Origin of the sequence: Rhizobium sp. R634, from assembly GCF_002211305.1 — a bacterium.
In the GTDB taxonomy this organism is placed as follows: Bacteria; Pseudomonadota; Alphaproteobacteria; order Rhizobiales; family Rhizobiaceae; genus Rhizobium.
On record NZ_LOKW01000002.1, the window covers coordinates 227,677 to 282,765 of the forward strand.

Annotated in this window: 56 protein-coding genes and 1 other RNA gene (1 of these 57 only partly in view); 26 read left to right on the forward strand and 31 right to left on the reverse strand. The window is 62.4% G+C overall.

Going from position 1 to position 55,089, the window contains the following annotated elements; all coding sequences use genetic code 11:
• Positions 1 to 191 carry the 5' end (the start) of a 5-(carboxyamino)imidazole ribonucleotide mutase gene (purE, locus tag ATY77_RS05295; RefSeq protein ID WP_088677908.1) on the reverse strand. The gene continues 304 nt to the left of window position 1, outside the view, so the window shows 191 of its 495 coding nt (coding positions 1-191); it begins with the start codon at positions 189 to 191; its stop codon lies beyond the left edge, outside the window.
• A 17-nt stretch (positions 192 to 208) separates the two neighbouring features.
• On the reverse strand, positions 209 to 412 hold the full coding sequence (locus ATY77_RS05300) for a DUF465 domain-containing protein (protein ID WP_088678052.1): 204 nt from the start codon (positions 410 to 412) through the stop codon (positions 209 to 211).
• A gap of 227 nt (positions 413 to 639) precedes the next feature.
• On the opposite strand from ATY77_RS05300, the gene ATY77_RS05305 reads away from it, so the two are divergent.
• A complete protein-coding gene (locus tag ATY77_RS05305) occupies positions 640 to 813 on the forward strand; it encodes a DUF465 domain-containing protein (protein ID WP_088677909.1) in 174 nt (57 codons plus the stop codon).
• A gap of 208 nt (positions 814 to 1,021) precedes the next feature.
• On the opposite strand, the gene ATY77_RS05310 is transcribed toward ATY77_RS05305, so the two are convergent.
• Positions 1,022 to 1,282, reverse strand: coding sequence for a metalloregulator ArsR/SmtB family transcription factor (locus ATY77_RS05310; protein WP_088677910.1), 261 nt, complete (start codon positions 1,280 to 1,282; stop codon positions 1,022 to 1,024).
• A gap of 70 nt (positions 1,283 to 1,352) precedes the next feature.
• Complete coding sequence (locus tag ATY77_RS05315; RefSeq protein ID WP_088686425.1) at positions 1,353 to 2,117, reverse strand: sulfite exporter TauE/SafE family protein; 765 nt, start codon at positions 2,115 to 2,117, stop codon at positions 1,353 to 1,355.
• Between the two features lie 107 nt (positions 2,118 to 2,224).
• Between ATY77_RS05315 and ATY77_RS05320 the strand changes: the two genes are divergently transcribed.
• The gene (locus ATY77_RS05320) at positions 2,225 to 2,878 is read left to right on the forward strand and encodes a thiamine phosphate synthase (RefSeq protein WP_088686426.1); all 654 of its coding nucleotides are present in this window, start codon (positions 2,225 to 2,227) and stop codon (positions 2,876 to 2,878) included.
• A gap of 10 nt (positions 2,879 to 2,888) precedes the next feature.
• Positions 2,889 to 3,971 (forward strand): tetratricopeptide repeat protein, encoded by a 1,083-nt coding sequence (locus ATY77_RS05325; RefSeq protein ID WP_088686427.1) that lies wholly within the window; start codon positions 2,889 to 2,891, stop codon positions 3,969 to 3,971.
• A gap of 63 nt (positions 3,972 to 4,034) precedes the next feature.
• On the opposite strand, the gene ATY77_RS05330 is transcribed toward ATY77_RS05325, so the two are convergent.
• Positions 4,035 to 5,777, reverse strand: a complete 1,743-nt coding sequence (locus ATY77_RS05330) for a chemotaxis protein (protein WP_088686428.1) — start codon at positions 5,775 to 5,777, stop codon at positions 4,035 to 4,037.
• Positions 5,778 to 6,118: 341 nt separating this feature from the next.
• On the opposite strand from ATY77_RS05330, the gene ATY77_RS05335 reads away from it, so the two are divergent.
• From ATY77_RS05335 to ATY77_RS05380, 10 genes are all read left to right on the forward strand, one after another.
• On the forward strand, positions 6,119 to 6,448 hold the full coding sequence (locus tag ATY77_RS05335) for an STAS domain-containing protein (protein WP_088686429.1): 330 nt from the start codon (positions 6,119 to 6,121) through the stop codon (positions 6,446 to 6,448).
• Complete coding sequence (locus ATY77_RS05340; protein WP_008533128.1) at positions 6,445 to 6,813, forward strand: response regulator; 369 nt, start codon at positions 6,445 to 6,447, stop codon at positions 6,811 to 6,813. The genes ATY77_RS05335 and ATY77_RS05340 overlap by 4 nt, the downstream gene beginning before the upstream one ends.
• Complete coding sequence (locus tag ATY77_RS05345) at positions 6,810 to 8,852, forward strand: chemotaxis protein CheA (RefSeq protein ID WP_088686430.1); 2,043 nt, start codon at positions 6,810 to 6,812, stop codon at positions 8,850 to 8,852. The genes ATY77_RS05340 and ATY77_RS05345 overlap by 4 nt, the downstream gene beginning before the upstream one ends.
• Complete coding sequence (locus ATY77_RS05350; RefSeq protein ID WP_088677917.1) at positions 8,849 to 9,358, forward strand: chemotaxis protein CheW; 510 nt, start codon at positions 8,849 to 8,851, stop codon at positions 9,356 to 9,358. The genes ATY77_RS05345 and ATY77_RS05350 overlap by 4 nt, the downstream gene beginning before the upstream one ends.
• A gap of 31 nt (positions 9,359 to 9,389) precedes the next feature.
• Positions 9,390 to 11,096: a methyl-accepting chemotaxis protein gene (locus tag ATY77_RS05355; RefSeq protein WP_088686431.1), complete on the forward strand. Its 1,707-nt coding sequence runs from the start codon at positions 9,390 to 9,392 to the stop codon at positions 11,094 to 11,096.
• 248 nt (positions 11,097 to 11,344) lie between these two features.
• Positions 11,345 to 13,267, forward strand: coding sequence for a methyl-accepting chemotaxis protein (locus ATY77_RS05360; protein WP_088677919.1), 1,923 nt, complete (start codon positions 11,345 to 11,347; stop codon positions 13,265 to 13,267).
• A 216-nt stretch (positions 13,268 to 13,483) separates the two neighbouring features.
• Complete coding sequence (locus ATY77_RS05365; RefSeq protein WP_088686432.1) at positions 13,484 to 15,292, forward strand: methyl-accepting chemotaxis protein; 1,809 nt, start codon at positions 13,484 to 13,486, stop codon at positions 15,290 to 15,292.
• Between the two features lie 2 nt (positions 15,293 to 15,294).
• The gene (locus tag ATY77_RS05370; RefSeq protein ID WP_009996542.1) at positions 15,295 to 15,771 is read left to right on the forward strand and encodes a chemotaxis protein CheW; all 477 of its coding nucleotides are present in this window, start codon (positions 15,295 to 15,297) and stop codon (positions 15,769 to 15,771) included.
• A gap of 29 nt (positions 15,772 to 15,800) precedes the next feature.
• On the forward strand, positions 15,801 to 16,658 hold the full coding sequence (locus tag ATY77_RS05375) for a CheR family methyltransferase (protein ID WP_088686433.1): 858 nt from the start codon (positions 15,801 to 15,803) through the stop codon (positions 16,656 to 16,658).
• Between the two features lie 8 nt (positions 16,659 to 16,666).
• A complete protein-coding gene (locus ATY77_RS05380) occupies positions 16,667 to 17,764 on the forward strand; it encodes a chemotaxis response regulator protein-glutamate methylesterase (protein ID WP_088686434.1) in 1,098 nt (365 codons plus the stop codon).
• Between the two features lie 76 nt (positions 17,765 to 17,840).
• Here the strand turns inward: ATY77_RS05380 and ATY77_RS05385 are convergent, their stop codons facing one another.
• Both ATY77_RS05385 and ATY77_RS05390 read right to left on the reverse strand, forming a co-directional pair.
• Positions 17,841 to 18,581, reverse strand: coding sequence for a 3-oxoacyl-ACP reductase family protein (locus ATY77_RS05385; RefSeq protein WP_088677924.1), 741 nt, complete (start codon positions 18,579 to 18,581; stop codon positions 17,841 to 17,843).
• Positions 18,582 to 18,653: 72 nt separating this feature from the next.
• Positions 18,654 to 19,232, reverse strand: a complete 579-nt coding sequence (locus ATY77_RS05390; RefSeq protein ID WP_088686435.1) for a TetR/AcrR family transcriptional regulator — start codon at positions 19,230 to 19,232, stop codon at positions 18,654 to 18,656.
• Positions 19,233 to 19,446: 214 nt separating this feature from the next.
• Here ATY77_RS05390 and ATY77_RS05395 point away from each other — a divergent pair, with 214 nt between their 5' ends.
• The 3 genes from ATY77_RS05395 to ATY77_RS05405 all read left to right on the forward strand — a co-directional run bounded on the left by ATY77_RS05395 (position 19,447) and on the right by ATY77_RS05405 (position 22,497).
• On the forward strand, positions 19,447 to 20,247 hold the full coding sequence (locus tag ATY77_RS05395; RefSeq protein ID WP_088686436.1) for an inositol monophosphatase family protein: 801 nt from the start codon (positions 19,447 to 19,449) through the stop codon (positions 20,245 to 20,247).
• A 111-nt stretch (positions 20,248 to 20,358) separates the two neighbouring features.
• A complete protein-coding gene (locus ATY77_RS05400; protein WP_088677927.1) occupies positions 20,359 to 21,462 on the forward strand; it encodes a MotA/TolQ/ExbB proton channel family protein in 1,104 nt (367 codons plus the stop codon).
• Between the two features lie 3 nt (positions 21,463 to 21,465).
• Positions 21,466 to 22,497: a peptidoglycan -binding protein gene (locus ATY77_RS05405; RefSeq protein WP_088677928.1), complete on the forward strand. Its 1,032-nt coding sequence runs from the start codon at positions 21,466 to 21,468 to the stop codon at positions 22,495 to 22,497.
• A gap of 152 nt (positions 22,498 to 22,649) precedes the next feature.
• On the opposite strand, the gene ATY77_RS05410 is transcribed toward ATY77_RS05405, so the two are convergent.
• The 3 genes from ATY77_RS05410 to ATY77_RS05420 form a co-directional block, all read right to left on the reverse strand.
• Positions 22,650 to 22,838, reverse strand: coding sequence for a YegP family protein (locus ATY77_RS05410; RefSeq protein ID WP_088677931.1), 189 nt, complete (start codon positions 22,836 to 22,838; stop codon positions 22,650 to 22,652).
• 156 nt (positions 22,839 to 22,994) lie between these two features.
• Positions 22,995 to 23,987, reverse strand: a complete 993-nt coding sequence (locus ATY77_RS05415; RefSeq protein WP_088686437.1) for a tripartite tricarboxylate transporter substrate binding protein — start codon at positions 23,985 to 23,987, stop codon at positions 22,995 to 22,997.
• A gap of 140 nt (positions 23,988 to 24,127) precedes the next feature.
• Complete coding sequence (locus ATY77_RS05420) at positions 24,128 to 25,930, reverse strand: ABC transporter transmembrane domain-containing protein (protein ID WP_088686438.1); 1,803 nt, start codon at positions 25,928 to 25,930, stop codon at positions 24,128 to 24,130.
• A 192-nt stretch (positions 25,931 to 26,122) separates the two neighbouring features.
• Between ATY77_RS05420 and rpmE the strand changes: the two genes are divergently transcribed.
• On the forward strand, positions 26,123 to 26,344 hold the full coding sequence (gene rpmE / locus ATY77_RS05425) for a 50S ribosomal protein L31 (RefSeq protein ID WP_008533100.1): 222 nt from the start codon (positions 26,123 to 26,125) through the stop codon (positions 26,342 to 26,344).
• A 141-nt stretch (positions 26,345 to 26,485) separates the two neighbouring features.
• Here rpmE and ATY77_RS05430 read toward each other — a convergent pair whose 3' ends face one another.
• From ATY77_RS05430 to ATY77_RS05440, 3 genes are all read right to left on the reverse strand, one after another.
• Complete coding sequence (locus ATY77_RS05430; RefSeq protein ID WP_088677934.1) at positions 26,486 to 27,001, reverse strand: DUF1465 family protein; 516 nt, start codon at positions 26,999 to 27,001, stop codon at positions 26,486 to 26,488.
• Positions 27,002 to 27,497: 496 nt separating this feature from the next.
• Complete coding sequence (locus tag ATY77_RS05435) at positions 27,498 to 27,689, reverse strand: DUF1192 domain-containing protein (RefSeq protein ID WP_088677935.1); 192 nt, start codon at positions 27,687 to 27,689, stop codon at positions 27,498 to 27,500.
• Between the two features lie 83 nt (positions 27,690 to 27,772).
• Complete coding sequence (locus tag ATY77_RS05440) at positions 27,773 to 29,056, reverse strand: MFS transporter (protein WP_088677936.1); 1,284 nt, start codon at positions 29,054 to 29,056, stop codon at positions 27,773 to 27,775.
• Positions 29,057 to 29,229: 173 nt separating this feature from the next.
• On the opposite strand from ATY77_RS05440, the gene ATY77_RS32760 reads away from it, so the two are divergent.
• Positions 29,230 to 29,394 carry a hypothetical protein gene (locus ATY77_RS32760; protein WP_088686439.1) on the forward strand — a complete coding sequence of 55 codons (165 nt, stop codon included), beginning with the start codon at positions 29,230 to 29,232 and terminating at the stop codon, positions 29,392 to 29,394.
• Positions 29,395 to 29,416: 22 nt separating this feature from the next.
• Here the strand turns inward: ATY77_RS32760 and ATY77_RS05450 are convergent, their stop codons facing one another.
• The 8 genes from ATY77_RS05450 to tkt form a co-directional block, all read right to left on the reverse strand.
• A complete protein-coding gene (locus tag ATY77_RS05450; RefSeq protein ID WP_088686440.1) occupies positions 29,417 to 30,340 on the reverse strand; it encodes a PhzF family phenazine biosynthesis protein in 924 nt (307 codons plus the stop codon).
• A gap of 375 nt (positions 30,341 to 30,715) precedes the next feature.
• Positions 30,716 to 31,738, reverse strand: a complete 1,023-nt coding sequence (locus tag ATY77_RS05455; protein WP_088686441.1) for a class I fructose-bisphosphate aldolase — start codon at positions 31,736 to 31,738, stop codon at positions 30,716 to 30,718.
• 223 nt (positions 31,739 to 31,961) lie between these two features.
• Positions 31,962 to 33,164, reverse strand: coding sequence for a phosphoglycerate kinase (locus tag ATY77_RS05460; RefSeq protein ID WP_190233746.1), 1,203 nt, complete (start codon positions 33,162 to 33,164; stop codon positions 31,962 to 31,964).
• A 70-nt stretch (positions 33,165 to 33,234) separates the two neighbouring features.
• Positions 33,235 to 35,109, reverse strand: a complete 1,875-nt coding sequence (locus ATY77_RS05465) for a potassium/proton antiporter (RefSeq protein WP_088686442.1) — start codon at positions 35,107 to 35,109, stop codon at positions 33,235 to 33,237.
• 388 nt (positions 35,110 to 35,497) lie between these two features.
• Complete coding sequence (locus ATY77_RS32765; RefSeq protein ID WP_190237584.1) at positions 35,498 to 35,674, reverse strand: hypothetical protein; 177 nt, start codon at positions 35,672 to 35,674, stop codon at positions 35,498 to 35,500.
• A 131-nt stretch (positions 35,675 to 35,805) separates the two neighbouring features.
• Complete coding sequence (locus ATY77_RS05470; protein ID WP_088686443.1) at positions 35,806 to 36,120, reverse strand: hypothetical protein; 315 nt, start codon at positions 36,118 to 36,120, stop codon at positions 35,806 to 35,808.
• Between the two features lie 141 nt (positions 36,121 to 36,261).
• Complete coding sequence (gap, locus tag ATY77_RS05475; protein ID WP_088678053.1) at positions 36,262 to 37,272, reverse strand: type I glyceraldehyde-3-phosphate dehydrogenase; 1,011 nt, start codon at positions 37,270 to 37,272, stop codon at positions 36,262 to 36,264.
• A gap of 80 nt (positions 37,273 to 37,352) precedes the next feature.
• The gene (gene tkt / locus ATY77_RS05480; protein ID WP_088686444.1) at positions 37,353 to 39,326 is read right to left on the reverse strand and encodes a transketolase; all 1,974 of its coding nucleotides are present in this window, start codon (positions 39,324 to 39,326) and stop codon (positions 37,353 to 37,355) included.
• Positions 39,327 to 39,657: 331 nt separating this feature from the next.
• Here tkt and ATY77_RS05485 point away from each other — a divergent pair, with 331 nt between their 5' ends.
• The 3 genes from ATY77_RS05485 (at position 39,658) to ssrS (ending at position 40,663) form a co-directional block, all read left to right on the forward strand.
• Positions 39,658 to 39,933 (forward strand): DUF4164 domain-containing protein, encoded by a 276-nt coding sequence (locus ATY77_RS05485; protein ID WP_088686445.1) that lies wholly within the window; start codon positions 39,658 to 39,660, stop codon positions 39,931 to 39,933.
• 129 nt (positions 39,934 to 40,062) lie between these two features.
• Positions 40,063 to 40,440, forward strand: a complete 378-nt coding sequence (locus ATY77_RS05490; RefSeq protein ID WP_088686446.1) for a cell division protein ZapA — start codon at positions 40,063 to 40,065, stop codon at positions 40,438 to 40,440.
• Positions 40,441 to 40,504: 64 nt separating this feature from the next.
• Positions 40,505 to 40,663: non-coding RNA, 6S RNA (gene ssrS, locus ATY77_RS05495), on the forward strand.
• An 81-nt stretch (positions 40,664 to 40,744) separates the two neighbouring features.
• Here the strand turns inward: ssrS and ATY77_RS05500 are convergent.
• The 3 genes from ATY77_RS05500 to ATY77_RS05510 form a co-directional block, all read right to left on the reverse strand.
• On the reverse strand, positions 40,745 to 41,728 hold the full coding sequence (locus ATY77_RS05500) for an NAD(P)-dependent oxidoreductase (RefSeq protein ID WP_088686447.1): 984 nt from the start codon (positions 41,726 to 41,728) through the stop codon (positions 40,745 to 40,747).
• 98 nt (positions 41,729 to 41,826) lie between these two features.
• Positions 41,827 to 42,363: a helix-turn-helix transcriptional regulator gene (locus tag ATY77_RS05505; RefSeq protein WP_088686448.1), complete on the reverse strand. Its 537-nt coding sequence runs from the start codon at positions 42,361 to 42,363 to the stop codon at positions 41,827 to 41,829.
• Between the two features lie 60 nt (positions 42,364 to 42,423).
• A complete protein-coding gene (locus ATY77_RS05510; RefSeq protein WP_088686449.1) occupies positions 42,424 to 42,756 on the reverse strand; it encodes a metalloregulator ArsR/SmtB family transcription factor in 333 nt (110 codons plus the stop codon).
• 55 nt (positions 42,757 to 42,811) lie between these two features.
• Between ATY77_RS05510 and ATY77_RS05515 the strand changes: the two genes are divergently transcribed.
• From ATY77_RS05515 to ATY77_RS05525, 3 genes are all read left to right on the forward strand, one after another.
• Positions 42,812 to 43,294, forward strand: a complete 483-nt coding sequence (locus ATY77_RS05515) for an SRPBCC domain-containing protein (protein WP_088686450.1) — start codon at positions 42,812 to 42,814, stop codon at positions 43,292 to 43,294.
• A 104-nt stretch (positions 43,295 to 43,398) separates the two neighbouring features.
• A complete protein-coding gene (gnd, locus tag ATY77_RS05520) occupies positions 43,399 to 44,430 on the forward strand; it encodes a phosphogluconate dehydrogenase (NAD(+)-dependent, decarboxylating) (RefSeq protein WP_088677950.1) in 1,032 nt (343 codons plus the stop codon).
• A 209-nt stretch (positions 44,431 to 44,639) separates the two neighbouring features.
• Positions 44,640 to 46,754 (forward strand): mechanosensitive ion channel family protein, encoded by a 2,115-nt coding sequence (locus ATY77_RS05525; protein WP_088686451.1) that lies wholly within the window; start codon positions 44,640 to 44,642, stop codon positions 46,752 to 46,754.
• Positions 46,755 to 46,760: 6 nt separating this feature from the next.
• Here ATY77_RS05525 and ATY77_RS05530 read toward each other — a convergent pair whose 3' ends face one another.
• A complete protein-coding gene (locus ATY77_RS05530; protein ID WP_088686452.1) occupies positions 46,761 to 47,138 on the reverse strand; it encodes a DoxX family membrane protein in 378 nt (125 codons plus the stop codon).
• A gap of 238 nt (positions 47,139 to 47,376) precedes the next feature.
• Here ATY77_RS05530 and mprF point away from each other — a divergent pair, with 238 nt between their 5' ends.
• Together mprF and ATY77_RS05540 are read left to right on the forward strand one after the other, a co-directional pair.
• The gene (mprF, locus tag ATY77_RS05535; RefSeq protein WP_088686453.1) at positions 47,377 to 49,980 is read left to right on the forward strand and encodes a bifunctional lysylphosphatidylglycerol flippase/synthetase MprF; all 2,604 of its coding nucleotides are present in this window, start codon (positions 47,377 to 47,379) and stop codon (positions 49,978 to 49,980) included.
• Complete coding sequence (locus ATY77_RS05540) at positions 49,977 to 51,359, forward strand: AcvB/VirJ family lysyl-phosphatidylglycerol hydrolase (protein WP_088686454.1); 1,383 nt, start codon at positions 49,977 to 49,979, stop codon at positions 51,357 to 51,359. The genes mprF and ATY77_RS05540 overlap by 4 nt, the downstream gene beginning before the upstream one ends.
• Here the strand turns inward: ATY77_RS05540 and ATY77_RS05545 are convergent.
• The 6 genes from ATY77_RS05545 to ATY77_RS05570 are packed head-to-tail and all read right to left on the reverse strand — an operon-like array spanning position 51,356 to position 55,067.
• Positions 51,356 to 51,919: a DinB family protein gene (locus tag ATY77_RS05545; protein ID WP_088686455.1), complete on the reverse strand. Its 564-nt coding sequence runs from the start codon at positions 51,917 to 51,919 to the stop codon at positions 51,356 to 51,358. The genes ATY77_RS05540 and ATY77_RS05545 overlap by 4 nt on opposite strands.
• A gap of 39 nt (positions 51,920 to 51,958) precedes the next feature.
• Entirely contained in the window at positions 51,959 to 52,465 is a 507-nt protein-coding gene (locus ATY77_RS05550) for an NUDIX hydrolase (RefSeq protein WP_088686456.1), read from the reverse strand.
• 6 nt (positions 52,466 to 52,471) lie between these two features.
• A complete protein-coding gene (locus ATY77_RS05555; RefSeq protein ID WP_088686457.1) occupies positions 52,472 to 53,374 on the reverse strand; it encodes a metallophosphoesterase in 903 nt (300 codons plus the stop codon).
• Positions 53,375 to 54,415, reverse strand: coding sequence for a Holliday junction branch migration DNA helicase RuvB (gene ruvB / locus ATY77_RS05560; RefSeq protein WP_088686458.1), 1,041 nt, complete (start codon positions 54,413 to 54,415; stop codon positions 53,375 to 53,377). It lies immediately after the preceding gene.
• Complete coding sequence (locus ATY77_RS05565) at positions 54,412 to 54,810, reverse strand: type II toxin-antitoxin system VapC family toxin (RefSeq protein ID WP_088686459.1); 399 nt, start codon at positions 54,808 to 54,810, stop codon at positions 54,412 to 54,414. The genes ruvB and ATY77_RS05565 overlap by 4 nt, the downstream gene beginning before the upstream one ends.
• Positions 54,807 to 55,067: a type II toxin-antitoxin system PrlF family antitoxin gene (locus ATY77_RS05570; RefSeq protein ID WP_088686460.1), complete on the reverse strand. Its 261-nt coding sequence runs from the start codon at positions 55,065 to 55,067 to the stop codon at positions 54,807 to 54,809. The genes ATY77_RS05565 and ATY77_RS05570 overlap by 4 nt, the downstream gene beginning before the upstream one ends.
• Positions 55,068 to 55,089: the final 22 nt, after the last annotated feature.

Sequence of the window (55,089 nt, forward strand, 5' to 3'; positions counted from 1 at the left end):
ATGATGACCTTGAAGCCTTCCGCACGCGCGCCCTTGGCGAAATTGAACAGCCGGTCGGGCGTGCGGTGCGCCGAGATGATGCGCGCATCATAAGGGATCTCAAGCGCCTCCAGCGTGTCGGCGGCGTTTTTCATGGTCTCCCAATCGGACTGGCTGCCCATGATAATGGCGACGGGCGGTCTGTCTGTCATCGTTGCAGCTATTCCTCTCAAGCGATGATGTCAGGGATGATCTGATCTTCCAGCTTGGTCAGCTTGTCCTTGATGACGAGCTTCTTCTTTTTCATGCGCTGGATTCGCAGAGCATCGCATCCGGTCTCTATCATGGCGTTGATCGCGGCGTCGAAATCCTCGTGCTCCTGACGCAGACGCGCCACCATGAGCCTGATATCCGCCTGTTCCTGATCGGCCATATGCATTCCCCGTTATCGCGCTCGGATCTTGTCCGATCTGCCGATGATTTCCGCAAGCTCCTATCACCAAATACGGGTAACGGCTAGTTAGTGTTGATCATGAATTTGCCATCTCTTCTTCATCTTTTGGCCTTCGACAAGCCTTCAAAAATATGTCACAGTCCGCGCGTTGACACCTTGATCCCCGACGACGATGGTCGGGGAGGGTAAGAGGAAGGAAGGGTCAAATGACAGTTGAAGCTCATCTTGAATCACTCCAGAAAAAGCATGTAGCTCTCGAGGAGGAGTTGCACGCACTCAGAACATCTCCCTCTATCTCAGATACCGAAATTGCCGAATGCAAGCGCCGTAAGCTGCGCATCAAGGACGAGATTCAGCGTCTCAAGTCATCCGTCCATTAATCTTCCCAAGGGTCGCCGGGCGATCATCTTGCGTTAGAAGAGGTAAAATCCATCCATTCCGCCTAAAATTTTGCAAGACCCGGTGATTAGACACCAGAATTGCGCCAGCCCGATGCATGCGGCATTGCGGCTGGCGCTTTTGCGAGGGCGATACGCCTCAAACTGGTTCATGTGATTCGCACAATGCCCGCAGGTTGCGGGGTGCGTATCAGGCCCAGAACTGATCCAGCCATAGATTGAGCTTGTCGAAGCCGCGGTTGTTGACCGTGTAGATGCGCTTCGTGCCTTCCGCCGTCACCGAGACGAGGTTGCTGTCGAGGAGCGCCTTCAGGTGCTGCGACACGGCCGGGCGGCTGATCGGCAGGCCTTCGGCGAGCTCATTGACGGTCCGCGGCGCACGACGAAGTTCCTCCAGCAGAAACCGCCGGTTCGGATCGGCAATCGCAGAGAAAGGGTCTGTGTTCGACATACCGGGAAAACTACGTCAAACCAGCCGTTCCGGCAAGGAAATTGTGCATTGCAGCGTGCTGCCGCGGCCGTTACCAGCCAAGGCCTTCGCGCACGATCAGGAAGGCGGCGATCAGGGCCATCGCATACATGAAGGGATAAAAAATCTCGGGCCTCATACGCCGCACGCACCAGGCGCCGGCCAGGGTCGCGAGCGGGGCGAAGGGCAAAAGCGTCGCCGAGGTCGCCAGATTCTGCGTGTCGAGCTGGCCGAGCGCGAAATAGGGGATGAGTTTGATGGCGTTGAGGAGCGCGAAGAAGCGCACGCTGGTGCCGGTATATTCGCGCGGCTGCAGCTTGAGAGGCAGGGCATAGATCTGGAAGGGCGCGCCGCCGGCATGGGCGACGAAGCTGCCGTAACCCGAGAACGCGCCCCAGAAGCCGGCCGCGACCGACCGCTGGCCGCGCGGCGGGATCACCTTGCCGGCGCCGGGGCCGAAATTATTCCAGAAATAGCGCAGGCAGAAGAGGATGGTCACCGCGCCGATGACGATGCGCAGAATATTGCCCGGAACGAGCGCCGATGTCGCCCAGCCGAGGCCGATGCCGAAGATGGCCCCGGGCAGCATGATCTTCAGCGTCGCCCAGTCGCCGTGCTTGCGCCAGACGACGAGTGAAATCATGTCCATGAAGACCAGGATCGGCAGCAGGATCGCCGCCGCCTCGACCGGCGAGACGACCAAGGCGAGAAAGGGCAGGCCAATCAGCGACAAAGCGTCGCCCATGCCGCCTTTTGCAAGGCCCACGAGCAGAACGGCGGGCACGGCGGCGTAGTAGAATGACAGATCCTGCGGCATGCTTTCGGCGTCCTCCTCTTGCAAGCCTCCTCTAACGGAACTACTCACACAAAACGAGTGCGGTTCCGCCATTTTGGAAGGGAATCCGCAGGAAACGGAAAGACCTCATGACCGAACCGGAAAACCGCTGCCGTCTTGTGCTCATTGTGCCCGACATTGCAGATGCCGATGAGCAGGCAAAGATCGTCGCCGACGCGCTGAAGGGCGGCGACGTCGCCTCGGTGATCGTGCCGCAATACGGACTGGACGACGGCACCTTCCAAAAACATGCCGAGAAGCTGGTGCCCGTCATTCAGGATGCCGGCGCCGCGGCGCTGATCGCCGGCGACAGCCGTGTGGCGGGTCGGGCAAAGGCGGACGGCCTGCACCTTTCCGCCAATGCGGAGGCGCTTTCGGAAGCGATCGACAAGCACGCGCCGAAGCTGATCGTCGGCGGCGGCAATGCGAGCGACCGGCATACGGCGCTCGAAATCGGCGAAGCCAGGCCGGACTATATCTTCTTCGGCAAGCTCGACGGCGATATCAAGCCGGAGGCGCATCCGAAGAATCTCGCGCTCGGCGAATGGTGGGCATCGATGATCGAGATTCCCTGTATCGTCATGGGCGGCACCGATCCCGCCTCGGCGCTCGCGGTCGCGGAGACCGGCGCGGAGTTCGTGGCGCTACGGCTGGCGGTCTTTGCCGAAGCCGGGCGGGCGCCGTCGATCATTGCCGAGATCAACGCTCTTCTTGACGAAAAAGCGCCACGGTTTGAGGATTGAAATCGCGCTCATGCCGATCCCGCCCGCCCGCCTTTTGAAATATTTCCTTGCCAGCATGGCCGCTCTCGCTGCGGCCGGGCCGGATATTGCCCTGGCGCAGGCGCCCGACAGCGTCATCAGCCAGCCGGGCACGGCGCCGGCCTCGACCTTCCGCACCGACCGGCTCAACGGCGAGGATGTAAAGCCTTCCGATGGCGTCGGCGTGTTCGACCGCATGGGCGCGAAGCTGCCCGACCTGCCGCCGGAGAAGGATTACAAGGGGCCGATCGACGAGGCTTACGGCGCCTATCAGCGTGGTTACTACCTGACGGCGATGGACAAGGCGCTGCCGCGCGCCCAGCTCGGCGATCCGGCGGCGCAGACGCTGATCGGCGAAATCCTGTCGCAAGGACTGGGCGTCAAGAAGGACGTGAAGAACGCCGCCTTCTGGTACGGCAAGGCGGCCGAAGGCGGCGATGCGGCGGCCATGTTCAAATACGCGCTGATGCTGATGGAAGGCCAGGGCGTACACCGCGACAAGGCCAAAGCCGACGAGTACATGCACAAGGCCGCCGAGGCCGGTAATCCGTCGGCGGAATTCAACTGGGCGCAGATTGTCGTTGCCGATAATCCCGGCGAGAAAGGGCTGAGGCTCGCGCTGCCCTTCTACGAGAAGTCGGCCGAGCAGGGCATTGCCGATTCGCAATATGCGGTGGCGCAGATCTATGCGACGCTGAAGGACCTGCCGGAGGAAAAGAAGCGCCTCGCCCGCGAGTGGATGGTGCGCGCAGCGCGCGCCGGCTTCGACACGGCCCAGCTCGATCTCGGCATCTGGCTCGTCAACGGCGTCGGCGGTCCGAAGGACTACGTCAAAGGCTTCGAATGGCTGAAGCTTGCGGCCAACGGCGGCAACGTCGTCGCGCAGAACAAGCTCGCCCATCTCTATATCAACGCCATCGGCACGCCGCCCAATCCGATCGAGGCGGCGAAATGGTACGTGCTGTCGCGCCGCGCCGGGCTCGCCGATCCTTCGCTCGAGGATTTCTATCTCGGCATCGAAGACACTCAGCAGAGGGCGGCGATCGATGCGGCCAACAAGTTCCGGCGGCGATAGCGGCTGAATTATGCGTTAGGCCGGGAGATCGGGCTTAACGGCGTCCCGCTCCCGGAGATAGCATCAGAAAAGCGCGTCGGCGAAAAGATCCTCGTCGTCTTCGGCTTTCGGCGCCTCGGCCGGAGCGGCGGCAGCTTCCTCGCTCGCCGGGATGATGCCGCGATGGACATTGCGCTCCTGGACCATGGTGTAGAGCTTGAAGATCTTGCGGTCGAGCGGCGCGATCGTCTCGGTGAGGTCGGAGATGTCGGCGACGTCAGTACCGGCGGTGTTTTCGAGCAGATCGGCGCAGCGGGCGAGCACGTCGCCGAGATCATGCTGGAAATCGAGCTTGCCGATCAGCAGGCTGATCTTGGTGGCGACCTCGCGGCCATTCTCGGCAAGCACCTTCAACTCGCTTTCCATCGAGTTGGCGGCCGAGCGGATGTTGCCGACGGCCGATGTCAGGCTTTCTCCCAGGCCGCCGGCCTCGCCATCGGCCGCAGGTGCGACGCGGCCGGCCGCGGCTTCGAGCGCCGGCAGGCCGTTGACGATGGCATCGGCGGAATCGTCGAGCTTGCCGGCGAAGATGCGCAGCTCGGCGGTGACGACGTTGATCGACCTGCCTTCCTCGCCGAGGCGGCTGCAGCGCAGGTTGGTGTTCAGGGCCATATAATGGATATCGGTCTTGACGGCGCGGATATTGCCGATCGCCTCGAACAGCTTGGCGGCCGTGCCGATCGTCGACTGGCTGACCTGGTCGGCCTGCCGGCTTGCCGCATCGACCTGTTGGACGATCTCATGGGCGGCCGAGACGCTGGATTCCAGCGCGCGCATGAAGTTGCCGTCAGCCTCGCCGCTTTCGCCGCTCATCTGATCACGCAGCTTGAGAATTTCCTTCATGTCGTGGTCGAAACTCGCGATTGTCTTCACGACGTTTTCCGAATCCCGCTGGAAATCGGCGCACATCTCGCTCATCTGCGCCGCAGTCAGATGATGAATGACGTTCTGGAGGCGCCGGCGCGCGCCGGCGTCGAGCTTGGAACCATCCTCGCCGGCAAAGAAATCCTCGAGCAGGGAGAAGGTCGCCTGCACGTGCTCGATGCGCTGCCGGGTGATGTCGCCGATCTGCAGGGCAGACAATGTCGAGGCGACCTTGGTCTGGACGCCGCGGGCGATCGCGCCGACTTCACGGGCAATGACGCCCAGATCCTTGCGGTGCCCGGCAATCTTGGCTGCGTCATCGCGCAGCGCTGCCGCGACGGCCGGAACGGTATCGGCGTAGCCTCGGGAAACGCTGGCTCCGAGCGAAGCGGCGAGCTTGACCTCCTTCTCGAGGCTGTCGAGATGGGCGGCGAAACGGTTGACCTCGTCGGTGCCTGAATAGATGCGCTCCAGGATTTCCTGGGCGAAGCCGGCGAATTCGGCAAGCCCGGCGCCGGTGATCTTCACGGTCACGGCGAAGGTCCTGAGATAACGCATCGTTTCCTGCATGTCGGCGACATGCTTGCGCAGCTCCCTGCCGGTCTGCGCCAGCGAGACGAGCGCCTGCTGACGGCTTTCCTCGGTGGCCGGCAGTGCCATTAGGCTTTCCACCGTTGCCCTGAGATCGGTGCTGGTGTCACTCGACTCCTTGTTGTCGAGGGTCTTGGCGACGCTTTCGAGCGAGTTCAACAGACGGTTGAGGACATCCATCACCGACAGCAGCACCGTCCCGCCTTCGAGGAAGCGTTCCTCGACTTGGCTGCGGGCGGCCTCCAGAGTCTGGCTGATGTCCCGCCCCGATGTGTAGGCCGCAGGGTGCAGTGATACCTGAGCGTGTACCAACTTTTTACCTTTTCTTAAAACACAGGCAATTTGACTCTATTTTTACGGGCAGGATGGAAACGACCGGTAAACACGCCAGACTCGTCTGCGTTGTGATTAACGAAAGATGTGGAACCGCTGCCGTGCACATCCGCATAGCCGGCGATCATTCGTCAACATGCTGATTTCTATTCGTTTATTCGAAAATTCTGAGACAAAAATACAACTTATCCCCGATGAGAATTGGGAGTCGCGGGATCCGCTATACAGCCGTTTCATACAACCGCTGTTTACCCGCCATTAACGCTGCCGTGAGAGTCCTTTTAGGGTCGTCAAGTATTTCCCCGGCCCAGGAGGCTGCATTGGATACTCCAAAGCAATATTACGAATCTATAAATCTCCCGGACGGGCTGAGTATTCGCTATGCGTCCGAATTATATTCCAAGCTTTCTGACGAGTTTCATAGTAATGATGCGATCGTCATCAGCATTCCCGAAGGTGCGGAAGCGGATCTGAGTTTCGTTCAACTCATCGAATCCTCGCGCCGTCAAGCAAAGGTCAAGGGAAAGACGTTCAAACTATCTTCGCCGGCCAGCGGCTCAGTCCTGAAGGTACTTGAGCGCGCGGGTTTTATAGAATCCTTCGATCAAGAAGACGCAAATTTCTGGTTGCATAAAGAGGTGACGTTATGAGTGCAAATATCCTGACTGTAGACGATTCCGCCAGCATTCGCCTGACCACCAAGGTCACGCTGACCAATGCCGGCTACAGCGTCACCGAGGCGGTGAACGGGGCAGAGGGCCTCGCGGCGGCCAAGGGCAGCAGCTTCGATCTGATCGTAACCGATCTCAACATGCCTGTGATGGATGGGCTGACGATGATCGAGGAACTGCGCAAGCTGCCGGCGCAGGCAGGCGTGCCGATCATCTTCCTGACGACGGAATCGGACGCCGACCTCAAGGCCCGCGCCAAGGCCGCGGGCGCTACGGGCTGGCTGACCAAGCCGTTCGATCCTGAAAATCTGGTGAAGATCGTCAAAAAGGTCTTAGGAAGATGAGTACGCTCGATCCCGTCGCCGTATTCCGCATGGAAGCTGCCGAATGCCTCGAAGCGATCGAGGCCGGTCTTCTCGACCTGACGCACCAGCTCGACAACAAGGATCTGGTCGACGCCGTGTTCCGTGGGCTCCACACGCTCAAGGGCTCGGGCGCGATGTTCGGTTTCGAGGCGCTCGCCGCCTTCACCCATCATTGCGAAACGGCCTTCGACCGCGTCCGCAAGGGCGAGGTGGCGGCGACCAGCGAACTCGTCGCTGCCGTTCTCGCTGCCCAGGATCATATGCGTGCGCTCGTCGATCAGCCGGATGCCGATCATGGCGATACCGGGCAGAAGCTTCTGGCCCAGCTGCAGGCCGCCGTCGGCGGCAAGGCGGCGGCGCCGGCCGCAACGGCAGCCGCCATTCCCCAGGTGGCACCAGTAAAAAAGAAGAACAGCTGGCGCATCCGCTTCAGCCTGCCGGCCAATTCGATGGCCAACGGTACCAATCCGCTTGGCCTGCTGGACGAGCTGCGCGATCTCGGCGAATGCACCGTGTGCGCCAACACCTCGGCCATTCCGCCTCTCGATGAGCTCACACCGACGCAACTCTATGTTTCCTGGGATGTGACGCTGACCAGCGAGCAGGACCGTTCGGCGATCGACGACGTCTTCATCTTCGTGCTCGACGATATGGAACTCAGCGTCGAGGAGATCGACGGCGCAACGCCGGCAGTGGCTGCCCCTGTCGAAGCAAAGCCGGCACCTGCTCCTGTCGCCTCGGTAGCGCCGGCACCGGTTGCGCCGGCGGCCGTGCCGGAATTCCGGCCCGTCGAAGCGGTTCCTGTGAAGCGTGACGCGCCCGCCGCCGCTAGCCAGGCGAAGGCTGCCGAGAACGTGCGCGTCCCGGCCGAACGGCTCGACGAGCTGATGGACCGTGTCGGTGAGCTCGTCATCGCGCAATCGCGCCTCAGCCAGCTCGCCAGCGCCAGCACCGATATCGCGCTGCGTTCCGTCTCGGAAGAAATCGAACGCCTTTCCGGCGAGTTGCGCGACACGATGATGGTGCTGCGCATGGTGCCGGTCGCGACCCTCTTCTCCCGCTTCCGCCGCCTTGTCCACGATCTCGCCCGCGAGACCGGCAAGGTGATCGAGCTGGTGACGGAGGGCGAAACCACCGAAGTCGACAAGACGGTCATCGAGCGCCTGGCCGATCCGCTGGTGCATCTGGTGCGCAACTCGATCGACCATGGTCTGGAAACGCCTGCCGATCGCCTGGCCGCCGGCAAGACCGAGGCCGGCACGGTGACGCTTTCGGCCCGCCAGGCCGGCGGCGAAGTGATCATCTCGATCAAGGACGACGGCCGCGGCATCAACCGCGAACGGGTTCGCGCCAAGGCGGAATCTTCCGGCCTGATCCATCCCGGCCAGCCGCTTTCGGACTCCGAGCTCCTGCAGCTGATCTTCGCGCCCGGCTTCTCGACGGCCGCGGCGATCACCAATCTGTCCGGCCGCGGCGTCGGCATGGACGTGGTCAAGAAGACGGTCGAGGCGTTGCGCGGCGCGATCGATATCGTCAGCGTGTCGGGGCAGGGTTCGGAAGTATCGCTGCGCATCCCGCTGACGCTTGCGATCATCGACGGCCTGCTGGTGCGTGTCGGCTCCGGCCGCTACGTCATCCCACTTTCGGCGGTCGAGGAATGCCTCGAACTGTCGCTCGAGGAAGATCTCCGCTCGCGCGGCCGCAGCTTTATCTCGCTGCGCGACAGTCTGGTGCCGTTCCTGCGCCTGCGCGATCTCTTCCGTACCGGCACCAAACCCGACGTGCATCAGAAGGTGGTGGTGATTTCGACCGGCACCGAGCGCGTCGGCCTCGTCGTCGACCAGATCATCGGCGACCACCAGACGGTGATCAAGTCGATGTCGAAACTGCACAACAATGTCGCGACCTTCTCGGGCGCGACCATTCTCGGCGACGGCAGCGTCGCTCTCATTCTCGACGTCGGGCACCTGGTTGCCGCGGGTCAGCAACAGGAGGCGCAATTGCGGGTAGCAGGATGAGTGCAGCAGCAACAGCCGAGCGTTTCGACAATCACTGGAGCTATGCCGAGGAAGTCGAGGTGCTGACCTTCGATCTCAATGGCGAGACCTTCGCGCTGGAAGCGGTCATCGTCCAGGAAATCCTGGACCTGCTTCCTGAGACCGCAGTGCCGGGCAGCCAGCCCTTCGTCGCGAGCGTCATCAACTTTCGCGGCAAGGTCATTCCGCTTGCCGACCTGCGCCTCGCCTTCGGGATGGAAGCGGCCGAAGCCACGATCGACAGCCGCTTCATCGTCATCGAGATCGATCTGCATGGCGAGCCGACGCTGGTCGGCCTCAGAACCGACAAGGTCAACGAGGTGACGACACTTGCGAAGACCGCGAGCGAGGCGCCGCCGAGCGTCGGCATGCGCTGGCGCGCCGACTACATCAACTGCCTGGTGAAGCGGGGTGGCGAGTTCATCATCCTTCCAAATCTGCAGGCGATTTTTTCATCGAGGCACGATGCGGCGGGGGCCGCAAACTGACGCCGGATGAATCCAAACGGGGGTTAAAACGATGAAACTGACAATCAAGACGAAGCTGGTGACTGCGTTCACCTTCATTATTCTCATGTTATTGGGCACTGCCGCTTATGGCATTTTCAGCCTCGGATCCTTGAACGATACGATCGGCAATCTTCTTGCCGGCCCGGCAGCCCGCCTCGACCTTGCGCAGCAGATCAACATCGCGCAGCTCGAGGCCATCCGCCAGCAGAAGAACCTGCTGACCGCCCGCACACCCGAAGAAAGTGCCGGTGCGATCGACAAGGGCGACCAGGCCCGCAAGGATTTCAGCGACGCCTTCAACCATGTGCTGGGGCTCGCCACCGAAGAAGGCAAGGCCCGCTGGGCGCGGATCGCCGAGCTTTCCAAGGCCTTCAACGCAGCCGACGACCAGATCCGCGACTATTTGAAGGCCGGCAATGCGGACGGCGCAAACACCGTCTCCATCACGGCGGCGCGTGCTGCCGCCAACGATATCGACTCGACGCTCGCCGAAATTCTGGCGCTGGAAAAACAGCGCATGAAGGCCGCCGACGCCGACGCCGACGCGCAGTATGCGACGACACGCACGACGATGATCGCCGTCGCCGCCGTCGCACTGGTGATTGCCGCCATTACCGCCTTCTGGATCGCCAGCACGATCAGCAAGGGCCTGAGCCGCGCCAACACCGTGGTTCGCGAAGTATCCGAAGGCGACCTGACGAAGATGGCCGAGATCACCAGCCATGACGAGATCGGCGAGCTTCTCAGCAACGTCAACATCATGATCGAACGTCTGCGGGGCGTCGTCGCCGACGCGCTGTCGGCTGCCGAAAACGTCTCCTCCGGGAGCCAGCAGCTTTCGGCAAGCTCCGAGCAGGTGTCGCAGGGCGCCACGGAACAGGCTGCTTCCGCTGAAGAAGCCTCGGCCTCGATGGAGCAGATGGCCGCCAACATCAAGCAGAACGCCGACAATGCGGCACAGACGGAAAAGATCGCCCGCCAATCGGCCAAGGATGCGGAAGCCAGCGGCGAAGCGGTGACACGCGCTGTCGACGCCATGCGCACGATCGCCCAGAAGATCAGCATCGTGCAGGAAATCGCCCGCCAGACCGATCTGCTGGCGCTGAACGCCGCCGTCGAAGCGGCCCGCGCCGGCGAGCACGGCAAGGGCTTTGCGGTGGTCGCGTCGGAAGTGCGCAAGCTCGCCGAACGCAGCCAGTCGGCCGCAGCCGAAATCAGCTCGATGTCCGGCGATACCGTCAAGGCCGCGGCCGATGCCGGGGAGATGCTCGGTCGCCTGGTGCCCGACATCCGCAAGACGGCGGAACTCGTCTCCGAGATCAGCGCCGCCTGCCGCGAGCAGGATATCGGCGCTTCGCAGATCAACGAAGCGATCCAGCAGCTCGACAAGGTGACGCAGCAGAATGCCGGCGCCTCCGAGCAGATGTCGGCGACCTCGGAAGAACTCGCTTCCCAGGCCGAAGAGCTGCAGACGTCGATCGCCTTTTTCAAGGTCGACACGACAGGCAGCGCGCGACCTGGCGCCCAGAAGACGCCGAAAGGCCCGGCCAAGGTGCTCAAGGGGCCGGCGGCTTCCCGCAAGCCTGCTCCGCAGGCGCAAAGCCAGGGCCGGGGCCAGACGGTTTCGGCTCAGCAGCAGCGCCTCAAGGGTTTTGCTCTCGATATGTCGATGGGTGGTCCTGACGACAGCGATGACGATTTCAGGGAGAGTGCTTGAGCACTCCCCTGAGGGAAAGCGCGTAAACGCTTCCCCCTCATGCGATCCCTCGGGCTGCTCCGGTGGCCCGAGGCGGAAATATCCCCAACGCGTGTAGGCGTTGGCGCAGCGACCGATGGATGTTCGGCTGCCGGGAAGTGAATGCAGTCGCTTTCCCCCTCTCAGACACATCACTCTGAAAGTTCGACGTTCCTTGGACCGGAACGTCTCTCTATCCAATCGTTTTGGCGCATAGAACGGGGTATCACATGCGTTTCACCATTAAGCTCAAACTAGGCCTTGCCTTCGCAGTCATGACACTGCTTCTGATCGGCATCGCAGTTTATGGAAGCCTGAGCCTCGGCACCTTGAACGAGGCGAGCGGCAATATGATCGATGGACCGGTGCGCCGCCTGGAGCTGGCGCTCAATGCCAACATTGCCGAAGTCAACGCGATCCGCGCGCAGAAGAACGCACTGCTCTCCACCGATCATGAGACCGCCGCCGGCTTCTACAAGGAAGCCGACCAGAATTTGCAGGCCCTCTTCGACACCATTGACGCCGGCCTTGCCATCGCCACGGCAGAAGGCAAGGTCCATTGGGAGAAGCTGCTGGCGATCGGCGGGAAATTCCGCGAAAAATCCGCCGAGCTGCAGCAGCTCGACGCAAGGGGCGACAAAGCAGGCGCGCTGGCGCTTTCGCTCGGCGATCTCAGGGTGATGACCGACGATATGGCTGGCGCGATCACTTCCCTGATCGAGATCCAGCGCAAGAGCATGCAGGCGACCGACCATGCCAACACCGAGCTTTACGACTCGACCAAGCTCATCCTCACCACGGCATCGGGTATCGCCGTGCTCGTGGCACTCGGCGCCGCCTTGTGGATCACGCTCGGCATCAACAACGGCCTGAGGAAGATCACGAGCGTCGCAAACGCCGTGGCGATCGGCGATCTCAATCAGAAGGTCGACGTCAGGACCAATGACGAGATCAAGGATCTCATCGATACCGTCAACACCATGACCGCCAACCTCCGCGCGACGGCGGCCCTTGCCGACCAGATCGCCATGGGCGACCTGACGACCGACGCCAAGCCGCTCTCGGACAAGGATACGCTCGGCATCGCGATGCAGAGCATGATCGCCAACCTCAGGACCACCGCTGGAATCGCGGATCAGATCGCCAATGGCGATCTCACGGTGTCCCCGAAGCCGCTCTCCGACAAGGATGCCTTGGGCCTTGCGCTGGAGCAGATGGTCGAGCGGCTGCGCGGCGTCGTCGCCGACGCGATCTCGGCCGCCGAAAATGTTTCGGCCGGCAGCCAGGAGCTTTCTGCAAGTTCCGAGCAGGTGTCCCAGGGTGCCACCGAGCAGGCTGCTTCCGCCGAAGAAGCTTCCGCCTCGATGGAAGAGATGGCCTCGAACATCAAGCAGAACGCCGACAACGCGGCCCAGACGGAAAAAATCGCCCGCCAGTCGGCCAAGGATGCGGAAGCCAGCGGCGAGGCCGTCTCCCGCGCGGTCGATGCCATGCGCACGATCGCCCAGAAGATCGGCATCGTGCAGGAAATCGCCCGCCAGACCGATCTGCTCGCCCTCAACGCGGCCGTCGAAGCGGCCCGCGCCGGTGAGCACGGCAAGGGCTTTGCGGTCGTCGCTTCGGAAGTGCGCAAGCTCGCCGAACGCAGCCAGTCGGCGGCGGCCGAAATCAGCTCGATGTCGAGCGATACCGTGACGGCCGCCCAGGAAGCCGGCGAAATGCTCGGGCGCCTGGTGCCCGACATCCGCAAGACGGCCGAGCTGGTTTCGGAGATCAGTGCGGCCTGCCGCGAGCAGGATATTGGCGCGGCGCAGATCAACGAGGCGATCCAGCAGCTCGACAAGGTAACGCAGCAGAATGCCGGCGCTTCCGAGCAGATGTCGGCGACCTCGGAAGAGCTCGCCTCGCAGGCGGAAGAACTGCAGACGTCGATCGCCTTCTTCAAGGTCGACATGGCAGGGGCACGCCGCGAGCGTGCGCCGGCTGCAAAGGTCGCTGCCCGTGGCCGGGCGCAGGCAGCACCGCGCAAGCCGGCCGGCAAGGCGCCGATCAATACGGTTGCCGGTCAGCAGGCCCGTGTGAAGGGCTTTGCTCTCGACATGTCGATGGGCGGCCCCGACTCGGTCGACGAGGAGTTCAGGGAGAGCGCTTAGGGCGCTCCCGGGGGAAAGCGCATCAGCGCAATCTCCCTTCGCAATTGTCATGGGCCAGCCAGCATGGCCCGTGACGCAGGCTTTCGGCGCTTGGGGAAGCGACACGGAAGTTTATTCATGTCGTCCGTCGGTTGCGCCGGATGGAATTTCTTTGCTGCATGATGCCGCACCACTTGGACCATATTTATTGCTTCGCTCTCTGAGAGGAATATTGAGATGCGTATTACGATCAAACTCAAACTCGCGGCTGCATTCGGCTTTGTCATATTGTTGCTGGTGGGCAGCGCGGCCTATGGAATATTGAGCCTCAGTTCACTGAACGATGCTGTCGGCAACCTTGTTTCCGGTCCTGCCAAAAGGCTGGAACTGGCTCTGGAAGCAAAGACCGCCGAGCTCGATGCTGTCCGCTGGCAGAAAAATGCCCTTCTCGAAATGGATCCCGAAGCCGTCAGGAAGGACTATCAGAATGCCGCGAAGAGCGTGGACGAAATGATCGCGTTCGTGACAAGCGGCCAACAGCTCGCAACTCCCGAGGGCAAGCCGAGTTGGGACAGGCTGCTCGATCTCGCCAAACGGTTCGACGAAGGCTCCAACAGAGTTGCCTCTATCCAGGAAGGCGGCGACAGGGCAGGAGCGGTGGCGCTTTCCTCAGGAGAGGTTCGCGGCCTCGTCCTGGAGCTGGAAGACGTTTTCGAGACGCTCGTCACGCTTCAGCAGAAAGCGATGGCCCAAGCCGATAACGACACCGACATCCTCTATAGTTCGACAAAAAATACGCTGATCGGTGTAGCGGTCGGGGCTTCCGTCATTGCTTTCGCCGCTGCGCTTTGGATCGCGCTCGGGATCAACAGCGGCCTGCGCAAGATCATGAACGTTGCCAGCGCCGTCGCGATCGGCGACCTGAACCAGAAGGTCGAGATCAGGACCAACGACGAGATCAAGGATCTGGTCAACACGATCAATGTCATGACGGACAACCTTCGTGCTACAGCCGACATCGCTACGCAGATCGCCGGCGGCGACCTGATGGTGGCGCCGAAGCCGCTTTCGGAGAAGGATACGCTCGGCATTGCGCTCGAGCAGATGGTCGAGCGCCTGCGTGGTGTCGTCGCCGATGCGATCGCGGCCGCCGAGAATGTTTCGGCCGGCAGCCAGGAGCTTTCGGCAAGCTCGGAACAGGTTTCGCAGGGCGCCAGCGAACAGGCGGCTTCGGCCGAAGAGGCCTCGGCCTCGATGGAAGAGATGGCCGCCAACATCAAGCAGAACGCCGACAACGCCGCTCAGACGGAAAAGATCGCCCGTCAGTCCGCCAAGGATGCCGAGATGAGCGGCGAAGCGGTGTCGCGCGCCGTACAGGCAATGCGGACCATCGCCGAGAAGATCAGCATCGTCCAGGAAATCGCCCGCCAGACCGACCTGCTGGCGCTGAACGCCGCCGTCGAAGCCGCGCGTGCGGGCGAACATGGCAAGGGGTTTGCTGTCGTCGCTTCGGAAGTGCGCAAGCTTGCCGAACGCAGCCAATCGGCCGCCGCCGAAATCAGCTCGATGTCCGGCGACACGGTCAAGGCTGCCCAGGACGCCGGCGACATGCTCGGCCGGCTGGTGCCCGATATCCGCAAGACCGCGGAACTGGTTGCCGAGATCAGCGCCGCCTGCCGTGAACAGGATATCGGCGCCGGCCAGATCAACGAAGCGATCCAGCAGCTCGATCGGGTGACGCAGCAGAATGCCGGCGCCTCCGAGCAGATATCTGCGACCTCAGAAGAACTCGCAAGCCAGGCAGAAGAGCTGCAGACGTCGATCGCCTTCTTCAAGGTCGATACGGCAGGCGATCGTCAAACCCGCGTGCCGGCTGCCAGGATGAAGGCCCGCAATCCGCTACCCGCCACTGGGCGCAGCCTCGGCGGCAGGAGGCCCGCGGCCAATAGCGTCGCTGGCCAGCAAGCGCGGGCAAAGGGCTTCGCTCTCGATCTCTCCATGGGTGGTCCCGATGATGGGGACGCCGAATTCAAGGAAAGCGCCTAAACATGGCTCCAACATCTCTGGAAGCGCAATTCGTGACCTTCAGCCTCGGCGAAGAGATTTTCGCCGTGCCGGTTGAGGTCGTAAGGGAAATCCTCGACTATGCGGAAGCTTTCAAGATTCCGAACGGTCCCGACTATCTGCTCGGCCTGCGCGATGTGCGCGGGCAGGGCGTGCCGACGATCGATCTTCGATTGAAGCTCGGCATGACGAAGACCGAGCCGACGCCGCACACGCGGGTGCTCGTCCTCGACGTGCCGATGGAAAACCGGCTGCTGACACTGGGCCTCGTTGCCGACCGCGTCTTCGAGGTCACGCCGTTCCGGCGTGACCAGATCGAGGCGGCGCCCGATATCGGCGTGCGCTGGCGTTCGGACTATATTGCCGGCGTCGTTCGCCGTGAAAACGGCTTTGTCGTCATCATCGATCTCGCGCGGCTCTTGTCGCGCGAGGACGCCTCGGCATTGCAATCGGCGGCCTGACCGCGCGTCAACCCGGAGTACTGCGTTTTATGAGTATGGCAGCAGCGGTGGAAACCCAATTGCCGGGCGACCGGATCAGCAAGCGCAATTTCGACAAGCTTGCCCGGTTCATCTACGACTATAGCGGCATCAAGATGCCGCCGACCAAGCTGACGATGCTCGAAGGGCGGCTGCGACGCCGCCTTCGGGCAACCAATCATGCAACCTTCGACGATTATTGCGACTTCCTGTTCGATCAGGACGGTCTTGCCCAGGAAGCCGTCTACCTGATCGATGTGGTGACGACCAACAAGACCGACTTCTTCCGGGAAGCCAAGCATTTCGACTACATGCAGACGGTGGCGCTGCCGACGATTGCCAATAGCGGCGTGCGCACCATCCGCACCTGGAGCTCGGCCTGCTCGACGGGCGCCGAACCCTATACGATGGCGATGGTGCTGGCGGAATTTGCGGAAACCCGCAACGACGTTTCCTACAGCGTGCTTGCCACCGACCTTTCCACCGACGTGCTGCAGACGGCGCGCCGGGGCATTTATCCGGAAGACCTGATCGCGCCCGTGCCGCGCGATCTGCAGCGCAAATATGTGCTGGTCGCCAAGCAGCCGGGCCGCAGGGAGGTGCGCATAAATCCGAAGCTGCGCGGCAGGGTGGGCTTTGCCCGGATGAACCTGATGGACGAGAAATATCCGGTCGGCGACTTGATGAACATCATCTTCTGCCGCAACGTGCTGATCTACTTCGACAAGCAGACCCAGGCCGGCGTGCTCAACCGCCTCTGCGATTGCCTGGCGAAGGGCGGCTATATGTTCATCGGCCATTCCGAGTCGATCACCGGCTTCGACCTGCCGCTGAAGCAGGTCTCGAACACGGTGTTCCAGCGTATCTAGAGGCATTTATGCGCAAAAAAATCCGTGTTCTGATCATCGACGATTCCGCCAGCATCCGTCAGACGCTGACGCATGTGCTGGAGCAGGATCCCGATATCGAGATCATGGGAGTGGCCTCCGACCCTTTCGTGGCGGCTCGCAAGCTTCTGGAGGAGGTTCCCGATGTCATCACGCTCGATGTCGAGATGCCGCGCATGGACGGCATCACTTTCCTCCGCAAGCTGATGGCGCAGCGGCCGATCCCGGTCGTCATGTGCTCGTCGCTGACCGAAGCGGGCTCGCAAACCCTGATCCAGGCGCTGGAGGCCGGTGCCGTCGACGTCATTCTGAAATCGAAGATCGGAGCCGCCGACAGTCTGTCCGATGATGCGATACGCATTCGCGAAATCGTCAAGAGCGCCTCGCATGCACGGCTTACCACCGTCCGCCGTGCCGCTGGAACCGTCCGCTCCGCTTCGGCCGAGGGGCCGGCCAAGAAGTTGACGGCGGATGCGATGCTGCCGCCGCCGACGGGAAAGGCGATGGCGAAGACGACCGAGATGGTCGTCTGCGTCGGCGCCTCCACTGGCGGTACGGAGGCGCTGCGCGAATTCCTGGAGGAATTGCCCGCCAATGCGCCCGGCATGGTGATCGTCCAGCATATGCCGGAGAGATTCACCGACGCTTTCGCCAAACGGCTGAACGGGCTCTGCGAGGTCGAGGTCAAGGAAGCTGTAGACGGCGACCCGGTGCTGCGCGGGCATGTGCTGATTGCGCCCGGCGATAAACATACGCTGCTGGAACGCCAGGGCGCACGCTATTATGTGAGCGTGAAGACCGGACCGCTGGTGTCGCGTCACCGGCCTTCCGTCGACGTGCTGTTCCGCTCGGCGGCGCGCTCGGCCGGTTCGAATGCCATGGGCATCATCATGACCGGCATGGGTGACGATGGCGCGCGCGGCATGCTGGAAATGCATCAGGCCGGCGCTTACACGGTAGCACAGGACGAGGCGAGTTCGATTGTATTCGGCATGCCGAAGGAAGCGATCGCCAAAGGCGGCGTCGATCGCATCCTTCCGCTCGATCAGATCGCTCGTGAAGTGATGCTGACACAGCAGAGGTTCTGAGATCGGTTTCGAGCGGAACGGACCGAACCGGCGGCATCGAAGGATGCGGCCGGTTGGATTATCTTTTTGTCCCGGATCAGGCGAGGTAACCGCCGTCGATCGTCAGGCTGGCGCCGGTGACGAAGCCGGCTTCGGCGCTCGCGAGGTAAGCGGCAAGTCCGGCTATCTCCCGGTCTTCGCCCAAGCGACCGAGTGCCATCAGCGGCTTGAGCCGTTCGTGGTCATCCTCATGAGGGTTCATGTCGGTCTGGGTGGGGCCGGGCTGGATATTGTTCACGGTGATGCCGCGCGGGCCGAGATCGCGGGCAAGACCGCGCGTCATGGAAGCGATCGCGCCTTTCGTCATGCTGTAGACGGCGGACGTCGGAAAGCCGCTGCGCTCAGCGGTGACGCTGCCGATGGTGATGATGCGGCCACCGTGCTTCATATGCCTTGCCGCTGCCTGGATGCCCACGAAGGCCGCCCGGACATTGATGGCGAACATGCGGTCGAAATCCTCCAGCGAATATTCCTCGAGCGGGTTGAGGATGAGGATGCCGGCATTGCTGACGAGAATATCGAGACCGCCGAAATGTTCGACCGTCAGTTCAACGGCGTGCTGCACTGCTTTCGTATCGGCGCTATCGGCATGGATCGACAGGGTCTTGCTGCCCGCCATTGCCAGTTCGTCGACGATCTTCTTCGCCTTGTCTTGCGAACTTGCATAAGTGAAAGCGACCGCGGCGCCGTCGGCAGCGAGCCTTCGCACGATGGCAGCGCCGATGCCGCGCGAGCCGCCGGTGACCAGAGCAACCTTGCCGGAAAGTGATTGAGACATGAGACTTCCTTTCTATTTTGGATCATTTAGTCTAGAATTGGGCATGCGAATTCCAGCCGGCGCCTTACTTCGTCAGCGGAGGCTTCTGATGGCCATTCGTGCGATGCCGCGAAGTGTTTCGGGCGAAGCGCCGTTACGGGCGCTTACCTTCATGCCCGACAGGGTGGCGCCGAGAAAGTGGACGGCATCGGCCATGTCGACATCCGTTGCGAGGTCTCCGGCGTTGCGCGCCTCGCCAAGCAAGGTCTCCATCGCCGCGCGAAGCGCATGGCCGGCACTGTCGGTCAAGGCTGCGACCTCCTTGTCGGTGCGGCCGAATTCGCAGATGGCGCTGACGCCGAGGCAGCCGCGGCGGGCCTCGGCAGCGGGACGGGAGGCGAAGGCCACGAGTGCGCCTTCCAGCGCTTCGATCGGCTTGGCCTCGCGGCGCAGATCGGCCAGAATCTTGCCGATGCTATCGGCGTTATAGCGCTTCAGCGCTTCGAGATAGAGGCCGCGCTTATCGCCGAAAGTATCATACATGCTCTGCCGGCTGATCTTCATCGCCGTCAGCAGTCGGTCCGTCGAAGTGCCTTCATAACCATGTTCGGAAAACATGCCGATGGCGGCATGAAGGGCGGTGTCGCGATCGAATTCCTTATGTCGTGCCATAGGAGGGTTGCTAGCATTTCCGGACTGATTTGTCCAGAATAAATTAACCGCATGCAACACTGCACGTCTGCCATGTGCGCCTCCCCTTGAAATTTCCCCGATTTTGTGGTCTTGAGGCCGCCAATCTTTGCAGCGCTGCCTGTCATGCATGTTCAGGGACATTTCCCGCCCCTGGCAGCGCGCGCCTCATATCAGTCCCAAGGAAAATGCGCAGATGGCCCGTTCAGCTCTTCTCAATGTCATGGTTCAGGCTGCCCTCAAGGCAGGAAAATCGCTGGGGCGTGATTTCGGCGAAGTGCAGAACCTGCAGGTTTCCGTGAAGGGACCTGGCGATTTCGTTTCCACCGCCGACCGCAAGGCCGAGAAGATCGTTCGGGAAGAGCTGCTCAAGGCGCGTCCGACCTATGGCTTCCTCGGTGAGGAAGGCGAGGAGATCAAGGGCACGGACGGCGCGCATCGCTGGATCGTCGATCCGCTCGACGGCACGACCAATTTCCTGCACGGCATTCCGGCCTTTGCGGTTTCGATCGCGCTCGAGCGCAATGGCGAGATCGTCGCGGCGGTCGTCTTCAATCCGGCGACGGACGAGCTTTTCACTGCCGAGCGCGGCGGCGGCGCCTTCCTCAACGACCGGCGTCTGCGCGTCGCCGCGCGCCGGGCACTGTCGGACTGCGTCATCGGCTGCGGCGTGCCGGCGCTCGGCAAGCGCAATCACGGCAAGTTCCTGGTCGAACTCCGCCACGTGATGGGCGAAGTGGCCGGCATCCGCCGGCTCGGCTCGCCGACGCTCGATCTTGCCTATGTCGCCGCCGGCCGTTTCGATGGTTTCTGGGAAGCGGAGCTTGCCCCCTGGGACATGGCGGCGGGCATCCTGCTTATCCGCGAAGCCGGCGGTTTCGCCACCGACTGGGACGGCGGAACGGCCATTTTGGAGAGCGGCGCAATCGTCGCCGGCAACGAAGCCATCCACAAGGCGCTGATCGAGGTCATCAAGCGGCCGATCCCTGCCAAGTGAGCTGACAAAATCCGTCTGTTGTAAACTCACGGTTTTCAGCCCGGCATACTTCAATTCGGCACAATGTTGCTCTAGTCTCCGCCAGCAATGAGTTCGGAGGCTGCTGAACCTATGGAAAATGTGAATGTGGCGGAGATCGGCTCCACCGAAAAGACGACGGGCGGCTACGCCCACAGGCTTTCCAGCCCTATGCCATTCCTCTGGACGATGCTGCTCTTCCTCGTCATCGTCGGTTTCATCGCCGCCATCCTCTTCCGGCAGACGCAGACCGCCTTCATGCACAATCCGGGCCTTAACGGCCTGATCCTCGGCGTTCTCGCGGTCGGGATCATCCTCGTTTTCAACCATGTGCTGGCGCTTCGCCCCGAAGTGCGCTGGTTCAACTCCTTCCGCGCCGCCGGCAGCGCCGACAAGGTCAACCGCAATCCGCGGCTGCTTGCGCCGATGCGCGCCCTGATCGGCAGCCGCAAAAGCTCGGTGGCGCTGTCGACGACCGCGCTGCGTTCGATCCTCGATTCGATCGCCACTCGTCTCGACGAATCGCGCGACGTCTCGCGCTATCTGATCGGTCTCCTGGTCTTCCTCGGCCTGCTCGGCACCTTCTGGGGCCTCATCGGCACGATCGGTTCGATCAGCACCGTCATCCAGTCGCTCGATGCCGGCTCGAACGGAACGGGAGACGTGCTCTCGGCGCTGAAGGAGGGGCTTTCCATGCCGCTTTCGGGCATGGGCCAGGCCTTCTCCTCCTCGCTGCTCGGCCTTTCTGGTTCGCTCATTCTCGGCTTTCTCGACCTGCAGGCCGGCCGCGCGCAGAACCGCTTCTACATGGAGCTGGAAAACTGGCTCTCCTCGGTCACCGATGTCGGCTCCGATCTGGCGCCGGCCCTCGAGGCCGTTTCCGGCTCCTCCTCGGAGGATATGCGCGCGCTCTCCGAGTACCTGCGCAAGGCCTCCGAAGAGGGCGGCGTCGGCAGCCAGCGTTCCGTCGCGGCCATGGCGAGCCTTGCCGAAGGTATTCAGGGGCTCGTCAAGAACATGCGCAACGAGCAGCAGATGCTGCGCGACTGGATCGAGGCGCAGCAGGACGAGGCGAAGGCGATGCGCCGCACGCTCGACCGGCTGGCCGAACGCATCGGCCTGCAGGAGCGCGGAGGCGAGAAGACCGAGCGCCAGCGCGACCGCGCAAGCCAGACAGAGAAGAGCGAGGGCAAGTAAGCCATGGCTCTTGCCCGCAACCGCCGCCGCGAACGCACGGTGGATTATTGGCCGGGCTTCGTCGATGCGCTGTCGACGCTGCTTATCGCCATCATGTTCCTGCTGACGGTCTTCGTCGTCGGCCAATTCATCCTCAGCCGCGAGATCACCGGACGCGACGAGGTGCTGAACCGCCTCAACAGCCAGATCAATGAACTGACGCAGCTTCTGGCGCTCGAAAAGGGCAGCAATCAGGATCTTCAGGATTCCGTCGCCAACCTGCAGGCTTCGCTTGCCACCGCCGAGGGCGAGCGCTCGCGGCTGCAGGCACTGCTGAGCGCCGGCTCCGGCGGCCAGGATGCGGCGCAGAAGCGGATCGGCGCGATGACGCAGGAGCTCGACGAGCAGAAGCAGGTGAGCGAGCGGGCGCTGAGCCAGGTCGAGCTTTTGAACCAGCAGATCGCCGCCCTTCGCAGTCAGATCGCCGCCGTCGAAGCGGCGCTCCAGGCCTCCGAGGAGAAGGACCGGGTCTCGCAGACCAAGATCGCCGATCTCGGCAGCCGCCTCAACGTGGCGCTCGCCGCGCGCGTGCAGGAGCTGAACCGCTACCGCTCCGACTTCTTCGGCCGCCTGCGTGAAATCCTGTCCGACCGCGAAAATATCCGCATCGTAGGCGACCGATTCGTCTTCCAGTCGGAAGTCCTGTTTCCCTCGGGCGGCGCCGATCTCAACCCGGAAGGCCAGACGGAGATGGCCAAGCTCGCCGCGGCGCTGCTCGATCTCGCCAAGGAAATTCCGCCGGAGATCAACTGGGTGCTGCGCGTCGACGGCCACACCGACAACGTGCCGCTTGCCGGAACCGGCCGCTTCCGCGACAACTGGGAACTTTCCTCGGAGCGCGCAATTTCCGTCGTCAAGTTCCTGATCGGTCAGGGCGTGCCGGCCGACCGGCTCGTTGCCGCCGGCTTCGGCGAGTTCCAGCCGATCGCGCCGGGCGATACGCCGGATGCCCGCGCCACCAACCGCCGCATCGAGCTGAAGCTGACCGAGAAATGATCAGTCCCGCATAGAGGGCCGTGGCTGCTCCGGCTGGATGGTGGGAAACTGCACGACAAAACGGCCGTTGGGCCAGTCGCGCCCATCGGCGTCGGTGTTGCTCGTGGGCGCGGAAGGGCAGAGCGGCGCTCACGCCGCTGCTGCCGCCTTGATCAGGCTTCGGCCTTGGTCGTATCGACGATATCGGCGCCGGGCGAGTTCTTCTTGATGGATTCGATGGCGTTCAGGGCGGATGCCTTCGCCTTGTAGCCTTCGGAACTGAACATGGTCTCGCCGTTCGATGCCTTGAAGCGGAAACGGAATTCGCCTGATTTATCCTTGTAGACTTCGAATTTATACATTGATGTCTCCCAAAACGCTGAATTCCAACCATCAGCTTGGCGGAGGCTAGACCAAAATGGTGAGCTTTTCCACTACCTTAATTAGAAATGGATTGCATGGCGTCCAATTGCCGCCGCTTCGATTGGACGCAAGCGAAGGAGAGGTGAGCGCCGGCATCACTCCATCTGGATGTTCGCGCCCTTGACGACCGGTCCCCATTTGGCGAGTTCGGCCTTCATATGGGCGGCGAGCTCTTCCGGCGTCGAGCCGACGATGGTGGCGCTGAATTCCTTCATGCGTTCGGCAACGGCAGGATCCTTGAGCGCCTTGTTGGCCGAGGCATTGAGGCGCGTCACCACCTCGCTCGGTGTGTTGGCCGGGGCAAAAAGCGCGTTCCAGGTATAGGTTTCATAGCCGGGTATGCCGGATTCGGCGATCGTGGGCACATCAGGGAAGGAGGGCGCGCGCGCCGCGGTGGTTACCGCCAGCGCCCTTAGCGTGCCGGCCTTGATGTGGCTGGAGGAGGAGGGCAGGTTGTCGAACATGATCGGCACCTGGTTGCCGATGACGTCGTTCAGCGCCGGGCCGGCGCCCTTATAAGGGATATGCTGCATGCTGACGCCGGCCATGCTCTTGAAGAGTTCGCCGGACAGATGCAGCGGCGTGCCGTTGCCCGAGGAGGCATAGCTGTATTTGTCAGGTTCGGCCTTCAGCAGCGCCACCAATTCCTGCACGGTCTTTGCCGGCAGTTCCGGATTGACGACCAGCACGTTCGGCACGACGACGAGCAGCGAGACTGGCGCGAAATCCTTTTCCGGGTCGTAGGGCGTCGATTTCAGGATCAATGGGTTGAGGGCGTGGGTCGCGACCGTGCCCATCAGAATGGTGTAACCGTCCGGGTCGGCGCGGGCGACGTTGCCGGCGCCGAGATTGCCGCCGGCGCCGGCAACGTTCTGCACGATCACCTGCTGGCCGAGATCCTCCGACATCTTCTGCGCGACGATGCGGGCGACGACGTCGGTCGAGCCGCCGGCCGCGAAGGGCACGACCATGGTGATCGCATGATCGGGAAAATCAGCGGCGACGGAAACCGTGCCGAGACCGAGTGTAGCGGTCAGGCCGAGTGCGAGCGCAAGGCCCGTGCGTCGCGTGATATCGGAAAGCGCCATTCCTATCTCCTCCCAGGAATTTCAACAGCAATATCCCCACCCGGGGCATGAAGAGGGTAGGGCAGGAGGCGCGAAAGGCAACCGCAGCAAGGGTGCGGCGGCATGAAACTTTAGTTGTTGTCGACGGGAGCTTGTGCCGGCTATTTCGCGGCGGCGAGCACATCCTCGTGGGCGGCATCGAATTGAAGCCGGGCCAGCCGCGCATAGATGCCGCCGTGGCGGATCAGGCTCTGGTGCGTGCCTTCCTCGGCGATGCGGCCCTGGTCCATGACGAGGATGCGGTCGGCCTTCAGCACGGTTGCCAGCCGGTGAGCGATGACGAGCGTCGTGCGGCCGTCCACCAGGCCGTCGAGCGCCTTCTGCACCAGCGTCTCGCTTTCGGCGTCGAGCGCGGAAGTCGCCTCGTCGAGCAGCAGCACGGGCGCATTCTTCAGGATGGCGCGGGCGATGGCGATGCGCTGGCGCTGGCCGCCGGAGAGCGTCACGCCGCGCTCACCGACTTCGGTCTCGTAACCCCGGTCCAGCCGGGCAATGAATTCGTCGGCCTGGGCGGCAATCGCTGCGGCGCGGACCTCGTCACGGGAGGCGCCGGGGCGGCCGAAGGCGATATTGTCGTGGATCGAGGCGGCGAAGATGGTGACGTCCTGCGGCACGATAGCGATGCGCTGGCGCAGTTCGTCAGGTGTCGTCAGCCGCGCGTCGACGCCGTCGATCTTCACGCTGCCCTGCTGCGGATCGTAGAAGCGCAGCAGCAGCGAGAAGACGGTGCTCTTGCCGGCGCCGGACGGACCGACGATCGCGACTGTCTCGCCGGGCGCAATCGCGAAGCTCAAGCCGTGCAGCGCCGATCTGCCGGGGCGGGAGGGATAGGCGAAATGCACGTCTGCAAATTCGACGTGGCCGCGGCTGGGCGAAGGAAGGGCTTCCGGGTTGGCAGGGGCGGCGATCGGCGAAACTTCATCGAGAAGCTCGGTCAGCCGGTCGGCGGCACCTGCCGCCTGGGAGAGTTCGCCCCAGACTTCCGACAGCGCGCCGAGCGAACCGGCCGATATGACGGCATAGAGCAGGAACTGGCCGAGCGTGCCGGCCGAGAGCGTGCCGGCAAGCACGCTGTGGGCGCCGACCCAGAGCACCGCGACGACGCTGCCGAAGATCAGCGTGATGGCGATGCCGGTCAGCAGCGCGCGGGAGCGGATGGCGGCGCGGGCGGCGTCATAGGCGGATTCGACGGCGGTGCCGTAGCGGACCTCGGCAGCGTGCTCGCCGTTGAAGGCTTGGACGGTGCGGGTCGCGGCGACCGTCTCATTGGCGAAGGCCGACGCTTCGGCAAGCGTATCCTGGGCGGCGCGGGACCGTTTGCGCACCGAACGGCCGAAGGCGACGAGCGGAAAGACGATCAGTGGGATCGCGCCGATGACGAGGCTCGAAAGCTTCGGCGAGGTGACGATCATCATGCCCATGGCGCCGAGACAGAGGATGAGGTTCCTGAGCGCCACCGAGGCGGTGGCGCCGACGGCGGATTTGATCTGCGTCGTATCGGCGGTCAGCCTCGAGACGATTTCGCCGGACTGGTTGACATCGAAGAAGGAGGGCGACAGCCGCGTCACATGGGCAAAGACATCGCGGCGGAGGTCGGCGACGATGCGCTCGCCGATGGTGATGACGAAATAATAGCGCAGCGCGCTTGCGACCGCGAGCACGATGGCCATGACCATCAGCATGCCGAAGTAGCTGTTGATGAAGCGACCATCGGAGTGGGTGAAACCGTGATCGATCATGCGGCGCACGGCAAGCGGCAGTGCCAGCGAGGTGATGGCGGCAAGCGCCAGCGAAATCAGCGCGCCCGCCACCAGGCCGCGATAACGCATGACATAAGGCGTCAGCCTGCCGAGCGGCCGCAGCGACCGCCTTTTGTTTTCCTCAGCCCGTGCCTGTTCTGCCAAATCGTCTCCGTTCGCCCGCAGGACCAGCGTAATGCGCCCTGTTGGCTCTTGTTATCGCGGCGTCCTTCATGTATAGGCACCGCATCCTAATGGGAAGCCGTAGCCATCCGACTGCGGCTTCATTTATTCAAACGGTTCGTTGGCCGCAACTGCATGCGGCAAAATGAACTCCGGTATCGCAGGAAGATTGTTATGAAGGCAGGCATCCATCCCGACTATCACGTGATCAAGGTAGTCATGACCGATGGCACCGAATACGAAACCCGCTCGACCTGGGGTTCGGAAGGCGCTGTCATGAACCTCGAAATCGATTCCAAGTCGCATCCGGCGTGGACCGGCGGCAACCAGCAGCTCATGGACCGCGGCGGCCGCGTTTCCAAGTTCAACAAGCGCTTCGGCGGCCTCGGCCTCTAATCGCTTCTGCCCGACGGAATTCGAAAAGAGCCCGGTTCTACCGGGCTTTTTGCGTTTGGGGATGCCGGCTCTCATCGGCAAATAAAAAACCGGCTGCGCGCAGGCGCAACCGGTTTCGTCTGTAATTCTATGAGCTCGGGATCAGTTGTTGCCGAAGGCCGTCTGCAGCAGGGAAAGCTGGGCCTGGACGCTGTTCTGATTGTCGGGAACGATCACGGCTTCGGACGGGCGGTAGATTTCGCGATCGAGCAGGGCGATGCGGTTCTGCAGGCGCAGCGAGCGCTCGACGAGATCGCGGAAGGATTCCGGCAGGTCGCCCCAACCGGGCGCGGCGCGATCGACGTTGAAGCCGTCGAGGCGAACTTTGTTCTTCTCAGCCAGCACCTGATCGCGAGACATTTCGCCGTTGTTGACGGCGCGCTGCAGCAGCAGCCAGGAGGCCATCTGCATCAAGCGGGTGGTCAGGCGCATCGATTCCGCGGCGTAGAGAACGGAGGCCATGCGCGGCAGAACCTTGGAGGCTGCGCGGCCCTGGCCGTCGAGATAGGCGGCGGTTTCTTCAACCAGCGACATGCCTTCCGCATAGAGTGCCTTGAACTGCGAAGATGCAGCGGCGCGGCCTGCAAAACTGATCGTGTTCACTCCAACTTCCGACATCGCAATAGTCCCTGTTGCACGCAGCTACTTATGGTCAGGTAACGCCGGCGCCATGGGAAAAGTTTCCGGGCCGGTCTTTATGTCTTTAAGAATGGTATCATTAGCGCAATTGCGCAAGCCGTTTCTTAAGAAAGGGTTAATCTCCACAGTTTCGTGGAAAGCAGCCGGCCATAGCAAAAAGAAGAGCCGCAAAAGCGGCTCTCAAGGTAAAACAGGGAGAAAAATCAGACCAATTCACCGCTTGGAAAACTGTCTGAGAATCCAGAGAAAATCTGGACGAGTACAGTAATATCTTAGAAAGCTTAATAATTTATTAACATTGTGCCGAAGTAAGACTTGAGGCCGGCTCATTTTTGCTATCCAGCCCATTGTTTTTTAAATGGGTTTTCGCGGCTCGGGCGGATTGCGATCCTTGAGAATCGCTCGAGCCCGCGCCTCAGGTCCTTGGTTTGCTGGATGACGCAGCCTGCGAAATCGCCCGCGGGCTTTTCTCAGTTCAAGAGCGGAAGAAGCTTTCCGCCGCCTGCCGGCCGGAAGCCTTGCGGGCGGCCTCGGCTTCGAGCCGGGCGATCTCCGTCTTCAACAGTTCCACCCGCGCTTTCAGTTCGTCCACCGAAAGCAGGGAGAGATCGGCGCCGATCTCATGGGCGGCTTTCTTTTGCGGCCGGTCGTCATCGATGAAGCTCATGGTTCCTCCTCCGTTGCGAAAGTTCGGCGATACGGATTCCGAATTTAGGCCGGTCCGGCCTGAATTCATCCGTATCGGTTGTTTTATCCGAACTTTACAGCAGGATCGCCGCTTTCGGGAGACTTGCTGCCGGTGCCGCGGTCGGCCAGCGACATGCTTTGCGGTGTCAGCATCGGCGCGGTGCCGGTCGGAATCGTCGTGTAGGCGTCACGGTCGCTCGCCGGCACAGCGGCGCGGATGCGGCTTCTGATGATGGCGTAAACGGTGATCAGCAAGTGGGCGATGGCGGTGACGAGAAAGAGCGCATGCGGGCTGATTACCGACATGACCGGGCCGCCGATCGTCGGGCCGATCACCGTGCCGACGCCATAGAGCAGCAGAAGGCCGCCGGAGACCTTGACGAAGTCCTCGGCCGCCGCGAAGTCGTTCGCGTGGGCGACGGCAATCGGATAGAGGGTGTTCGCCACCGCGCCATAGAGAACGACGAGCCCGATCAGCAGGACGGCGGAGGTCGGATGGAGCAGGAAGATCAGCAGGCCGGCCAGCGCCGCGATCGCCGACATGGCGGCGAGCACGTAGCGCCGGTCGATCCGGTCGGAAAGGCGGCCGGCCGGCAGCTGCATCACGGCGCCGGCGAAGATGGTGGCGCTCATCATCACCGCGATGCTGGTGTCTGAAAGGCCGGCGCCGGCGCCGAAGACGGCGCCGAGCGTGCCGTAGGCGCCATTGGCGATGCCGACGAGCAGGATGCCGAGGCAGGAGACCGGCGAGTTGCGATAGAGCGCCGGCAGGTCGAGGCGCACCGCCTTCAACGGCTGCGGCGAAGCGGCGGTCGACAGCGTCGTCGGCAGCATGGCGATGCAATAGAAGATGCCGCAGATCATGAAGAGCACCGGCGTGCGCACGTCTTCGAGCGGGATCATCATCTGGCCGCCGACGACGCCGATCAGCGTGATGCCGATATAAAGCGAGAAGATTGCGCCGCGGCTCTCGTTGCTGGCACGCTCGTTCAGCCAGCTTTCGATGATCATCGAGGTGCCGGCGGTGGAGAAGCCGGTCACGGCACGCAGAACCACCCACCAGAACGGATCGATGATGATGCCGCTGACCAGCGCGATGATGGCGATGATCGAGATGAAGCCGGAGAAGGCTCTGACATGGCCGACGCGGCGCACCAATTTCGGCGCCACAAGGCAGCCGATGACGAAGCCCCCTGCCCATGATGTGCCGAGCAGGCCGAGCGTCGTCGTCGCGTAGCCCTCGATATTGCCGCGCACCGGAAGCAGGATGCCCTGCAGACCGTTGCCCATGAAAAGGAAGAGCGTGCCAAAGAGCAGCGCGGCGACGGACAGCAGGTTTCTCTTCATTTCCCCGACTCAGGTCTTAAGCGATTTGACAAGACATAAGGCAAGAGCAGCGTCAGCCCAGCCTCAAGATGATTGATTGTGCCCCGGAATGCCGTTACGGCGTGTAGCGGTCCTCTTGTTCGCGCGGAAAAATGTCTGTCCTGTGGCATTCCGAAAAACGGAAAAAATAAAGCATGACAAAGCTGATAGCCTTGCTGCTCATCCTTGCCATGGCGATACAGGTGATCAAGCCGCTCGGGCTTCCCGGCTTCAGGCGCCGGATGGATTTCTGGAAGATCGCGCTGATCGCCTTCGGCATATGGTCGGTGGCGCTGCTGTCGCGCGATTTCCTGATGTAGGCCCGAGCTGAGCTCGGCTGTGTCAGTCTCGCAGGGTGATTTCTCCGCGCATGACGGAAACGCAGCCTCCCGAGATGACGACATCGGTGACGATGCCGCCGGACTTGGTGACATCCAGCGCGATGATGCTGCGGCGGCCCATCTCGACGCCCTGTTCGATGGTGATGCGGACCTGCATGTCAGTCTGCGGCGCAAGCGAGACGAGATAGGCGCCGAGGGCGGCAGACGCGCTGCCCGTCGCCGGGTCCTCGGGCACGTTGTCGAGCGGCGCGAACATGCGGGCGCGAATGGTCCAGGGATCCTCGGGCGTCCTGACATAGACGAAAAGCGAGAAGTCATGGCCGCTGGTCGTCTGGCGGCCGGCCGCCGCCTGGAAGCCGGCGAGGTTCGGGCGGGCTGCGGAGAGCGTCTCCAGCCCGTTCAGCTCGGCGACGGCGAAGTTGAGACCAACGGACGCAAAGACCGGGGCATGGGTGGTCGTGACGACGGCGCCGGGGCCGAGCGAGATGCAACCTGCGACAGTCTCCCTTGCGATGGCGTCGCCGATCGTCAGCGGCTGCGGCGCGCGGATGGCAGTGGCCGTAACCCTTCCGCCGCTGCGCTCCAGGCTGACCTCGACGATGCCCGCCTTTTCTTCGAAACGCAGTGTATCGCCGACCGCTTTGCCGAAGAGCTCAGCCCGCTGGCCGAGCACGTAGGCGGTGCCGACATTTGGATGGCCGGCGAAGGGTATTTCCATCGTCGGGGTGAAGATGCGCACGCGGGCGGAATTCTCAGGGTCATCAGGCGGCAGGACGAAGGTGACTTCGGAATAGTTGAATTCCGTGGCAATCTTCTGCATCGCCGCATCGGTCAGACCGCGCGCATCTGATATGACGGCAAGCGGATTGCCCTCGAAGCGGGTGGAGGTGAAGACATCGACGGTGACGTAGGAGAGGGTGTCCATAGCGGCTCCTGTTGTGGCAGGCCGCTATGAGTAAGCATGGTTTTTCAGGGAATGAAGCGGTTTCTTGTCGCCGTGACAATGAGAGGGTGAGCGTCTTACACGCTAGACCGATTTCGTAGGCAATTCCCCGGCAGTGAGTTCGGATGGAGAGGAGAGCCTCTCTCCGACCTCCTTCATTCCTGTGCCTGTCACAGGAATCCAGCCACGGCGCGTCGGCGCCGTGAATGAATCAATACACAAGGGGAAGGAGTCTATCGCGCCCAAGGACTTGGGCGCACTGGATTCCTGTGACGAGCACAGGAATGAGGGAGGCGAGGGGTCAGCAGGAGCCGCAGCTTGTGGTTGCCGCCCCCGCCCGAATCCCAAGTCCAAAAATCAAGCCGCCTGTTCCAGGTCCTTCTTCCAGCTGCCCTTGGCGGCGAGGCTGTTCATCTCGGCGCGGTGGGTGAATTCGCGCTGGCCGGCGGCGACGTTCTCCTGCTTGCCGTTCCAAGCCTTGAGCGCGCTGTCCTGCAGGGCGCGGCCGTAGGAGAAGGTGACGAGCCAGGGCAGGTCATGGCCGTTGATCGCGGAGAGGTGGGCGGTCGCTTCTTCCGTGGTCTGGCCGCCGGAGAGGAAGGCGATGCCGGGAACGGCGGACGGAACCGTGCGCTTCAGCACCTGGACGGTGCGTTCGGCAACCTCGGCGACCGAAGCCTTGCGGGCGTTCTTGCCGTCGATGACCATGTTCGGCTTCAGGATCATGCCTTCGAGGCTGACGCGGGCTTCGGCAAGTTCCTCGAAAACGATGCGCAGCGTGGATTCGGTGACTTCGGCGCAGCGGTCGATATTATGATCGCCCGGCTTGCCGTCCATCAGGCATTCCGGCTCGACGATCGGAACGATCTTGGCTTCCTGGCAGAGAGCCGCATAGCGGGCGAGCGCCTGAGCGTTGGCGCGGACCGAACCGCGGGTCGGCAGCGACGAGGAGATGGCGATGACGCCACGCCACTTGGCGAAGCGGGCGCCGGCTTCATAATATTTGGCAAGGCGTTCGCCGAGGCCGTCGAGGCCTTCGGTGATGGTTTCGCCGGGGAATTTGGCCATCGGCTTGGCGCCGGTATCGACCTTGATGCCCGGAATGCTGCCTGCAGCGCGGATGATGTCGACGAAGGGCATGCCATCGGCGGCCTTCTGGAAAAGCGTCTCTTCGAAAAGGATGACGCCGGAGATATATTTCTTCATCGCCTCGTCGGAGCGGAAGAGCATCTCGCGGTAGTCGCGGCGGCTCGTTTCGGTCGATTCGAGGTTGATCGTGTCGAAACGCTTTTTGATGGTGGAGGTCGATTCATCGGCCGCAAGCAGTCCCCGGCCGCCCGCAACCATCTGCACTGCAATGTCTTCCAGTCGTTCGCTCATCTCGTTCTCTCCACAGCGTTAAACATCGGCGGTTTAAGAATATAGGACGGCGATAACAGAAGTTTATAGTGAGGAAAATGGAAGGCTAAGTCATTGAAACGATTGAAATCAATTCAATCGTTTGAAAAAATAGGATTTTTTTCGATCCTTGAGCAAAAGACCGCGGAAGCCGGTTGGCCACCGCGGTCTATCCACATGTAAAACCTGTCAAATCTGACTTAGGTTACCTAGCGGCGTTAAGGACGGCGACGCCGGGAAGCTCCTTGCCTTCCATCCATTCCAGGAAAGCGCCGCCGGCGGTCGAGACATAGCTGAACTCGTCGGCGACGCCGGCATGGTTCAGCGCCGAGACGGTGTCGCCGCCGCCTGCAACGGAGGTGAGCTTGCCGGCGACGGTGCGCTCGGCGGCGTATTTCGCAGCCGCGACCGTCGCAGCATCGAAGGGCTCGATTTCGAAGGCGCCGAGCGGACCGTTCCAGACGAGCGTCGCGGCGCGTTCGATCCAGGCATTGATCGCCTGGACGGATTTCGGGCCGACGTCGAGCACCATGGCATCGGCGGGAATGGCGTTGATATCGACCGTCTCGTTGGCCGCACCCGCCTTGAATTCGCGGGCGACCACACCGTCTTCCGGCAGGATGATGGCGCAGCCTGCAGTCGCGGCCTCGATCATGATCTGCTTGGCGGTCTCGGCGAGATCATGTTCGCAGAGCGACTTGCCGACATTGGTGCCGCGAGCGGCGATGAAGGTGTTGGCCATGCCGCCGCCGATGACGAGGGCATCGACCTTCTTCACGAGGTTCATCAGGAGGTCGATCTTCGTCGAAACCTTGGCGCCGCCGACGATGGCGACGACGGGGCGGGCGGGATTGCCGAGGCCGCTTTCCAGCGCTTCCAGCTCGGCCTGCATGGTGCGGCCGGCATGGGCCGGCAGATGATGGGCGAGGCCTTCGGTGGAAGCATGGGCGCGGTGGGCGGCGGAGAAGGCGTCGTTGACGTAGATATCGCCGTTGGCGGCAAGCGCCTTGATGAAATCGGGATCGTTCTTTTCCTCGCCCTTGTGGAAGCGGGTGTTTTCCATCAGCAGGATATCGCCGTCATTCATCGCGGCGACGGCGGCGGCGGCGGCCTCGCCGATGCAGTCGGAGGCGGTCAGCACGGCATGATCGAGCACTTCCTCGACCGAAGGGGCGATCAGCGACAGCGACAGATCAGCCGACGGGCCATCCTTCGGCCGGCCGAAATGGGCAAGCAGGATCACCTTGGCGCCCTTATCCGATAGTTCGAGGATCGTCGGCGCCACGCGCTCGATGCGTGTCGTATCGGTGACCTTGCCGTCCTTGACGGGAACGTTGAGGTCGACGCGGACGAGAACGCGCTTGCCGCTGATATCGGAAAGATCGTCGAGGGTCTTGAATGAAGGCATGGGGAAGATCCAGTCTTGGTTGGCGGAAGTCGCGCAGACCATAGCAAGGATCATTCGAGACGCAAGGCGTTCAACGGCCGTTTTCGCGTGTGGCTTCCTCGCGTCCGGCCGATGCTTTCGGCGCGTTTTCGGAGGCCGCGGCTTCGCGGTTCCGGCGTCCCTTCAGCCGGTCGCGGATGCGCTGGATGATGTCCTTGAGATTGATGAAGATCGGCAGGGTGATCGCCGGTTCGACCGCCTCGAGCGACATGCCGACCGAGGTAATGTGATCGTGTTCGTCGAGATCGCGGACGATGAGGATGATCGAGCCGAGACGGACGCGATCGGCATAATCGGCCTTGCCGCCGAGGCGCTGGCGCATCAGTTCGGCGATCGTCAGGCCCTTTTCGGATTCGTTGAGCAGGCCGGGACCGTAAGCCGCATCGAGATCGGCGGCCGGGCGGGCGGGCGAGAGCGCGAAGGCGCCGAAGAATTCGGCATCGTCCTCATCGACCGGCGCACGGCTGGCGAACAGGCGGTCGAGCAGGCGGGAATAGCTTGGCACGATGAAGAGATAGACGAGATCGTTCTCCCGCAGCCGCCCGGCATATTGGTAGCGCATCGACTTGCCGTCGCGAATGACGAGCGAGGGTGTGGCCCAGCGCGGAATGCGCTCGCCGCGCAGCACCGGGCTGTCCTTGATGACGCGATAGGAAAGCAGTTCGTGGTTGGCAGCACCCGGCAGATCGACCTCGACCTTGTCGACGGCGCCGATGCGCGGGGGGATGATCAGGCCGAGTTTCTTGGCGACCGGCTTGATCGTCCAGCCCTGGACGAGCAGGGAAACCAGCACGATGATGAAGGCGGTGTTGAAATAGATCTGACCGTTTTCCAGCCCGCCGAGGATCGGCATGATGGCAAGCAGGATGGAGACTGCGCCGCGCAGGCCGACCCAGGCGACGAAACCTATTTCCTGCTGCGTGTAGTCGAATGGGAGGAGCGACAGCCAGATCGCCAGCGGCCGGGCGACGAAGATCAGGAAGAGGGCAAGCAGGATCGCCGGCACGATGATGACGGGGAATTGCGACGGCGTGGCGAGCAGGCCGAGCACCAGGAACATGATGATCTGCGCCAGCCAGGTCATGCCGTCCTGGAAGCGTTTGATGGTGCCGATCGCCTGCATCTTGCGATTTCCGGCATAGATGCCGGCGACATAGACGGCGAGGAAGCCGCTGCCGCCGACCGTGCCGGCAAAGGAGAAGACGAGCAGGGCGAGCGCCAGCACGAAGATCGGCGTCAGGCCGCGATCGGTATCGAGCTTGCTGACGATCAGTACGATCATCATGCCGCCAAGCAGGCCGAGAATGACGCCGAGCCCCATCTGCTGCACGAACATGGCGAGCATGCCGATATTGATGCCATGGTAACGCTCGCCGCTCGCCAGCACTTCGACGAGGGCGATGGTGAGGAAGATCGCCATCGGATCGTTGGTGCCGGATTCGACTTCGAGCGTCGAGCGCACCTTGTCACGGATGTTGATGCCGCCGATGCGCAGCAGGAAGAAGACGGCGGCGGCATCCGTCGAGGCGACGATCGATCCAAGCAGCAGGCCTTCGAGCCAGGTGAAGTTCAACAGCCACATGGCGGCGACGGCAAAGAGCGAGGCGGTGATCAACACGCCGACCGAGGCGAGCGTGAGGGAGGGCACGGCCGCCAGCCGGAAGGCCTGCATCGGCGTGCCGAAGCCGGAATCGAACAGGATGACGGCCAGCGCGATGGAGCCGAGGATATAGGCCAGATAATTGTTGCTGAATTCGATGCCGAGGCCGTCGACGCCGGCGGCAAGGCCGATCATCAGGAAGAGCAGCAGCAGCGGGGCGCCGAAGCGGAAAGCGAGCAGGCTCGAAAAAGCAGCAAGAAGCACGAGCGCCGTCGCGACCAGCACCACGATATAGAACGCTTCCATGCCCACCCCTTTCCATCGACTGCTTCGCAGATACGGCCACCCCCGGCCGATCTATCTATTCCAACCCTCCACCACGCGCGTCGATGCGTCAGTAAACGGCAAAACGGCAGAGAAGGGTAGGCCTTGCGGCTTAACCTCGTCTCGTGCTGCATCATGCTGCTGAACGGTTGCCGGACGGCCACCGACACGGAAATGCTACGGGAGAAATTCTCTACAAAGAATGTATAAGAAAATCAGGCAACAGCAGGGCGAAAGACGGGAAGATCGATTTTTCCTGCCGGTATCTCGATGCGGCGACAAGATAAAGTCACACTCCTGCGTTCAGGCGGCTTGTTCGCCTTGTCTGATGACGGGGAAGGGAGTGCGGCCGCGGATTGGGCGAGCGCTATCAGAACACGGCCTGGAGTATGATAACGGCGAGAAACGCGAGACCGATGAACGCGGCAACCCGGATGACCAGACGATCAGCCTTTGCCAGCACGGCAGGTCTGACGTCGCGCTTCGGGTGAAACCGCTGCCGCCGCTTGAGAGTGGTGTGGGAGGAGCGTTTTTGCGCCTCTGCCATTATCGCCTCCACTGGATCATTGCAGCGTCAATCTATCACGCTTGGCCAGCGGATTGCCAACCGTGATTCCATCCTTGCGGCCGGCCCTTCGGAGCAGCTTTTCAAAACCGGAGGACGCTGCGGATCGGTAGTCAGTCTTCGGTATCCTCGCCATCGTCGGTCAGGTCCTCGACCGGAATCAGGAAAACGACGAATTCGTCGTCGATGGTCCTTTGCGGATCATCGTCGAATTCGTAGGCGTGCTCGACTTCGCTGGCTTCCTCGGCGGTCGCCTTGCGCAGGCTCAGCGCCGCCTTGCGGTCCCACAGAGGCTTGCCTTCGGATTCCAGGATGGTCAGGTCGTCGCGAAAATCTTCCGCCTCGAAGAAATGCGTCGCTTCTTCATGGTTTTTCGAGCGAAAGCTGGCAATGGCGCGGCCGGCGATCTCAACGGTAAAGTAGTCCATCCATCTCTCCCTATCTCCCTGGCCGGCGATGCGGTTCAGGCTTCGTGCACCATAGCAGGTTTCGCAATCGATCCGGCGTGGTGCCTATAACAAAACGGCCCGGTTTCCCGGGCCGCATGCAATCAGTCGTTCGTCAGGCTCTCAGATGAGCTTGGCAAAGGCAACGGCCGTGTCCGACATGCGGCTGGAGAAGCCCCACTCGTTATCGTACCAGGACAGAATGCGCACGAAGTTGCCTTCCATGACCTTCGTCTGATCGGTCGCGAAGATCGAGGAATGGCTGTCGTGGTTGAAGTCGCGGGAGACGAGCGGCTCGTCGGTGTAGCCGAGGATGCCCTTCAGCTTGCCGTTGGAGGCGGCCTTGATGGCTTCATTGATTTCGCCGACCGTGGTCGCCTTCTTGGAGACGAACTTGAAGTCGACGACCGAAACGTTCGGGGTCGGAACGCGGATCGAGGTGCCATCGAGCTTGCCCTTGAGGTGCGGCAGCACGAGGCCGACGGCCTTGGCGGCGCCCGTCGAGGTCGGGATCATGGAAAGGGCGGCGGCGCGGGCGCGATACAGATCCTTGTGCATCGTGTCGAGCGTCGGCTGATCGCCGGTGTAGGAGTGGATGGTCGTCATGAAGCCGTGGTCGATGCCGACGGCGTCGTCGAGGACCTTCACCACCGGCACCAGGCAGTTGGTGGTGCAGGAAGCGTTGGAGATGACCATGTGCTCCTTGGTGAGCTGGTCGTGGTTGACGCCGAAGACGACGGTCAGGTCGGCGCCGTCGGCAGGAGCCGAGACGATGACGCGCTTGGCGCCGGCCGTCAGATGGGCGGCGGCCTTGTCGCGGGCGGTGAAGATGCCGGTGCATTCCATGGCAATATCGACGCCGAGTTCGCGGTGCGGAAGCGTCGCCGGATCCTTAATCGCCGTGACCTTGATCGGCTTGCCGTTACCGACGGTGATCGTGTCACCTTCGACCTTCACGGTTGCCGGGAACTTGCCGTGGATCGAGTCGTAGCGCAGCAGATGGGCGTTGGTCTCGACGGGGCCGAGGTCGTTGATGGCGACGACTTCGATGTCGGTGCGGCCGGATTCGACGATAGCGCGGAGGACGTTACGGCCGATGCGGCCGAAACCATTGATGGCAACCTTGACTGTCATGTTCATTCACTCCCGATGAATAGGGCCCGATAGAGAGGGCCTGGAATTGAGGAGATGGAGAGCGCCTCAAGGCGCTCTCCTTAAAGCTTTGCTTCCGCGGCCGCAACGACGGCGTCGGCGGTGATGCCGAAATGCTTGTAGACGTCCTTGACCGGACCGGAAGCGCCGAAGCCCTTCATGCCGATGAACGTGCCTTCCGGACCGATGAAGGCATCCCAGCCTTCGCGGACGGCGGCTTCGACGGCGATCTTGACCGGCGAGTTGCCGAGCACTTGCCTGCGATATGCGTCCGGCTGCTCGAAGAACAGTTCCGTGCAGGGAACCGATACGACGCGTACCGTCACGCCCTTGGCTTCGAGGGCGGCGCGGGCGGCAACGGCGATTTCGACTTCCGAGCCGGAAGCGAAGATCGTCACCTTGGCGTCGGCATTGCCGGCGAGCGTATAAGCGCCCTGTTCGCAGAGGTTCTTTTCGCTGTATTCGGTGCGGGCCGGGCTGAGGTTCTGACGCGTCAGGGCAAGGCCAGACGGACGGTTCTGCGTCTTGACGGCGATCTGCCAGCATTCCGCCGTTTCCGTGGCGTCGGCCGGACGGAAGACCATCAGGTTCGGGATGGCGCGGAGACCGGCGAGCTGCTCGACGGGCTGGTGCGTGGGGCCGTCTTCGCCGACGCCGATCGAGTCATGCGTCAGGACGTGGATGACGCGGATGCCCATCAGGGCCGCGAGGCGGATCGGCGGGCGGCAATAATCCGAGAAGATCAGGAAGCCGCCGCTATAGGGAATGAGGCCGCCATGCAGCGCAATGCCGTTCATGGCCGAGGCCATGCCGTGCTCGCGGATGCCCCAGTGCACGTAACGGCCGGCGAAATCCGTCGGCGTGATCGAGTGCATCTGGCTGGTCTTGGTGTTGTTCGACGGCGTCAGGTCGGCGGAACCGCCGAGCGTTTCCGGCAGGAAGCCGTTGATGACCTCGAGCGCGTCTTCCGAAGCCTTGCGGGTGGCAACAGTCGGCTTGGTCTCGGCGAGCTTCTTCTTATATGCGCTGATCGCGGCGTCGAAGCCTTCCGGCAGTTCGCCCGCCATGCGGCGGGAGAATTCCGCCTTGGCTGGCGACTTGGAAAGAGTTTCTTCCCATGCCTTGACGATATTGTCCGAGCGGGTGCCGGCGACGCGCCATGCATCGAGAACGTCGGAGGGGATGACGAAGGGCTCGTAATCCCAATTCAGCGCCTTGCGGGTGGCGGCGATTTCCTCGGCGCCGAGCGGGCTGCCGTGAACCTTGTGGCTGCCGGCCTTGTTCGGAGCGCCGAAGCCGATGACGGTCTTGCAGGCGATGAAGGTCGGACGGTCGGACTTGTGGGCGGCTTCGATCGCATCGGCGATGGCGGCCTGATCGTGACCGTCGATCTCGATCGTGTTCCAGTGGACGGCCTTGAAGCGGGCGATCTGGTCGGTCGAATCCGACAGTGAAACCGCGCCGTCGATGGTAATCGAGTTGTTGTCCCAGAAGAGGATCAGCTTGTTCAGCTTCAGGTGGCCGGCAAGCGCGATCGCCTCATGGCTGATGCCTTCCATCAGGCAGCCGTCGCCATTGATGACATAGGTATAGTGGTCCTGGAGGTCCGCACCGAACTCCTCGCGCAGCTTGCGCTCGGCGATCGCCATGCCGACGGCGTTGGCGATGCCCTGGCCGAGCGGGCCAGTCGTGGTTTCGATGCCTGTCGCATGGCCGTATTCCGGGTGGCCGGCGGTCTTGGAGCCGATCTGGCGGAACTGCTTCAGATCCTCGACCGTCGTATCGGGATAGCCGGTCAAGTAGAGCAGCGAATAGAGCAGCATCGAGCCGTGGCCGGCGGAGAGCACGAAGCGGTCACGGTTCGGCCAGTGCGGCTTCTTCGGATCGAACTTCAGATATTTGGTGAACAGGACCGTTGCCACGTCAGCCATGCCCATTGGCATGCCCGGGTGGCCGGAATTCGCCTTTTCGACGGCGTCCATGGCGAGAAAACGGATCGCATTCGCCATCCGGTCGTGTTGTTCGGGAGAGGTCATGGCTTTTCCGCAAGCTCCGGGTGTCGGGGGATGGTCTCGAGCCTCCAAGACCATCGAGTGAAAGCGGGTGAGACATACCAGTTAAGACGGGCGAGTCAATAAATGGCAGGCCAAATCCAGGCAGGCTGCGGCATTTTTTGACATTTGATCGCGCGGTTGAACAAATGACAAAACGCCTGTGGCGGCTATCGCGAAATCGCTCATCCACAAGTAGGCCGGCCGGCAGATGACGGGATTGATTGACGGGCCGTCGGCGAGCTGCATATCCTCTTCGAAATCACAGGGTCGGCGCCGAGGGTCGATTCGCGGGTCCTGCACGGAAGCGGAAGGCATGACGCCCACAGGCAAAACCATGGAAGCAGCGCTCAACGAGCTGAAGCAGGCGATTTCCAGCCTCGAAAACGCCGTCGACGTGCGCGTCGAGCGGGAGCGGGATCAGGGCGAGATCGAAGGCGAGGTTCGCCGTGTGCATGCCGACCGCTCGCGGCTGGCGCAGGAGCTCGACCAGGCCGAATTCCGCGCCAACCGGCTGGAAGAGGTCAATCGCGAGGTGTCGCGGCGGCTGGTGACGGCCATGGAAACGATCCGCGCGGTTCTGGATCGCTAGAACAGGATGATCTTAGGCCAAGTTGGCCTAAGATCTGAATCCTGTTCTAATTTAAAGAGTTAGAGCATGATGTCGTCCGAAAACCGCTCACACTTTTCGGCATCATGCTCTGAAAGAAGAGAATTTAGCATGGCGCAGGTGACGGTAACGATCGACGGCAAGGCCTATCGCATGGCCTGCGAGGAAGGGCAGGAGGACCACCTGACCGATCTCGCCACCCGCTTCGACAGCTATGTCGGCCATCTCAAGGGCCAGTTCGGCGAAATCGGCGATCTCAGGATCACCGTCATGGCCGGCATCATGATCATGGACGAGATCTCCGAGCTGACGCGGCGCATCGCCGGGCTGGAATCCGAACTGGAGTCGCTGCGCAGCAACCGCGACACCGTGCTCGCCGCGACCGCCCGTACCGAGGAAAACCTCGCGGCGGCGCTGAGCGAAGTTTCGAGCCGCATCCGCGGCATCACCGACAAGCTGAACGGCCGTCCGGCACCGGAACTCAATTGAATTAAATAAAAACGGCCCGCCGTCGCCACTGGCGCGTTGGCGCAAACGACCTTATATATCGCGATGCGGTCTGCGCCTCTCGACAGGAACCACAATCCCTGGGGCCATACTCGATCCAAAGGGAGCTGTCCCTGGCCAGGCCCGTGGGCCTGGACACACGGTGCCCACCTACGTTTGTAGGCACCCAGGATCGTAAACATCCATCGGTTGCCGTGGATCGCGCTTTCCCTTTCATATCGGCGAAGAGACGCGGCGATCCGCTTTCGGCAGGATCGTCACGATGCGCTGAAGCCGCAATCCAATCCTAATTCACCGGGTAGGGGCCTTCGGCGAAGACCTCGTCATGGTAGCCCTTGAAGCCGACATCGCGCGCCAGGGGGCTGCGCCATTCCCTGCCGTCGCGCAGGCAATCGAGCAGGAAGGGGAAATCATATCGCGGCTGCCAGCCGAGTTCGCGCCTTGCCCGTTCGTTGACATAGACGCGGTCGAGCGCCGGAAACATCTTCCAGCCGCGTTCGGCATAAAGGGCGCCCGCACCGGGAAAGAGCCGCTCGACGACGGCAGGCGCGTCTTTCCTGAGTTCGGCGAGGTCGCCGTATGAAAAGGGTGTCGTGGCGGAGATGATGTAGCGGCCGAAGCCGATTGCCGGCGCCTTGTCGAGCGCCAGCAGATGGGCGCCGACCACGTCGCTGATATCGACGCGGCGATGAAGCAGTTCGTTGGCCTGGGCATTTTCCGCCGAATATCGGTTGCGAATATCGGGATCGTCGTCGTTTTCGGGGAAGAAGCGCGAGGTCCTGAGGATGACGACAGGCAGGCGGGACTTACGGGCGAAGAGCTCCGAGAGGCCTTCGGCGGCGAGCTTCGTCACGCCGTAGATGTTCCTTGCAACGGGAAGCACATCCTCGGTCACCCATGCCGCGGGTTCGCCGGCGGCCGGCGTCAATGCGGCGCCGAAGGCGCTGGTGGTGCTGGTGAAGACGAAGCTTGCAACACCCGCCGCGGTCGCCTCTTCCAGCAGGTTCAGGGTGCCGGCGACATTGGAGTCGAGGAAATCGCGGTTGGCGTGGGTCGCCACATGCGGCTTGTGCAGGGTTGCGGCGTGGATGACATGGCTGACGCCAGACATGGCCTGGCTGACGAAATCGCGGTCGCCGATCGAGCCGACCATATCGGTGAAAGCCGAGGGTTTGATGTCGATGCCGCGCGCCCACCGGCTTTCAGCCCTCAGCGTGCGCATCAGCGCCTCGCCCAAATGGCCGGCGCTTCCCGTTACCAATATCGTCATCGCCTTGCCTCCAGAGCGGTTTCGCGGCGGACGCTATAAAGACCGGCGTTTTCGAACAACGCATAAATTATGCATGGGGATGCAGGAAAGCTGCAGGCTCAGCCGATGGTCGTCACAAGCCGGCCGGCGCTGCCGTCGGAAAGCATGATCCGTTCCCAGGTCACGCGGCCGGCGGCGATCGGCAGCAGCTCATTGTCGTTGGCGCCGGTTTCGAGCGTCAGCGACAGGAGCCTGCCGTCATGCCAGCCGCGCTCCTCCAGCGACTGCTCGGCGGCGGTGATTTCGGCAGAGGCGTAGGAGAAAAGCGAGCGGCCGAGAAAGGCGGCGAGCGGTGCGCGCCATTCGGCCTGGCGCGGACGGGAGGCCGACAGCAGCCGGTGGGTGACGTCACAGATCAGATGCACGGGCCGGACGGAATCCTCGACCAGCCGCTTCAGCGCCGCATCGGCCGCGGCATGTCGCGGCGAGGCGAAAATTCGCCCGAGGTTCAAGGCCTGTTCGGGCGAGAGGGCGAGCTGACCGCGCTCCCAGCGCGAAACGGTCGCCTGGTTTACGCCGAGGAGTTCGGCGAGATGCTGCTGCTTCATACTGCGCAGCAGCCGCATGCGGCGTATGCCTGCTCCTGATACCGTCATCCCGCACTCCAGCTTTTTGCCAGCATAAGATTACAGTGAACCGCGCGGCAAGCCGGCCCGTTATTCCGGCTGGCCTTCGAGGTCACCTTTCAGCCGATCGAGAATCGAGAGGGCATGGCCGGCATAGGCGCTGATCCAGCGGTCGTAGATGTGCTTGATCGGCAGGCTGTTCAGGTGGTTCCAGCGTTCGCGGCCCTCCTTCCTGGCGATGACCAGATCGGCCTCCTCCAGCACCTTCAAGTGCTGCATCACCGTGCAGCGGTCCATTCCGGGAAATATTTCGCAAAGCGCCCCCGTCGTGCGCGGGCCATCCTTGAGCAGGTCGAGGATTTCGCGGCGGCGATGATGCGCCAGCGCCTTGAAAACCGGATCATCTTTCGATTCGCTTGACATGTTATATTTTTATAACATAATGGCGTCAGGAGCAATGGAGAAGAGGAGAAGTACCATGTCTCTCGGAATCCGCGTTTCCGGCCGCATCGGCCGCCCCGTCGCAGACGTGTTTGACGCCGTCGTCAATCCGAACAAGCTCAGCAGCTATTTCACCACCATCGGCGGGGCGAGCGCGCCGCTCGTTCAGGGCACCACGGTGACCTGGTGGAAGGATGCGCCGGTGGAGGTCGTCGAGCTCGTGCCCGACAGCCGCATCGTGTTGCGCTGGGACGGCGGCACCGGTGAGGATCAGGCGAAGTACAAGACGCAGGTGGAGATGAACTTCAAGCCGCTGGAGGATGGCGGCACGCTGGTAACGATCGCCGAGAACGGCTGGCGCGAGGACGAGGCCGGCCGGCGCGGCACCTATCTCAACTGCGAAGGCTGGACGCAGATGCTCTGCTCGATGAAGGCCTTCGTCGAATACGGCATCAATCTGCGCGAGGGCATGTACCTCAGCGAGATGAAGGGGGAGCCGGCCAGCGCGCCGGATGTCTGACGAACCGTCAGGCTTGAAGGCGGCGCCAGACTTCGCTTGCCTGTCACACTGCGGGTGCTAATTTCCGGAGTCGATACTTCATCTCGGTTTCCAGGAGATTCATTATGCAGCTTGGTATGGTTGGTTTGGGCCGCATGGGCAATTACATGGTCCAGCGGCTGATGCGGGGCGGTCACGAATGCGTCGTCTATGACGCCAGGCCCGAAAGCGTTGCCGAGTTGGCAGGCATGGGCGCGACGGGCAGCGCTTCGCTGGAGGAGTTCGTCTCGAAGCTCAGCCATCCGCGCGCCATCTGGCTGATGCTACCGGCGGCGATCGTCGACAAGGTGCTGGCGAGCCTGGTGCCGCTGCTGCAGAACGGCGATATCGTCATCGACGGCGGCAATTCCTATTATCACGACGATATCCGCCGCGGCGCCGAACTCATCACCAAGGGGATCCATTATGTCGACGTCGGCACCAGCGGCGGCGTCTTCGGCCTCGAACGCGGCTATTGCCTGATGATCGGCGGGGAGAAGGGCATCGTCCAGCACCTTTCGCCGATCTTCGCGACGCTCGCGCCCGGCGCCGGCAAGACGGAAGCCTCGCCGAACCGCAGCGCCGAAGCGGCTGCGGCGAGCACCGCCGAGCAGGGCTACCTGCATTGCGGCCCGCATGGGGCCGGCCACTTCGTCAAGATGGTGCATAACGGCATCGAATACGGCCTGATGGCGGCCTATGCCGAAGGCCTCAATATCCTGAAACATGCCAATATCGGCGCTGCCTCGCATGAGGCCGATGCGGAGACCGCGCCGCTCGCGCATCCCGAACATTTCCAATACGACTTCAATCTGCAGGACGTTGCCGAAGTCTGGCGGCGCGGCAGCGTCATCACCTCCTGGCTGCTCGATCTCACCGCCGATGCGCTGCATGCCGATCCGGCGCTGGCGAAATATGCGGGCCGGGTCTCCGACAGCGGCGAAGGCCGCTGGACGATCATGGCGGCGATCGACGAAAGCGTGCCGACGCCGGTGCTGAGTGCGGCGCTCTACGGCCGCTTCTCCTCGCGCGACAACGACGAATTCGCCAACAAGGTTCTGTCGGCGATGCGCGCGGGCTTCGGCGGCCACGTGGAGAAGCCGGCTCCGAAATCCTGATTGCTCGGTTTTCACCGCCCGACGAAGCCGTCATCCTGAAACAGTGGACGTATGCCTGGTTTCGGGGCGGCGGCGACATCGGCCTTTCCTAGCCATCGGTATGGTTTCCCTACCGCTTGCTGGCGGCCACGCTCGCAGGTATCCATTGCTGCAAGGAGAAATGTCGGAGCTGCTTCATCGGGGCGGACGGCACTCCATTGAGGGCAGATATGGAACGTGACAGGGCAGGGGTCTTGAGGGGCGCCATATCGGGCGTGCTGGCATTCATTATGTTTTTGGGCCTGGTTTCGCCTGGCTTCGCCCAGACAGCACAGGCACAGGCGCCGGCCGCGTCGGTCCCGCCGGCGCAAGTGCGTGAGATGATGCAGCTCATGCAGACGCCCGAGGTCAAGCAGTGGATGTCGACGCAGATGGCGGCGGCGCCTGCGGCCGACACGGCGGCAGAGAACCAGATGTCGGTTCTATCGGGTCTGCTGCAGCATTCCCGCCGGCATGTCTCGATGGTCTCCGATGCCGCAATGACGCTGCCCTCGCAGATCGGCAATGCGTCCTCCCTGCTTTTCGGTGAGATCGCCGCCGCCGGCCGAGCGCGCATGACGGCCCAATTCCTGGCGATCTTTTTGCTCGGTGCGATCGTCGAGAGCATCGCCCGCTATGTCTTCCGGCGCCGCCGTCGCCGGCTGGCCGCGATGGCGGGCATGCATCTGGCGCCGCGTGTCATCCCGGCGCTGATCTTTGCGGGCGCAACGGTGCTCACGCTTCTCAGCCTCAATTGGCCGCCGCTCAGCCAGAGTATCGCGATCGTCTGCGTCGTTGCGCTCATCGTCCAGCGTTTCACTATCTGCCTCGGCGGCGTTCTGGTCGATCTCATCGGGCTGGCGCGGGCCGATGAAGAGCGGCAGGGCGTCACCGCGCCGACCATGCCGGGGCGGGCCGTGGCACTCTTCTGGTACCGCCGCTGCGCGACCTTCGTCATTTATTTCGCATTCGGCTGGGCCGTGATCCAGTCGATGATGCCGCTCGGCTATTCCGAGAGCGCCCGGCTCGTCGTCGGCTACATCCTCGGCATCGGGCTGCTGCTGATCGCGATCGAGGCGGTCTGGTCGCGCCCGCACAAGGACGAGAAGCGCGGTCACGGAATCTCCTGGGCGCTTACCGTCTATTTCCTGCTGCTCTGGGGGTTGTGGGTCGCAGGTTTCAACGGGCTGCTCTGGCTCGGAATCTATGTGCTGCTGCTGCCGCGCGTGCTCGCGGTCTCGACGCTCGCGGTGAAATCGCTGCAGCAGACCGAAGCTAGCTTCCTGGCCACGCGCCGCATTGCGGCCGTGCTGCTCGATCGCGGCGTGCGGGCGCTGATCATCGCGCTGGCCGCCATCTGGCTCGGGCGTATGCTCGGCGTCGGCGCCGACACGATGGCCGCCGGCGACAGGATGCTCGACAAGATCGCGCGCGGTCTCATCGGCGGCATCGTCATCCTGCTGGCGGCCGATCTGCTCTGGCACGTCGTCAAGGCCTATATCGACGGCAAGCTGCTCGACTCACCGCTGGACGGCACCGAGACGGACGAGGAGAAGGCCAAGCGGGCGCGGATACAGACGCTCCTGCCGATCTTCCGCAATATCCTCGCCGTGGTGATTGCCGTCATCGCCGTGCTGATGGTGCTTTCGGGCCTCGGCATCGAGATCGGGCCGCTGATTGCCGGCGCCGGCGTCGTCGGCGTCGCGGTCGGTTTCGGCGCGCAGACGATCGTCAAGGACGTCATCAGCGGCATGTTCTATCTCTGGGACGATGCCTTCCGCGTCGGCGAATATATCGAAAGCGGCAGCCACAAGGGCGTGGTCGAGGCCTTCAGCCTGCGCTCGGTGAAGCTCAGGCATCATCGCGGACCGCTGACGACCGTGCCCTTCGGCGAGCTTGGCGCTGTGAAGAACCTCAACCGCGACTGGACGATCGATAAAATCAGCCTCAACGTCAAATACGACACCGATCTCGTCAAGGCGAAGAAGGTGATCAAGCAGATCGGCCAGACGCTGCTCGAAAATCCGGAATATGGCCCACATATCATCGAGACGCTGAAGATGAAGGGCGTCGAGCAATTCGGCGAGTTCGCGATTGAGATCCGGCTGTCGATGATGACGAAACCCGGCGAGCAATTCGTCATCCGCCGCAACGCGCTGGCGATGATCCGCAATGCCTTCAGGGAAAACGGCATCGAATTCGCGGTGCCGACGGTGCAGGTGGCGGGCGACCGGGACGCGGAAGTGGAAGCCGCCGTGGCGCGTTATGCCGCGCAGGCGCGAGCAGGCGGCGAGCCGGCCGCATAAATCGCCTTACATTGCTCCCGCGGCTGCGATCAGCAGGCCGCCGATGATCGCCATGTTGCTCTTCCAGCTGTTGATGGCGCCGTCGCGCGCCGTTTCCTGCATGTCCCAGAAATTCAGCAGCATCACGGAAGCGGCAAGTGTGAAGATGATGAGGCCGAAGGCTGCCGGGGCGACATAGAGGCCGAGCATCAGCAGCAGACCGGCGGCGATCTGGAAGAGGCTGGCTGATATCAGCACCCATTTCGCAAAAGGGACGCCGCGGGCTTCGATGGCGTCGCTTATCGGCACGATGACGAAAAAATGATGAATGCCGCCTGCGACGAAAAGACCGCCGAGCAGCAGTCTGCCGAGGACGAGCATCGTGAAGGCCAGGCTATCTTGCATGTCTAATCCTTCTCTCGCTTCTCAAACCCGCATTATCGCTCGCAACGCTCTGCGCAAGCTTACGAAAATGCAATGTATCCACCGGGCTCGCCTGCGCAAATTCGCCCCAATTGAGGATGATGGAGGCGCAGGCGGCGGGCTGGGGGTGCGACGGCATTTGCTTCATGCAGCTTATATGCCTCCCATGCTACGTCTTTGAAAATGATTCCCGCAGGGCTGGAAATTGCGCAGGTAAGAGATGTCGGGGCACGGCAATTTGGAAGAGATGGAAGAGGCGGAAGGGTTTTCCTTTCGCGGGCTTTTCAGGCGTTACAGGACGCCACTGACGGCAGCCGCGACACTGGTGGTCTTCTGCCTCGTCGGTTACGCGATCATGCAGCTCACCAACGAGGTGCGCTATGACGACGTCGTAGCCGCGCTGGCGGCAACCAGGCCGAGCGCGATCCTGCTGGCGCTGTTCTTCACGGCGCTCAGTTTCCTTGCACTGATCTTCTACGACCTCAATGCCATCGATTACATCGGCAAGAGACTGCCCTTTCCGCATGTGGCGCTGACGGCGTTCAGCGCCTATGCGGTCGGCAACACCGCCGGCTTCGGCGCGCTATCGGGCGGCGCGATCCGCTATCGCGCCTATACGCGCCTCGGGCTCTCGCCCGAGGATATCGGCCGGATCATCGCCTTCGTCACCCTCTCCTTCGGCCTGGGGCTTGCCGGCGTCGCGGCCATCGCCCTCATCATCATCGCCGATCAGATCGGGCCGCTGGTCGGCATCAGTGCCTTCCTTCTCCGGCTGATCGCCGGCTCGATCCTCGCTGTTCTCGGAGTGGTGATGATCATCGGCCGTGACGGCCGCGTGCTCGATCTCGGCGCGGTCACGATCCGCCTGCCGGATTCGCGCACGTGGTCGCGCCAGTTCCTCGTCACCGCCTTCGATATCGCCGCCTCGGCCTCGGTTCTCTACGTGCTTCTGCCGCAGACCGCGATCGGCTGGCCGGTCTTCCTCGCCGTCTACGCGATTGCCGTCGGTCTCGGCGTGCTCAGCCACGTTCCGGCCGGGCTCGGCGTGTTCGAGACGGTGATCATCGCTTCGCTCGGCAGCGCGGTGAACATCGATGCCGTGCTCGGGTCGCTGGTGCTTTACCGGCTGATCTACCACGTGCTGCCACTCTTGATCGCCGTGCTCGCCGTCTCGGCGGCGGAACTGCGCCGTTTCGTCGATCACCCGGCCGCCTCCAGCATGCGGCGCATCGGCGGGCGGCTGATGCCGCAGCTGCTTTCTGCTCTGGCTCTGCTGCTCGGCGTCATGCTGGTGTTTTCGAGCGTTACGCCGACGCCGGATCAGAACCTCGAATTCCTCTCCAACTACCTGCCGCTGCCGATGGTCGAAGGCGCGCACTTCCTCTCCAGCCTGCTCGGGCTCGCGCTTATCGTCGCCGCGCGCGGCCTCGGCCAGCGGCTCGACGGCGCCTGGTGGGTGGCCGTGTTCTCGGCCGTCGCCGCGCTGACCTTGTCGCTCCTGAAGGCAATCGCGCTTGTTGAAGCTGCCTTCCTCGCTTTCCTCATCTTCGGGCTCTTCGTCAGCCGCCGGCTCTTCACCCGTCACGCATCGCTGCTCAACCAGGCGATGACGGCGTCCTGGCTGATGGCGATCGCCGTCATCATCGTCGGCGCCGTCGTCATCCTGCTTTTCGTCTATCGCGACGTCGAATACAGCAACCAGCTGTGGTGGCAGTTCGAATTCACCGCCGAAGCGCCGCGCGGTTTGCGCGCCTTGCTCGGCATCACCATCATCTCCTCGGCGATTGCCATTTTCAGCCTGCTGCGGCCGGCGGCCTTTCGGCCGGAACCGGCGACGGAAGAGGCGCTGGCGCGTGCCGTCGAGATCGTCGGCAAGCAGGGCAATGCCGACGCCAATCTAGTGCGCATGGGCGACAAGAGCATCATGTTCTCGGAAAAGGGCGACGCCTTCATCATGTACGGCCGGCAGGGCCGCTCATGGATCGCGCTGTTCGATCCGATCGGCGATCATCGCGCCGTGCAGGAGCTAGTCTGGCGTTTCGTCGAAGCGGCGCGCGCCGCCGGCTGCCGCGCCGTCTTCTACCAGATCTCGCCGGGGCTGCTTTCCCATTGCGCCGATGCCGGCCTGCGCGCCTTCAAGCTCGGCGAACTGGCGGTGGCCGATCTCCGGGCTTTCGAAATGAAGGGCGGCAAATGGGCGAACCTTCGCCAGACGGCGAGCCGCGCCCAGCGCGACGGGCTGGAATTCGCGGTCGTCGAACCGCAGGATGTGCCCGGCATCATCGATGATCTCGCCGCCGTTTCCACGGCCTGGCTCGAACATCATAACGCCAAGGAAAAGGGTTTCTCGCTCGGTTCCTTCGATCCCGATTACGTTGCCTCCCAGCCGGTCGGCATCCTGAAGAAGGACGGCAAGATCGTCGCCTTCGCCAATGTCCTCGTCACCGACTCCAGGGAGGAGGGTACGATCGATCTCATGCGCTTCTCGCCGGACGCGCCGAAAGGGTCGATGGACTTTCTCTTCGTGCAGATCATGGAATATCTGCGCAATCAGGGTTTTTCCCATTTCAATCTCGGCATGGCGCCTCTCTCCGGCATGTCGAAACGCGAGGCGGCGCCCGTCTGGGACCGCATCGGCAGCACCGTCTTCGAGCACGGCGAGCGTTTCTATAACTTCAAAGGCCTTCGGGCATTCAAATCCAAGTTTCATCCGCACTGGCAACCGCGCTATCTTGCAGTTTCCGGAGGAGGCAATCCGATGATCGCGTTGATGGACGCGACTTTTCTGATCGGGGGCGGATTGAAGGGGGTAGTGAGAAAATGATCAGGACAATCCTTCTTGCCACGGCATGCGCCTGCATGCTCGCGGCCGCACCGGCGAGCGCCGCCGAAGAGACCACGCAGAGCTTCGAAACCGGGCTCATCCCGTCGCCGCACATCTTCCTGCCGGAAGGCGAGGTGAAGGGCACGGTCATGCTGATCTCGGATGCCGCCGGCTGGGGCGACTATGAGAAGGGCGAGGCCGACAGGCTGGTCTCCGAAGGCGCCGTCGTCATCGGCGTCGACTTTCCCTCTTATATCCAGGCACTCAGCCGCTACGACGTCAGCCTCAATGACGGCTGCATCTACATGGTCTCTGACATCGAATCGCTGAGCCAGCAGGTGCAGCGCGCCACCGGCAATAATGCCTATCATCTGCCGATCGTTGCCGGCATCGGCGAGGGCGGGGCCTTGGCGCTGGCGATCGCGGCTCAGACGCCGGATGCGACGATCGGCCAGACGCTTGCCGTCGATCCGAAGGCCGGCATCCCGCTTGCCAAGGAGCTTTGCACGCCGGCTTCCAAGCAGGTCGTCGGCCAGCGCATCATGTATGGCCTCAGCGACGGCGCCCTGCCGGATCCGATCGTCACCGTCTTTACGCCCAATGCCGACAAGGATGGGAGAGTGCATGCCGAAGCGCTGAAGAAAATCCATTCGGCGATGGAGATCCGCGACACCGCCGACGATGCGCAGACGGTGTTTGCCGATACGCTCGACGATCTGGTCACCGCCTCCGGCGCCTTCGGCAATCCGCTCGGCCTGCCGCTTGCGGTGCTCGAAGCCACGCCCGCCTTCGACACGATGGCGATAATCTATTCAGGCGATGGCGGCTGGCGCGACATCGACAAGGAGGTCGGCGGCACGCTGCAGAAGGAAGGCATTCCCGTCGTCGGCGTCGACTCGCTTCATTATTTCTGGTCGGAGCGCAAGCCGGAAGAAACCGCCAGCGATCTATCGAAGATCATCGATTTCTACCGCAAGCAGTGGAAGGTGAAGCACGTGCTGCTCGTCGGCTACTCTTTCGGCGCCGATGTTGTGCCCGCGACCTATCAGCTCCTCAAGCCGGCCGAGAAGTCCTCGGTGGTGCAGCTGTCGCTGCTGTCGCTCTCGCACCAGGTCGATTACGTCATCTCCGTTCTCGGCTGGCTCGGCCAGAAGACGGACGGGGCGGGAGGCGATCCCGTCGCCGATCTGAAGAACATCGACCCGAAGCTGGTGCAATGCATCTACGGCAAGGATGACGATGATGATGTCGCTTGTCCGGCAGTTAAGGAGAGCGGCGCAGAAGTCGTCGAATTGCCCGGCGACCATCACTTCGACGAGAATTACGATCTTCTCACCAGGACGATCATCGACGGGCTGAAAAAACGGCTGCAGAATTAACGCATCAGCGTTTCCTCTCTCCAGCCGAGCCCGGCAAGTTCCTCGCCGCGAAATCGTGCATCGTCGGCGACGATGAATTCGTCAAGCTGCGGCGGGGCGACGCTGGTGCCGGCAAGCATCGCATGGACCTGGCCGCGATGATGGGTCTGATGCTGGAACAGGTGGGCGAGCACATCGTCCATCCGCTCTTCCTGGACGCGGTCGCCCCGATGGAGACTGACGATCGAGATCAACCTTTCCGGCGTCAGGGTTTCGCAAAGATCGATCAGACGCTGGTCGACCTTTGCCTGCGCTTGCGCCAGTGTCTCGACGTCGTCGAAGGGTTCGTCCACCTCGAAGGCCTGAAACCCGAGCGTGCCGCCTTCCATGCCATCGACATAGAACCAGTCGACCGTAATGATGTGATTCAGGGTTTCCTTGATCGAGGGAAAGAAGCTCGTGCGCGGCGCTTCGAATTCGCCGGGCTTCAATGCCGCGCAGGCCTGGAGCAGACGGCGGTTGGCAAGGGCGTTGTTGTAGGCAAGCTTGCGAAATGACCTGACAGGATCGAAGGTCGGCATCGGCGCATCTCCTCTTCAAGCGCTTCCGGAATGTCTGCGTCAATCATCGAGATTGCCGTCGCGCCAGACGAGATGACGGGGGGCTGCGGGCAGGTTCTCGATTTCCTCAGCGATAAAATAGGGCGGAATGTCGAGCGCGGTCAGGGCCGTGCGCGTTGCCGACACCCATTTGAATTCGAGATGGTTGTCGCCGTCTTCGACGCGATGGATGATTTCGTGCGGCCGAAAGGGAAATTCCGGTGGGATTTCCATCAGATAGTAGAAACCGATCTCATGCCAGTCACGCTGTTCGTAGTGGAAAAAGTTCTCGACGACCCAGAGCAGGCGGGAGATGGTGACGGCGACGCCGAGTTCCTCCATCATCTCCCGCTTCAGCGTTTCTTCCGACGTTTCGCCGATTTCCGCCCTGCCGCCCGGAAAGGTCCAGAAGGGCTCGTGCACGGCACGATGGACGAGCACGTGCCCATCGCGAAAGCCGAGGCCGGCAATGCGGTGGTTGAAACGCGCCGCGCCCGCGGTCAGGCGGATGGGAGTGCGCTTGATCATGTCATTCTATCCGAGATCGATCACGACGATTTCCGGCGGCACGCCGAAGCGAACCGGCGCGATGGAGCAGCCGAGGCCGCCGGAGACGATGATATGACGCCCCTCCTCGACGATGTGGCCATAGGCGTAGCGATTGCCGTAACGCGAGGGGACGACCGGTGAACGGCCGAGGAAGCGGATCTGTCCGCCATGCGTGTGGCCCGACAGCGTCAACGAGACGCGCTCGGGCACGCGCGGAAAGATATCGGGCTCATGGGCAAGCAGGATGACGGGTGCGTCGTCGGTGACCTGGGCCATGGTTCCATCAAGATCGTCCAGGCCGAGCATGCGCGTGCGGCCCCATTTCCTGCCGGGCAGCAGCGCCAGCTGATCTTCCAGCCCCGCGAGCCAGAAGCCGTGACCATCCTTTTCCAGTCGGACTGCGCGATTGCCGTAGACCGGAATCCCGACGCCGGCGAGCGCCCGGTGTCCGAAAGTTTCCATCCCGCCGTTCTTCTGGGCAGTCCTGTCTTCCCACCAATCGTGATTGCCCATGATCGCGTGGACGCCGAGAGGCGCCTGCAGGGTGGCGAGCGCCTTCGACCATTGGCTCGAATGCACATATTGGGTCACCATGTTCATGCCGGCGGCGTAATCGCCAAGCAGGACGGTGACGTCACCTTCGAGTTCATTGGCCCTGCGGCAGATCGCGGTGATGCGATTTGCCGACATCCAGGGTTCGCAGGCATGGATATCGGCGAGCGCGACGACGCGGAGCTTCAGCCCCGGCGTCCATCCGGGCGGCGTCAGCTGGTAGCGGGCGATGCCGGGCCTTGCCAGCGGTTCATAGGCGAAGGCGTAACCGCCGAGCGACATGACGCCTGCGATACCGCCGCCAAGAACCTTGAAGAATCCGCGGCGGGTAATCACTCAGTCGTCCTCCTGAAACAGCCGGAACTGCGCAGCCTCCATTTCCTTGGGCGGTTGCATTCCGAGATGTTTCCACGCGATTGCGGTCAGAACACGGCCGCGCGGCGTGCGCTGAATGAAACCCTGCTGGATCATATAAGGCTCGATGATGTCCTCGATCGCGTCGCGCGGCTCGGAAAGACCGGCGGCGATGGTTTCGATACCGACCGGGCCGCCGCCGAAATTGACGGCGATCATGTTAAGGTAACGCTTGTCGAGCTGGTCGAAGCCGACATTGTCGACCAGCAGCCGCGTCAGCGCCTCGTCGGCGATCTCGCGGGTGACGGCCTCGGCTCTTGCCACCTCGGCGAAGTCACGCACGCGCCGCAGCAGCCGGCCGGCGATGCGCGGCGTGCCGCGGGCGCGTCTGGCGATCTCGCGGGCGCCCTCTTCGGTCATCGGCAGGTTCATCAGCCGCGAGCCGCGGCGCACGATCAGTTCCAGCTCCTCGACGGTATAGAAGCTGAGCCGCACCGGAATGCCAAAGCGGTCGCGCAGCGGCGTCGTCAACAGGCCGAGACGGGTGGTTGCGGCCACCAGGGTGAATTTCGACAGGTCGATCTTCACTGAACGGGCGGCAGGGCCTTCGCCGATGATGAGGTCGAGCTGGAAATCCTCCATGGCTGGATAGAGGATTTCCTCGACGGCCGGGTTGAGGCGATGGATCTCGTCGATGAAGAGCACGTCGCGCTCCTCGAGATTGGTCAGCAGCGCGGCGAGATCGCCGGCCTTGGCAATGACGGGACCCGACGTCGAGCGGAAATTGACGCCGAGCTCCTTCGCCATGATCTGTGCCAGCGTCGTCTTGCCGAGGCCGGGCGGGCCGACGAAGAGCACGTGGTCGAGCGCCTCGCCGCGGTTCTTCGCCGCTTCGATGAAGATCTTGAGATTGGCGCGGGCGTCCGCCTGGCCGGTGAACTCGTCCAGCGATTGCGGGCGCAGCGTGACATCAAGGTCTTCTCCCCGCTTTTCCGGCGATATCAGGCGGGCGGGTTCGCTCATGAAAGAAGTTCCATTCCAGGTATGATTTTTGCGGCTTGGGCATCGAATGTCTTGGTTGTCACGCAGCCGGCGTCACGGTTACGAAGAGCGATGAAGACATCTGCAAATTCCGCATTCGTCCGCAGCATGATTCCGAGCGTTTCCTCGACTACTCTTTCATCTTCAAGGATCAGATCGGCCGAGTCCAACAAATCCGAAATCGCCTCCATGATCTGTTCTCTCTTCAGCTTGATCCGTTGTCTTAGGAACCATGCGCATTCCATCAGTGTGATGCAGCTAATATAGCCAGGCGCCGTATCGGAGAGGCTCCCAAAGAGCGCTGTGACTTTCTCCGTCTGGACGGCGTCGTCTTTCAGGAGGAAGCGCAGCAGAAGATTAGTGTCGAGGCCAATCATCCTGCACTATTCACATGGTCGGCGATGGCTTCACCGATAGCCTCATCCATTTCCTTTAAAGTGATCGTCGGCCGATTCGGATCGTGAAACTTGCCTGCGAGGTCGATAGCGCGTTTGTTCTTGGCTTTCATAACGATTTCGCCATCGCGATTGATGTAACGGATCCTGTCGCCAGATTTCAGATTCAGCAGTTCACGAACTTCCGCCGGGATTGTCGTCTGGCCTTTCGATGTCATCGTACCATAGTAGATATTCATACGGATCTCCTTACCATTCGAG

Excerpts from the sequence above, each read along its gene's own strand:
- ATY77_RS05305 (WP_088677909.1), top strand. The coding sequence starts at position 640 with ATGACAGTTGAAGCTCATCTTGAATCACTCCAGAAAAAGCATGTAGCT.
- ATY77_RS05400 (WP_088677927.1), top strand. The coding sequence starts at position 20,359 with ATGGAAAATGTGAATGTGGCGGAGATCGGCTCCACCGAAAAGACGACG.
- ATY77_RS05380 (WP_088686434.1), top strand. The coding sequence starts at position 16,667 with ATGCGCAAAAAAATCCGTGTTCTGATCATCGACGATTCCGCCAGCATC.
- ATY77_RS05325 (WP_088686427.1), top strand. The coding sequence starts at position 2,889 with ATGCCGATCCCGCCCGCCCGCCTTTTGAAATATTTCCTTGCCAGCATG.
- ATY77_RS05570 (WP_088686460.1), bottom strand. The coding sequence starts at position 55,067 with ATGAATATCTACTATGGTACGATGACATCGAAAGGCCAGACGACAATC.
- ATY77_RS05320 (WP_088686426.1), top strand. The coding sequence starts at position 2,225 with ATGACCGAACCGGAAAACCGCTGCCGTCTTGTGCTCATTGTGCCCGAC.
- ATY77_RS05405 (WP_088677928.1), top strand. The coding sequence starts at position 21,466 with ATGGCTCTTGCCCGCAACCGCCGCCGCGAACGCACGGTGGATTATTGG.
- ATY77_RS05550 (WP_088686456.1), bottom strand. The coding sequence starts at position 52,465 with ATGATCAAGCGCACTCCCATCCGCCTGACCGCGGGCGCGGCGCGTTTC.
- ATY77_RS05395 (WP_088686436.1), top strand. The coding sequence starts at position 19,447 with ATGGCCCGTTCAGCTCTTCTCAATGTCATGGTTCAGGCTGCCCTCAAG.
- ATY77_RS05375 (WP_088686433.1), top strand. The coding sequence starts at position 15,801 with ATGAGTATGGCAGCAGCGGTGGAAACCCAATTGCCGGGCGACCGGATC.
- ATY77_RS05390 (WP_088686435.1), bottom strand. The coding sequence starts at position 19,232 with ATGGCACGACATAAGGAATTCGATCGCGACACCGCCCTTCATGCCGCC.
- ATY77_RS05355 (WP_088686431.1), top strand. The coding sequence starts at position 9,390 with ATGAAACTGACAATCAAGACGAAGCTGGTGACTGCGTTCACCTTCATT.
- ATY77_RS05315 (WP_088686425.1), bottom strand. The coding sequence starts at position 2,117 with ATGCCGCAGGATCTGTCATTCTACTACGCCGCCGTGCCCGCCGTTCTG.
- ATY77_RS05490 (WP_088686446.1), top strand. The coding sequence starts at position 40,063 with ATGGCGCAGGTGACGGTAACGATCGACGGCAAGGCCTATCGCATGGCC.
- ATY77_RS05415 (WP_088686437.1), bottom strand. The coding sequence starts at position 23,987 with ATGGCGCTTTCCGATATCACGCGACGCACGGGCCTTGCGCTCGCACTC.
- ATY77_RS05340 (WP_008533128.1), top strand. The coding sequence starts at position 6,445 with ATGAGTGCAAATATCCTGACTGTAGACGATTCCGCCAGCATTCGCCTG.
- ATY77_RS05565 (WP_088686459.1), bottom strand. The coding sequence starts at position 54,810 with ATGATTGGCCTCGACACTAATCTTCTGCTGCGCTTCCTCCTGAAAGAC.
- ATY77_RS05515 (WP_088686450.1), top strand. The coding sequence starts at position 42,812 with ATGTCTCTCGGAATCCGCGTTTCCGGCCGCATCGGCCGCCCCGTCGCA.
- ATY77_RS05430 (WP_088677934.1), bottom strand. The coding sequence starts at position 27,001 with ATGTCGGAAGTTGGAGTGAACACGATCAGTTTTGCAGGCCGCGCCGCT.
- gap (WP_088678053.1), bottom strand. The coding sequence starts at position 37,272 with ATGACAGTCAAGGTTGCCATCAATGGTTTCGGCCGCATCGGCCGTAAC.
- ATY77_RS05370 (WP_009996542.1), top strand. The coding sequence starts at position 15,295 with ATGGCTCCAACATCTCTGGAAGCGCAATTCGTGACCTTCAGCCTCGGC.
- ATY77_RS05540 (WP_088686454.1), top strand. The coding sequence starts at position 49,977 with ATGATCAGGACAATCCTTCTTGCCACGGCATGCGCCTGCATGCTCGCG.
- ATY77_RS05365 (WP_088686432.1), top strand. The coding sequence starts at position 13,484 with ATGCGTATTACGATCAAACTCAAACTCGCGGCTGCATTCGGCTTTGTC.
- ATY77_RS05310 (WP_088677910.1), bottom strand. The coding sequence starts at position 1,282 with ATGTCGAACACAGACCCTTTCTCTGCGATTGCCGATCCGAACCGGCGG.
- ATY77_RS05465 (WP_088686442.1), bottom strand. The coding sequence starts at position 35,109 with ATGGAAGCGTTCTATATCGTGGTGCTGGTCGCGACGGCGCTCGTGCTT.
- mprF (WP_088686453.1), top strand. The coding sequence starts at position 47,377 with ATGTCGGGGCACGGCAATTTGGAAGAGATGGAAGAGGCGGAAGGGTTT.
- ATY77_RS05525 (WP_088686451.1), top strand. The coding sequence starts at position 44,640 with ATGGAACGTGACAGGGCAGGGGTCTTGAGGGGCGCCATATCGGGCGTG.
- tkt (WP_088686444.1), bottom strand. The coding sequence starts at position 39,326 with ATGACCTCTCCCGAACAACACGACCGGATGGCGAATGCGATCCGTTTT.
- ATY77_RS05500 (WP_088686447.1), bottom strand. The coding sequence starts at position 41,728 with ATGACGATATTGGTAACGGGAAGCGCCGGCCATTTGGGCGAGGCGCTG.
- ATY77_RS05360 (WP_088677919.1), top strand. The coding sequence starts at position 11,345 with ATGCGTTTCACCATTAAGCTCAAACTAGGCCTTGCCTTCGCAGTCATG.
- ATY77_RS32760 (WP_088686439.1), top strand. The coding sequence starts at position 29,230 with ATGACAAAGCTGATAGCCTTGCTGCTCATCCTTGCCATGGCGATACAG.
- ATY77_RS05455 (WP_088686441.1), bottom strand. The coding sequence starts at position 31,738 with ATGAGCGAACGACTGGAAGACATTGCAGTGCAGATGGTTGCGGGCGGC.
- ATY77_RS05345 (WP_088686430.1), top strand. The coding sequence starts at position 6,810 with ATGAGTACGCTCGATCCCGTCGCCGTATTCCGCATGGAAGCTGCCGAA.
- ATY77_RS05470 (WP_088686443.1), bottom strand. The coding sequence starts at position 36,120 with ATGGACTACTTTACCGTTGAGATCGCCGGCCGCGCCATTGCCAGCTTT.
- ATY77_RS05450 (WP_088686440.1), bottom strand. The coding sequence starts at position 30,340 with ATGGACACCCTCTCCTACGTCACCGTCGATGTCTTCACCTCCACCCGC.
- ATY77_RS05300 (WP_088678052.1), bottom strand. The coding sequence starts at position 412 with ATGGCCGATCAGGAACAGGCGGATATCAGGCTCATGGTGGCGCGTCTG.
- ATY77_RS05385 (WP_088677924.1), bottom strand. The coding sequence starts at position 18,581 with ATGTCTCAATCACTTTCCGGCAAGGTTGCTCTGGTCACCGGCGGCTCG.
- gnd (WP_088677950.1), top strand. The coding sequence starts at position 43,399 with ATGCAGCTTGGTATGGTTGGTTTGGGCCGCATGGGCAATTACATGGTC.
- ATY77_RS05350 (WP_088677917.1), top strand. The coding sequence starts at position 8,849 with ATGAGTGCAGCAGCAACAGCCGAGCGTTTCGACAATCACTGGAGCTAT.
- ATY77_RS05410 (WP_088677931.1), bottom strand. The coding sequence starts at position 22,838 with ATGTATAAATTCGAAGTCTACAAGGATAAATCAGGCGAATTCCGTTTC.
- ATY77_RS05435 (WP_088677935.1), bottom strand. The coding sequence starts at position 27,689 with ATGAGCTTCATCGATGACGACCGGCCGCAAAAGAAAGCCGCCCATGAG.
- ATY77_RS05460 (WP_190233746.1), bottom strand. The coding sequence starts at position 33,164 with ATGCCTTCATTCAAGACCCTCGACGATCTTTCCGATATCAGCGGCAAG.
- ATY77_RS32765 (WP_190237584.1), bottom strand. The coding sequence starts at position 35,674 with ATGGCAGAGGCGCAAAAACGCTCCTCCCACACCACTCTCAAGCGGCGG.
- ATY77_RS05485 (WP_088686445.1), top strand. The coding sequence starts at position 39,658 with ATGACGCCCACAGGCAAAACCATGGAAGCAGCGCTCAACGAGCTGAAG.
- ATY77_RS05505 (WP_088686448.1), bottom strand. The coding sequence starts at position 42,363 with ATGACGGTATCAGGAGCAGGCATACGCCGCATGCGGCTGCTGCGCAGT.
- rpmE (WP_008533100.1), top strand. The coding sequence starts at position 26,123 with ATGAAGGCAGGCATCCATCCCGACTATCACGTGATCAAGGTAGTCATG.
- ATY77_RS05510 (WP_088686449.1), bottom strand. The coding sequence starts at position 42,756 with ATGTCAAGCGAATCGAAAGATGATCCGGTTTTCAAGGCGCTGGCGCAT.
- ATY77_RS05440 (WP_088677936.1), bottom strand. The coding sequence starts at position 29,056 with ATGAAGAGAAACCTGCTGTCCGTCGCCGCGCTGCTCTTTGGCACGCTC.
- ruvB (WP_088686458.1), bottom strand. The coding sequence starts at position 54,415 with ATGAGCGAACCCGCCCGCCTGATATCGCCGGAAAAGCGGGGAGAAGAC.
- ATY77_RS05545 (WP_088686455.1), bottom strand. The coding sequence starts at position 51,919 with ATGCCGACCTTCGATCCTGTCAGGTCATTTCGCAAGCTTGCCTACAAC.
- ATY77_RS05530 (WP_088686452.1), bottom strand. The coding sequence starts at position 47,138 with ATGCAAGATAGCCTGGCCTTCACGATGCTCGTCCTCGGCAGACTGCTG.